Source organism: Methylobacter sp. (assembly GCF_030680395.1).
Taxonomy (GTDB): domain Bacteria; phylum Pseudomonadota; class Gammaproteobacteria; order Methylococcales; family Methylomonadaceae; genus Methylobacter_A.
Genome location: NZ_JAUXVR010000041.1, coordinates 114,802 through 172,472 on the forward strand (window position 1 = coordinate 114,802; position 57,671 = coordinate 172,472).

General features: G+C 49.1%; 41 protein-coding genes and 2 tRNA genes (2 of these 43 only partly in view). 13 read left to right on the forward strand and 30 right to left on the reverse strand.

All coding sequences use genetic code 11. The features are described from left to right. From Q8L79_RS16375 to Q8L79_RS16395, 5 genes are all read right to left on the reverse strand, one after another. Positions 1 to 765 carry the 5' portion of a TolC family protein gene (locus Q8L79_RS16375; RefSeq protein WP_305273435.1) on the reverse strand. Its footprint begins 612 nt before the window's first position, so the window shows 765 of its 1,377 coding nt (coding positions 1-765); its start codon is at positions 763 to 765; its stop codon lies beyond the left edge, outside the window. Positions 766 to 859: 94 nt separating this feature from the next. Further along, positions 860 to 1,210 (reverse strand): hypothetical protein, encoded by a 351-nt coding sequence (locus Q8L79_RS16380; RefSeq protein ID WP_305273436.1) that lies wholly within the window; start codon positions 1,208 to 1,210, stop codon positions 860 to 862. Positions 1,211 to 1,354: 144 nt separating this feature from the next. Beyond that, positions 1,355 to 1,804, reverse strand: coding sequence for a GNAT family N-acetyltransferase (locus Q8L79_RS16385; protein ID WP_305273438.1), 450 nt, complete (start codon positions 1,802 to 1,804; stop codon positions 1,355 to 1,357). Between the two features lie 20 nt (positions 1,805 to 1,824). Then, the gene (locus tag Q8L79_RS16390; protein WP_305273439.1) at positions 1,825 to 2,763 is read right to left on the reverse strand and encodes an alpha-E domain-containing protein; all 939 of its coding nucleotides are present in this window, start codon (positions 2,761 to 2,763) and stop codon (positions 1,825 to 1,827) included. Then, positions 2,763 to 4,214, reverse strand: a complete 1,452-nt coding sequence (locus Q8L79_RS16395; protein ID WP_305273441.1) for a circularly permuted type 2 ATP-grasp protein — start codon at positions 4,212 to 4,214, stop codon at positions 2,763 to 2,765. The genes Q8L79_RS16390 and Q8L79_RS16395 overlap by 1 nt, the downstream gene beginning before the upstream one ends. 257 nt (positions 4,215 to 4,471) lie before the next feature. Between Q8L79_RS16395 and Q8L79_RS16400 the strand changes: the two genes are divergently transcribed. From Q8L79_RS16400 to Q8L79_RS16420, 5 genes are all read left to right on the forward strand, one after another. Continuing rightward, positions 4,472 to 5,956 (forward strand): hypothetical protein, encoded by a 1,485-nt coding sequence (locus tag Q8L79_RS16400; protein WP_305273443.1) that lies wholly within the window; start codon positions 4,472 to 4,474, stop codon positions 5,954 to 5,956. A 402-nt stretch (positions 5,957 to 6,358) separates the two neighbouring features. Further along, on the forward strand, positions 6,359 to 9,736 hold the full coding sequence (locus tag Q8L79_RS16405; RefSeq protein ID WP_305273444.1) for a DUF2126 domain-containing protein: 3,378 nt from the start codon (positions 6,359 to 6,361) through the stop codon (positions 9,734 to 9,736). Positions 9,737 to 9,902: 166 nt separating this feature from the next. Beyond that, on the forward strand, positions 9,903 to 11,207 hold the full coding sequence (locus Q8L79_RS16410) for a citrate synthase (RefSeq protein ID WP_305273446.1): 1,305 nt from the start codon (positions 9,903 to 9,905) through the stop codon (positions 11,205 to 11,207). Positions 11,208 to 11,398: 191 nt separating this feature from the next. After that, positions 11,399 to 13,960 (forward strand): circularly permuted type 2 ATP-grasp protein, encoded by a 2,562-nt coding sequence (locus tag Q8L79_RS16415; RefSeq protein ID WP_305273447.1) that lies wholly within the window; start codon positions 11,399 to 11,401, stop codon positions 13,958 to 13,960. Then, positions 13,957 to 14,895: a transglutaminase family protein gene (locus tag Q8L79_RS16420; protein ID WP_305273449.1), complete on the forward strand. Its 939-nt coding sequence runs from the start codon at positions 13,957 to 13,959 to the stop codon at positions 14,893 to 14,895. The genes Q8L79_RS16415 and Q8L79_RS16420 overlap by 4 nt, the downstream gene beginning before the upstream one ends. Positions 14,896 to 14,957: 62 nt before the next feature. Here the strand turns inward: Q8L79_RS16420 and bioD are convergent, their stop codons facing one another. The 4 genes from bioD to Q8L79_RS16440 form a co-directional block, all read right to left on the reverse strand. Then, the gene (gene bioD / locus Q8L79_RS16425) at positions 14,958 to 15,671 is read right to left on the reverse strand and encodes a dethiobiotin synthase (protein ID WP_305273450.1); all 714 of its coding nucleotides are present in this window, start codon (positions 15,669 to 15,671) and stop codon (positions 14,958 to 14,960) included. A 70-nt stretch (positions 15,672 to 15,741) separates the two neighbouring features. Continuing rightward, positions 15,742 to 16,650 (reverse strand): sulfate adenylyltransferase subunit CysD, encoded by a 909-nt coding sequence (gene cysD, locus Q8L79_RS16430; RefSeq protein ID WP_305273451.1) that lies wholly within the window; start codon positions 16,648 to 16,650, stop codon positions 15,742 to 15,744. A gap of 215 nt (positions 16,651 to 16,865) precedes the next feature. Continuing rightward, positions 16,866 to 17,516, reverse strand: a complete 651-nt coding sequence (locus Q8L79_RS16435; RefSeq protein WP_305273453.1) for a carbonic anhydrase family protein — start codon at positions 17,514 to 17,516, stop codon at positions 16,866 to 16,868. A 9-nt stretch (positions 17,517 to 17,525) separates the two neighbouring features. Further along, positions 17,526 to 18,467, reverse strand: coding sequence for a bestrophin family protein (locus Q8L79_RS16440; protein WP_305273455.1), 942 nt, complete (start codon positions 18,465 to 18,467; stop codon positions 17,526 to 17,528). 268 nt (positions 18,468 to 18,735) lie between these two features. Between Q8L79_RS16440 and Q8L79_RS16445 the strand changes: the two genes are divergently transcribed. Then, positions 18,736 to 19,491, forward strand: coding sequence for a peptidase (locus Q8L79_RS16445; RefSeq protein ID WP_305273457.1), 756 nt, complete (start codon positions 18,736 to 18,738; stop codon positions 19,489 to 19,491). A gap of 124 nt (positions 19,492 to 19,615) precedes the next feature. Here Q8L79_RS16445 and glk read toward each other — a convergent pair whose 3' ends face one another. Together glk and Q8L79_RS16455 are read right to left on the reverse strand one after the other, a co-directional pair. After that, a complete protein-coding gene (gene glk, locus Q8L79_RS16450; protein ID WP_305273459.1) occupies positions 19,616 to 20,584 on the reverse strand; it encodes a glucokinase in 969 nt (322 codons plus the stop codon). Continuing rightward, on the reverse strand, positions 20,581 to 23,820 hold the full coding sequence (locus Q8L79_RS16455; RefSeq protein WP_305273461.1) for a glycoside hydrolase family 15 protein: 3,240 nt from the start codon (positions 23,818 to 23,820) through the stop codon (positions 20,581 to 20,583). The genes glk and Q8L79_RS16455 overlap by 4 nt, the downstream gene beginning before the upstream one ends. Before the next feature lie 504 nt (positions 23,821 to 24,324). On the opposite strand from Q8L79_RS16455, the gene Q8L79_RS16460 reads away from it, so the two are divergent. Together Q8L79_RS16460 and Q8L79_RS16465 are read left to right on the forward strand one after the other, a co-directional pair. Further along, complete coding sequence (locus Q8L79_RS16460) at positions 24,325 to 25,029, forward strand: mobilization protein (RefSeq protein ID WP_305273463.1); 705 nt, start codon at positions 24,325 to 24,327, stop codon at positions 25,027 to 25,029. A 40-nt stretch (positions 25,030 to 25,069) separates the two neighbouring features. Continuing rightward, positions 25,070 to 25,864, forward strand: a complete 795-nt coding sequence (locus tag Q8L79_RS16465) for a transglutaminase family protein (RefSeq protein WP_305273464.1) — start codon at positions 25,070 to 25,072, stop codon at positions 25,862 to 25,864. 799 nt (positions 25,865 to 26,663) lie between these two features. On the opposite strand, the gene Q8L79_RS16470 is transcribed toward Q8L79_RS16465, so the two are convergent. Then, positions 26,664 to 27,635, reverse strand: a complete 972-nt coding sequence (locus Q8L79_RS16470) for an FAD-binding oxidoreductase (protein ID WP_305273466.1) — start codon at positions 27,633 to 27,635, stop codon at positions 26,664 to 26,666. Between the two features lie 65 nt (positions 27,636 to 27,700). Next, positions 27,701 to 28,102, reverse strand: coding sequence for a group 1 truncated hemoglobin (locus tag Q8L79_RS16475; protein ID WP_305273468.1), 402 nt, complete (start codon positions 28,100 to 28,102; stop codon positions 27,701 to 27,703). Positions 28,103 to 28,534: 432 nt separating this feature from the next. On the opposite strand from Q8L79_RS16475, the gene Q8L79_RS16480 reads away from it, so the two are divergent. Continuing rightward, positions 28,535 to 28,711, forward strand: a complete 177-nt coding sequence (locus tag Q8L79_RS16480) for a hypothetical protein (protein WP_305273470.1) — start codon at positions 28,535 to 28,537, stop codon at positions 28,709 to 28,711. A 395-nt stretch (positions 28,712 to 29,106) separates the two neighbouring features. Here Q8L79_RS16480 and Q8L79_RS16485 read toward each other — a convergent pair whose 3' ends face one another. After that, positions 29,107 to 29,322 (reverse strand): cold-shock protein, encoded by a 216-nt coding sequence (locus Q8L79_RS16485; protein WP_305273472.1) that lies wholly within the window; start codon positions 29,320 to 29,322, stop codon positions 29,107 to 29,109. 454 nt (positions 29,323 to 29,776) lie between these two features. On the opposite strand from Q8L79_RS16485, the gene Q8L79_RS16490 reads away from it, so the two are divergent. Beyond that, positions 29,777 to 30,754 (forward strand): rhodanese-related sulfurtransferase, encoded by a 978-nt coding sequence (locus Q8L79_RS16490; RefSeq protein WP_370870020.1) that lies wholly within the window; start codon positions 29,777 to 29,779, stop codon positions 30,752 to 30,754. Positions 30,755 to 30,872: 118 nt separating this feature from the next. Here the strand turns inward: Q8L79_RS16490 and Q8L79_RS16495 are convergent, their stop codons facing one another. The 4 genes from Q8L79_RS16495 to Q8L79_RS16510 all read right to left on the reverse strand — a co-directional run bounded on the left by Q8L79_RS16495 (position 30,873) and on the right by Q8L79_RS16510 (position 33,950). Beyond that, entirely contained in the window at positions 30,873 to 32,030 is a 1,158-nt protein-coding gene (locus Q8L79_RS16495) for a slipin family protein (RefSeq protein ID WP_305273475.1), read from the reverse strand. 262 nt (positions 32,031 to 32,292) lie between these two features. Next, a tRNA-Asn gene (locus Q8L79_RS16500) sits at positions 32,293 to 32,363 on the reverse strand. After that, positions 32,363 to 32,438, reverse strand: a tRNA-OTHER gene (locus Q8L79_RS16505). The genes Q8L79_RS16500 and Q8L79_RS16505 overlap by 1 nt, the downstream gene beginning before the upstream one ends. 288 nt (positions 32,439 to 32,726) lie before the next feature. Further along, entirely contained in the window at positions 32,727 to 33,950 is a 1,224-nt protein-coding gene (locus Q8L79_RS16510) for an RtcB family protein (protein WP_305273477.1), read from the reverse strand. Positions 33,951 to 34,222: 272 nt separating this feature from the next. Between Q8L79_RS16510 and rtcR the strand changes: the two genes are divergently transcribed. The 3 genes from rtcR (at position 34,223) to selD (ending at position 39,609) form a co-directional block, all read left to right on the forward strand. Then, the gene (gene rtcR / locus Q8L79_RS16515; RefSeq protein WP_305273478.1) at positions 34,223 to 35,815 is read left to right on the forward strand and encodes an RNA repair transcriptional activator RtcR; all 1,593 of its coding nucleotides are present in this window, start codon (positions 34,223 to 34,225) and stop codon (positions 35,813 to 35,815) included. Between the two features lie 100 nt (positions 35,816 to 35,915). Beyond that, positions 35,916 to 37,022 carry a tRNA 2-selenouridine(34) synthase MnmH gene (gene mnmH / locus Q8L79_RS16520; protein WP_305273480.1) on the forward strand — a complete coding sequence of 369 codons (1,107 nt, stop codon included), beginning with the start codon at positions 35,916 to 35,918 and terminating at the stop codon, positions 37,020 to 37,022. Positions 37,023 to 37,338: 316 nt separating this feature from the next. Then, positions 37,339 to 39,609, forward strand: coding sequence for a selenide, water dikinase SelD (selD, locus tag Q8L79_RS16525; RefSeq protein WP_305273482.1), 2,271 nt, complete (start codon positions 37,339 to 37,341; stop codon positions 39,607 to 39,609). 31 nt (positions 39,610 to 39,640) lie between these two features. Here the strand turns inward: selD and Q8L79_RS16530 are convergent, their stop codons facing one another. The 12 genes from Q8L79_RS16530 to Q8L79_RS16585 form a co-directional block, all read right to left on the reverse strand. Then, on the reverse strand, positions 39,641 to 40,657 hold the full coding sequence (locus Q8L79_RS16530) for a Fic family protein (RefSeq protein WP_305273484.1): 1,017 nt from the start codon (positions 40,655 to 40,657) through the stop codon (positions 39,641 to 39,643). A 124-nt stretch (positions 40,658 to 40,781) separates the two neighbouring features. Then, the gene (locus tag Q8L79_RS16535) at positions 40,782 to 41,093 is read right to left on the reverse strand and encodes a nucleotidyltransferase family protein (protein ID WP_305273486.1); all 312 of its coding nucleotides are present in this window, start codon (positions 41,091 to 41,093) and stop codon (positions 40,782 to 40,784) included. 250 nt (positions 41,094 to 41,343) lie between these two features. Then, positions 41,344 to 41,985: a hypothetical protein gene (locus Q8L79_RS16540; RefSeq protein WP_305273488.1), complete on the reverse strand. Its 642-nt coding sequence runs from the start codon at positions 41,983 to 41,985 to the stop codon at positions 41,344 to 41,346. Positions 41,986 to 41,987: 2 nt separating this feature from the next. Then, positions 41,988 to 43,277, reverse strand: coding sequence for an AAA family ATPase (locus tag Q8L79_RS16545; RefSeq protein WP_305273490.1), 1,290 nt, complete (start codon positions 43,275 to 43,277; stop codon positions 41,988 to 41,990). A 154-nt stretch (positions 43,278 to 43,431) separates the two neighbouring features. Then, a complete protein-coding gene (locus Q8L79_RS16550) occupies positions 43,432 to 44,778 on the reverse strand; it encodes a glycoside hydrolase family 30 protein (protein ID WP_305273492.1) in 1,347 nt (448 codons plus the stop codon). A gap of 290 nt (positions 44,779 to 45,068) precedes the next feature. Then, positions 45,069 to 46,082 carry a dihydroorotate dehydrogenase-like protein gene (locus Q8L79_RS16555; protein ID WP_305273493.1) on the reverse strand — a complete coding sequence of 338 codons (1,014 nt, stop codon included), beginning with the start codon at positions 46,080 to 46,082 and terminating at the stop codon, positions 45,069 to 45,071. Next, a complete protein-coding gene (gene nifJ, locus Q8L79_RS16560; protein WP_305273495.1) occupies positions 46,075 to 49,713 on the reverse strand; it encodes a pyruvate:ferredoxin (flavodoxin) oxidoreductase in 3,639 nt (1,212 codons plus the stop codon). Before nifJ ends, Q8L79_RS16555 begins: the two co-directional genes overlap by 8 nt. Before the next feature lie 686 nt (positions 49,714 to 50,399). After that, positions 50,400 to 50,960: a hypothetical protein gene (locus Q8L79_RS16565; RefSeq protein WP_305273497.1), complete on the reverse strand. Its 561-nt coding sequence runs from the start codon at positions 50,958 to 50,960 to the stop codon at positions 50,400 to 50,402. After that, entirely contained in the window at positions 50,960 to 51,550 is a 591-nt protein-coding gene (locus tag Q8L79_RS16570; protein ID WP_305273499.1) for a cytochrome c3 family protein, read from the reverse strand. The genes Q8L79_RS16565 and Q8L79_RS16570 overlap by 1 nt, the downstream gene beginning before the upstream one ends. A gap of 13 nt (positions 51,551 to 51,563) precedes the next feature. Beyond that, positions 51,564 to 53,033, reverse strand: coding sequence for a hypothetical protein (locus tag Q8L79_RS16575; RefSeq protein ID WP_305273501.1), 1,470 nt, complete (start codon positions 53,031 to 53,033; stop codon positions 51,564 to 51,566). 190 nt (positions 53,034 to 53,223) lie between these two features. Next, positions 53,224 to 56,583, reverse strand: coding sequence for an EAL domain-containing protein (locus Q8L79_RS16580; protein WP_305273503.1), 3,360 nt, complete (start codon positions 56,581 to 56,583; stop codon positions 53,224 to 53,226). Then, positions 56,568 to 57,671, reverse strand: partial view of a methyl-accepting chemotaxis protein gene (locus Q8L79_RS16585; protein WP_305273505.1) — the 3' end only. 1,116 nt of this gene lie beyond the right edge of the window; the window shows 1,104 of its 2,220 coding nt (coding positions 1,117-2,220); its start codon lies beyond the right edge, outside the window; its stop codon occupies positions 56,568 to 56,570. The genes Q8L79_RS16580 and Q8L79_RS16585 overlap by 16 nt, the downstream gene beginning before the upstream one ends.

Sequence of the window (57,671 nt, forward strand, 5' to 3'; positions counted from 1 at the left end):
GTCCGGTAAACGAAGCTCTTCATTGGCCGGTTTATCCAGCAGCGCGTTCAGGCTGGCAGCGGCATTACGGCGCGAGGCTTTCAGCATCAGTTGTTGATCGAGCAACTTGGATAATTCCAGTTGCGCCAGCAATACATCCTGCTGCAAACCTTCGCCGACTTCGTATTTAGTCCTGGCAATCTCGACAAACTGCCGCAACAACGCATAATTGCTGTCAACGATCCGGATCGCCCTGTCCAGGTAAAAGATCAGCCACCAGGTCGTTTTAACCTCGCTCAGTAAACGCCAGCGTACTTCGGTGACGTTTTGCGTTGCCGCTTCCGCTTCAAAAGCCGCCGCTTGTTCGCGCAAGGCAAGCTTGCCCGGAAAAGGAAAAGCTTGCGAAATACCTACTCCCAATTGCGTCATATCTTCCTGTCGGGTACTAAAGGTATTAACCGGCAAGCTCATTGCATTGAAGCTGATTTCAGGATCGGGCAAAGTGCCCATTTGCGACGGAATAGCCGCCATCGCTTGAGCCCTGGCCTGCATTTGCGCCAGATCGGGATTATCCCGAACGGCCTGTTCGGTTGCAGCTTTTAATGTCAATACTTGCCCGATTACCGGCTCTTCACCTGCCAATATACAGGCGGAAAATAGCAGCAGCGTCAAGCAAAGGATAGGGTCGGCAATAACTTCCCGAAACCTGAATTCATCGTTCCCACGAAGAGCGGAAGTTATTTTTGACGAAATCCTAAGATACTTGAATATAATTTGTGGTGACATGCGTCCTCCTACACTCGTTATAAAGTCCGTAAAACGGAGTTGTTATGTTGAGTTGCGCAAGGTTTGGCAAAAAACTCTGCCCACTCTGCGACAGTTAGAGGCTATTAATAGGCGGTCTTATTTCGGGGGAGAATGACAGAGAACGGGAGGCGGACTTTTCAAAATGCTCGTAACGGTACGCGCTATAGGCTTGAGTAAACAAGAAAACTACGGTGATTCCTCCGTCGCCACAAACATGAAAGGTACAACTCCCGCTTGCATGACAGGCTGTTTTAAATTCATCCTGATGCCGACAATGATCGGAATTATCGGCATCATTTACAATGCGGCCTTGTTCAAAAGACGGTTCAGCAGATAACGAACCCGAATAATAGCCAAGCGCAGACCAAACCGGCGTAATGACCATCATGAGTACTAACAATAATAAAAATCGCTGTCTAAGCATTATCTGACTGTGTCGTGTTTTTTACAGTCTACTGGTATTCATCGTAATTATCAAAAGCATAAAACAAGCCCGACATCGATCGTTGCTAAGCGCCCCTTGTTTTTAATCATCGGATAACGGCATGGCAGCCGGACTCCCTACTACCTATTCAGTCAGCGAAAGACGCAGCGGAATCATGGCCGAAAAACCGAAACCGTGCTTTTGATAAAACCGTTGCGCCGATTCATTAGCGCGATCTGTCAGCAAAGTAATGCGTTTGCATCCGTTCAAACGCGCAAATTGAATGGCTTGTTCCAGAAGCAGGGAACCCACGCCGGAACCGCGAGCGGCGGGAGAAATCACCATGTCTTCCAGTAGCGCAACACGGTCGCCGAGTGCGGTAGATACTGTGTAGAGCAGGTTAACCATGCCTACCACCCGGCTGTGTTGACGGGCGACGACAATCAGCCCGACTTCCGGATTGCTGATGATACGAGCCAAACCACGGCTTTGCGCTTCGTAATCCGGCTTGAAATCCGCTTCTTGAGAAAACAGGAGGTCCAGCAATTCACAAAGCGCCGGGATGTCTGAAGCATTTGCGGGAGTAATTTCCATCGTTACGCCGTTGCAGCTCCCTATTCCACAATGCCTTGCTTAAACCAGTTGTTGGATATCCGATCGTGCAGTTCTCCCAACTTGTTTTGCAGGTCATCAAGAATTCCCCGTAATTGCGCCTGGGTCGTTTGCCGGGTATCGATGGCTTGCACGTAAGTTTCCAGTTTCACGACCTCTTCCGGCAAGGAATCAGTATTCGGCAGGGCATTGATGCAACCGGCAATTTCAGCGATGCAGCAACTGACCGACCTGGGCAGGTTGATGTTGAGTAATAAAAAGTTCAGCACATCATCGCCATTAACGCTGCTTCTGACATGCTGCCGATACATTAACTGGGCGTTGAGTGATTTTAATATATTCACCCATAGAATAGTCTCGTATTGGCGCATTTCATCGCTGCGCGAATCAGCCAGAAGCAAGGAGGCCAAATCCAGAATCCGGCTGGTCATGTCGGCTCGTTCAATATTCTTGCCCAAGCGGATAAACCGATAAGGATGATTATGGCTCATATAGCCCGACAGCAGTCCGGTGAATCGTTGGCAGCCTTTGAGAATCTCGTTCAGAAAGACAACGCGGTTGCTGCGGTTGTAGAGTGAATCTATATTGTTTTTTACAAACAGATACATTTCATTGACCTGCTCCCAAGCTTCATCGGGCAGCAAATCTCTGGAGGTGCGGATGTTTTCTCTGGCAGCGCTTAACGACGAAAACAAAGAGACCGGATAAGTTTCGTCGATTAAAAGAAACCGGGTGACGTTGTGTTCGTTGGCAATTTTATATTTTTCGTAAAATTGCGGCTCCGAAGCATTGATACGAATGAGCTGCTGCCAGCCCATTTCAACGCCGTTAGGTAAATCCATCAATAAATTCATATGCACACTGACCAATCTGGCGATATTTTCAGTGCGCTCAAGGTAACGTGCCAGCCAATACAGGCGTTCTGCTGAACGGGATAACATTAGTTGCTCTCCATGTTGATGATCCAGGTGTCTTTGCTGCCGCCGCCTTGCGAAGAATTAACCACTAACGAGCCTTTTTTTAGCGCTACCCGGGTTAAGCCTCCGGCAGTCACAAAAGTGTTTTCACCCTGTAAAATAAAAGGTCGCAGGTCGATGTGCCTGGGCTCGAGTTTACCTTTGCACAACGTCGGTGCGGTAGAAATCGCCAAGGTGGGCTGGGCAATATAATTACGGGGATTTTTTTGGATAATGTCCCGAAACGCGGCGATTTCCTTGATTGTTGCATGCGGCCCTACCAGCATGCCGTAGCCGCCTGACTCATTGGCAGGCTTGACGACCAGTTCCGGCAGATGCTTCAACACATATTCCAGATGCTCCGGGTTGTCGCACAGGTACGTTTGCACATTTGGCAAGATGGGTTCTTCGTTCAGGTAATAACGGATCATTTCCGGAACGTAGGCATAAACCACTTTGTCATCGGCGACGCCCGCGCCCGGTGCATTAGCCAACGACACGTTACCCGCTTTCCAGGCGCGCATTAAGCCGGGAACACCTAATGCGGAATCTTTTCGGAATACTTCAGGATCAAGAAAGTCATCGTCGATGCGTCGGTAAATAACATCGACCTTTTCCAGGCCTTCGATAGTGCGCATGTAGACGCAGTCATCGTCATCGACCACCAGATCGCCGCCTTCGACCAGTTGCGCACCCATTTGTTGAGCCAGATAAGCGTGCTCAAAATAGGCCGAGTTATAAATGCCGGGCGTTAACACCACGATTTGCGGCTTTTTGATATGCTCGGGCGCAAGCGACGCCAACATATCGTGCAATCGGCCGGGGTAGTCGTCGATAGGCAAAATATCTATGTTTTGCAATAGCTCAGGGAACACACGTTTGGTGATAACGCGGTTTTCCAACATATAGGAAACGCCCGAGGGTACCCGTAGATTGTCTTCCAACACGTACATAACGCCGTCTTTATCGCGTACCAAATCGGTGCCGCAAATATTTGCCCAAACGTTGTGGCGGGGCTTCAGACCGACACATTCTTTACGGAAGTTTTTTGAGCTATGGATAATTTCGGCAGGCATTTTGCCCGCCTTGATAAATTCTTGTTGATCGTAAACGTCCGCTATAAAACAATTCAAGGCAGTCAATCGTTGCTTTAAACCTACCTCTATCATTCGCCATTCTGTAGAGCTAATGATGCGGGGGATAATATCAAACGGCCAGGCGCGGTCTATGTTGCCCTCGTCGCTGTAGACCGTGAAACTGATGCCCATTTCCAAAATAGCCAGTTCGGCAGCCATTTTGCGTTTATCGATATCGTTCTTATTGAGTGAATTTAAATACTGACACAAGCGGTAACTGATTTGCCTGGGTTGGAACTCCGAACACATGAGTTCATCGTAAGCACTATCGGTTTTGTAGTTTTCCCAGATTGATTTCATGACATTTCATAAGGCTAGTTGGCTTTATGAAATGAGAGCATGATTTATGCCATCTCTTACGCCGCTTAAATTGTTTATGCGATTGAATGTTTGAGCCCTAAAGCACAGCGACTCTATCTATATAAGCAACAAGCAATACGGCGACAGTTTTAGACAGGATAAGTAAGATCAGTTAATAGCCGCGGCTAAGTAAAACAACTTAAATAGGCCTATTTTTGGCTTTGTCCGCTCCAATTTGGTGCAGCCTGAGCTTCAAAATGAGCTATCCCGGCAATTCACAGGAGCATTTGCCTCATTCCCACGCGCTGCGTGGGAATGAGGCCCGCTCCTATGGCGCTTACCCTGGTGGCAGTGATGCAGCCCATAAAAACTATGCCCCCAAGCTTCGTGAAATTATTGCCGACCGCATCCTTATAAGATGCCGGTTGATCACTTGGTATGGCACTTGCTTTATTTTTAGAGATAAAACTTGTAGAGAACTCACTATGCCAGCCATTAGCCACTCCTTATCGTTTCCTGTTCAGGGTGACAAAGAAAACTCATCCTTCTTTAATGATTACCTGGGCAAGTTGCTCGAAGAGCGTGACAGCTTGAACTTAAGCAACATGATTCATGAAATCGATGCGATGATGCTGACCGTCGAACCCGGAAAGTCGATTGAATATATCGGGGAACTCTGCCTGATGTCGCCTTATCATTATCTGGTCACACTGGAAAGCGAGTCGCATTGGACCCATGTCTTGCGTATTGATATGACAGCCCCGGATCTGATTATTCGTGAAGTGAAGAACGATGACACCAAAGGTATTTTTCGCAGCCTGAACGAAGTGTTCCCGATTGGCTCAAGCAAGCCGCACAGCCGTTACATGGGAGAGGTTTTGAGGGTAACCAACCGGCACGATGTGGTTAAGTTGCAGCAGCACCGGGGTTTTCTGTTTTTCTCCCAGGATGACATTCGTAAGCTGGAACTGCCGGGCAATCTGGCGATCACCAAACCTTCTCCGTATACCCATAACATCGTCGCCTATCTGGAGCGGGAGCCCGATGAGCCGCGTGTTTATGCGTTGGGTGTCAGCAGCATCCGCGATGATGCCCAACAAGCCTGCGAGCTTGCCAAACATCAGCAAAAGGCATTAGGCATAGACGGCCTGATTTTACCGGTGGACCACTTGGCGACGCGCATTTACAGTCAAAACCGGGAAGTAGCGATTTTGGAATGGCTGTCGTTATCCAGTTATTACTACTGGGGTTCGTTCGACATAGTCGATCAAAATTCATCGACCAATGTCACCAAAAGCATCCATTACGCCGATGAGATGCACAGCCCGGCCAAAGTGTTTACTGCCAATAACACGCCTTATTTTGTCAACCATTTTAAAATATTCCCCTCGCCGACTGAAAATTTTGTGCGCAATTATGGACCGCGGTTGCACCATATTGCGCTGGCGGTTAAAGACGGCAATCAGCAGGGGATGGAAAATATCGATTTTGTAGTCAACGCCATCAGCGAGCAAGGCAAAAGCTTTTTGCTGGATGTCGTCGGTTCCAAGGATGAAGGCTTAAAACAGATTTTTTCCAGCGCTTCCGAGCATTCTTCCTTGATTATTGAATATGTGCAGCGCTTTGGCGGCTTTCAAGGCTTCTTTACCAAGGATAATGTCGCCGAACTCACGCATGCGGCGGGTATCGAAGAAGAATTATTGCGGATGCAGACCGAAGCGCAAAAACCTGTTCGGGTTTAATGGCTCGCCAATAACTGATGTACGCAATGGCTAAGAAATTTTCACCACGAAGACACGAAGAACACGAAGTTTATGTTCCTCTCGTTCCCATGCAGTGCGTCACTGCCATTAAGTTAAGAGATACGCTGGTTCCCAAGCTCCCGCTTGGGAACCCAGTGAGCAAAGCTCCAGCTTTGCGAGCCGGGAAGCTAGAGCTTCCCGTACTGAATCCCCAAGCGGTAGCTTGGGAACTAGCGCAACGTTTGACCGATGAAGATAGGGCAATAGTTATCGAAAACGGTAGGGACTGGGGTGCAACCCCCGTCCAGCTCGGGGAACAAAGCGCTTCTTGATTCCTCCGTTCCCACGCATAGTTAGAAAAATTTTTGTAATGCTTAACGCTTCGGCAATAGGAAAAAAATCATGACCATTCGAGTAGCTGTCCGTCACAAAACTGTATACAGCTTTGATAGATCGGTATCCCTGTCGCCGCATGTATTCAGGTTGCGCCCTGCGGTGCATAGCCGAACGCCGATTAAAGGCTATAGCTTGCGCATTGAGCCTGAAAACCATTTTATCAACTGGCAGCAAGATCCGTTCGGTAACCTGCTGGCGCGGGTAGTGTTTCCTGAAAAATGCTCAAAACTCAGCGTTGAGGTCGAAGTCATCGCCGATATGACAGTGATCAATCCCTTCGATTTTTTTGTTGAAGAGTATGCGGAACAGTATCCGTTTAAATACGATGCGCTGTTGCTGAAAGAATTACAGCCTTATCTGGAAATCGCCGAGCAAGGTGTTTTACTCAAGCGATGGGTAGCCGATTTCGATCTGGATAAACGTAATATCAACGACTTTCTGGTTGATGTTAACCGCAAGGTCTTTCAGGCGATTAGCTACAACATACGCATGGAAGTAGGCATCCAAAGCTGTGAGGAAACGCTGACCACGCTCAGCGGTTCGTGCCGGGATTCGGCCTGGTTACTGGTGCAAATACTCCGTCATTTAGGACTCGCGGCCCGGTTTGTTTCCGGTTATCTGATACAGCTGACCGCCGATGTCAAATCGCTGGACGGCCCCTCCGGGCCGGAGCAGGATTTCACCGATTTACATGCCTGGACTGAAGTTTATATCCCCGGAGCCGGTTGGGTAGGGCTTGATCCGACCTCCGGCTTATTGGCCGGAGAAGGACATATTCCGCTGGCTTGCACGCCCGATCCCGCCAGTGCCGCTCCGGTCACCGGCGGCACCGACAAGTGCGAAGTGGAATTTGAGTTCAGCAACACGGTGCTGCGACTGCATGAAGACCCGCGCGTCACCAAGCCTTATACCGATGAACAGTGGTATCGCATTGACGCGCTGGGCCAACAGGTTGACCGGCAATTGCTGGCTGACGATGTGCGCCTGACCATGGGCGGCGAGCCGACCTTTGTTTCCGTTGACGACATGGAAGGCGCGGAGTGGAATGTCGATGCCGACGGCCCGCACAAACGCGAGCGGGCCAATGCACTGACCAAACGTTTGCGCGATCAGTTTGCAAAAGGCGCGATGCTGCATTACGGACAGGGTAAATGGTATCCGGGCGAAGCGTTGCCGCGCTGGCAATACGGCATTTTTTGGCGTAAAGACGGCACTCCGGTTTGGCGCAATCCCGAATTGCTGGCCGATATTAACAAAGATTACGGCCATACCGTTGAACAGGCCGAGTCTGTTATCAAGCAAATCACGTTACGATTAGGCCTGCAACCGCGCTATATCAAGACGGCTTTTGAAGACAGTTTTTACTATCTCTGGCAGGAAGGCTCGCTGCCGGACAATATCGATCCGTTAAAAAGCAACCTGAAGGATTCGATTGAACGCAAGACCTTGGCGCAACTGCTGGATGCCGATTTAGGCAAGGCCGCAGGGTTTACCTTGCCGATAAAATGGGACTGGGCCAACCAAAAATGGCAAAGCGGCCCCTGGGATTTTCGTCGCGGACAAATGTTTTTGATTCCCGGTAATTCGCCGATGGGCATGCGCTTGCCCTTAGGCAGCTTGCCCTGGGTCGCCCCGGACAAGCTCGATACCCAGGAGCAGCAAAGCCTGTTTGAGGAACTGCCTGAACTCGGCGATTATTACGGCGAAGTCACGCACCGTTACAGCCATAGCGAGGAAAAACTCAAGGCCCATCCCGAGCAGGATTCAGGCGATGATCAACCCATCGAGGTGGAAGTGCCTCACACTGCGGTTTGTGTTGAAGCCCGCGAAGGCCGCGTGCATATATTCCTGCCGCCGCTGACTTCACTGGAACATTACCTGGAACTAATTGCTGCCGTTGAAGCGTCTGCAGAAAACCTGTCGATTCCGGTAGTGCTGGAAGGCTATGAACCGCCGCGGGATTACCGCGTAGAGCGTTTGATGGTGACGCCTGATCCCGGCGTCATCGAAGTCAATATTCATCCCTCAAAAACCTGGCAAGAGTTGGTGGACAAAACCACCCTTCTCTATGAACAAGCCCACCAGGTCAGACTGGGGACCGAAAAATTCATGCTCGACGGCCGTCATACCGGAACCGGCGGCGGTAACCATATCACCATGGGCGCAGAGACGCCGACCGACAGCCCGCTGCTGCGCCGTCCCGACTTGTTACGCAGTCTGGTGACCTACTGGCAGCATCATCCCGGCTTGTCGTATTTGTTTTCCGGCATGTTTATCGGCCCGACCAGTCAAGCGCCGCGAGTTGATGAAGGCCGGGACGAAAAGCTCTATGAACTGGAAATCGCCTTTCAGCAAATGCCGGAAGGTGAAGTGCCTGCGCCCTGGCTGGTGGATCGTTTGTTGCGGCATTTGCTGACCGACATCACCGGCAATACGCATCGTTCCGAGTTCTGCATTGATAAACTGTATTCGCCGGACAGTTCGACCGGACGTTTGGGCATTTTGGAGCTACGCGCTTTTGAAATGCCGCCGCATGCCCGGATGTCGCTGGTGCAAACCTTACTATTGCGATCCCTGATTGCGTGGTTTTGGCGCGAACCCTACAAACACGATTTAATCCGTTGGGGTACCGAATTGCACGACCGCTTTATGCTGCCGCATTATGTCCGCGAAGATATGAAACAGGTCGCTAAAGATTTGCAACGGGCCGGATACGATTTTGAACTGGAATGGCTGGAACCGTTTTTTGAGTTCCGTTTTCCCCGTTACGGCAACACCCTGATAGACGGCATTGATCTGGAAATGCGTTTTGCCATTGAACCCTGGCATGTGTTGGGCGAAGAAGTCAGCAGCACCGGCACCGCGCGCTATGTCGATTCATCGGTAGAGCGCGTGCAGATTAAAGTAACCGGCTTTACCGAAGGACGTTATGTGTTGACTTGTAACGGCAGGCGCCTGCCGTTACGCGGCACCGGCCGCAAAGGCGAATATGTTGCCGGAGTGCGTTACCGCGCCTGGCAACCGCCCTCCGCACTGCATCCCACTATCAGCCCGCATGTGCCGTTGGTGATCGATGTGATCGATACCTGGAACGGGCATTCGGTAGGCGGCTGCACTTATCATGTCGCCCATCCCGGCGGCCGCAGTTACGACGCGTTTCCGGTGAACAGCTATGAAGCCGAGGCGAGGCGCGTCACCCGCTTTTGGGATTTCGGCCATACGCCCGGCGTTATTACGCGCCCGCCGATAACAATGCCGTTCGACCATCAGGCAGTAGCACAATTCAGCGTCAATGAAGTCGCGCCAAGACCCATGGCGCCGCCTATTGAAGAGCTAAGTCACGAATATCCGTTTACAATGGACTTGCGGCACCGAAGCAGGTAATACCGGAGTGTGCGGATATAGCCGCGTAAGGTACGCTGTGCGTATCATTAAATTACGCGGCTAGAGCTTCCAAGACGCGGATTGCCAAGCAGGAGCTTGGGAATCCGCGGATAAATAAAATAAAATTAAGTGATGGTCTAGCCATCAGCTTTGGAGATTTATTCAAATGACCGATAAATTAAAGCAGTTATCCCCAGCCATATTGACATTGGATGATAAAAATTACTCATTACCCACTTTGATAGGGATCGAGGGTGAAAAAGCCATCGATATCTCCAAATTGCGCAGTCAAAGCAGTTACGTGACCCTGGATGAAGGCTATGGCAATACCGCCAGCTGTGAAAGCGCCATCACTTATATTGACGGCGAGAAAGGCATACTCCGTTATCGCGGTTATCCTATTGAAGAATTGGCCGAAAATTCGCGTTTTGTTGAAGTGGCCTATTTGCTGCTGAATGGCGAACTACCTAATAGCCGACAGTTATTGGAGTTTTCAACCAATCTTAACGAGTCTTCGATCATTCCCGAAGACATGCATCATTTTTTTAACGGTTTTCCGCGCGGCTCGCACCCGATGGGTATTTTGGCGACCATGGTGGCCTCATTATCCACGTTCTACCCGATCCCCGACCGGCTTGATACGGTGACAGAACAGCAAATTGTTATCAACTTGATCTCTCAGGTACGCACTATCGCAGCTTTCTCCTACAAGAAATCGATCGGCGAACCGCTAGTTTATCCGTCCTACAAGCTTAAATACGTACGCAACTTCCTGAACATGATGTTTTCATCGCCGGTGCGGGATTATCAATTGGATGAAGATATTGTCAGAGCCATCGATATGTTCCTGATCCTGCATGCCGACCATGAGCAAAATTGCAGCACCTCTTCGGTGCGTACCGCAGGTTCAAGTATGGCGAATGTGTATGCGGTGGCTTCGGCAGGCATCTCGGCGCTTTGGGGGCCTCGTCATGGCGGCGCCAATCAGCAAGTGATACAGATGCTTGAACAGATACATGCCGACGGCGGCGACGGCACTGAATTTATCAATCAGGCAAAAGATAAAAACTCGCCAAGCCGACTGATGGGTTTCGGCCATCGCGTGTACAAGAATTTCGATCCCCGCGCCATGGTATTAAAAAAACAATGCGACAAATTATTCGCCAAAGCCGGGGTTAGCGATCCTTTGTTCGATATTGCCCGGAAACTGGAAGAAATCGCCTTGAAAGACGACTATTTCATCTCCCGGAAACTGTATCCGAACGTCGATTTTTATTCCGGATTGATTCTCCGGGCCGCCGGCATACCCACCAATATGTACACGGTGTTATTCGCTATCGGCCGGATGCCCGGCTGGCTGGCGCACTGGCGGGAAATGCTGCACAGCGAGCAAGTGATCATTACCCGTCCTCGTCAGATCTATGTGGGCGAGCCGTTACGGCATTATCAAAATATTGAACAACGGCCTTGATACGGTATAACAATCAAATTGCTTAAGCGGAGAATAGTGGTAAACAGACGCTTAACAATCTTTTGTTCACCACGAAGGCACGAAGAACATAAAACTTCGTGTTCTTCGTGGTGAAGTTTTTTCGTTTTTAATGATGAAGGTGCAGCTTAGCGGTGTGCCTGATTCCATTTTCTAACCACTGAGCAGTACGCATGAACGAATCAACCGGCAATATTGGCGCGCAGTTTTACGCCACCAAACTTGGCGTTTACGATGAAATGGTTGCCAAAGAACATAAAGTGCTGCCTTACTGGGAGCGTTTTATGGACGCCATTGCAACGCTGGGTAGCGAACAGCTGGAGTTGCGCCGCCGCGAAGCCCAGCGCCTGTTGCGGGAAAACGGCGTCACTTACAATGTTTACGGCGATGCGCAAAAACTCGCCCGGCCGTGGCGGCTTGACCCTGTTCCGCTACTGATCAGCAGTGAAGATTGGTCGCTTATTGAAGCCGGTCTTAAACAACGGGCAGAGCTGCTCAACCTGATTTTAAACGATATTTACGGCAAACAGCAGCTGCTAAAAAAAGGCCTGTTGCCCAGTGAACTGGTGTTGGCGCACGACGGCTTTTTGCATCCTTGCATGGGTACCCTGCCCCATCTTCAACGCCAGCTGACTGTTTATTCGGCCAACCTTGCCCGTGGTCATAATGGCCGCATGCTGGTATTGGATGATCGTAGCCAGGCACCTTCCGGCGCCGGCTATGCCTTGGAAAACCGTACCGTGATGACACGGGTTCTTCCGGATATTTTCCGGGAAACGCAAGTGAACCGGCTTTCCGGTTTTTTCAAAGCCCTGCGCAAGGGGCTGGCTGATATTGCGCCGCATAATAAAGAAGATCCGCGAATTGTCATACTCACGCCGGGTTCTCTTAACGAAACCTATTTTGAGCATGCTTATTTATCGTCTTATCTCGGTTTTTCCCTGGTACAGGGCGACGACCTGACCGTACGCGATGGCCGCGTCTGGCTTAAATCGCTGGATGGTCTGCAACCGGTCGACGTTATCTTGCGCCGGGTTGACGATTCTTTCTGCGATCCGCTGGAGTTGCGTAGCGCTTCCCGGCTGGGTGTGGCCGGACTGCTTGAAGCCGTGCGCCGCAATAATGTGGCGATCGCCAATCCTTTGGGCAGCAGTGTTCTGGAAAATCCGGGATTATTGGCATTTTTACCCAGACTCTCGCGGTATTTTTTAAATCAGGAATTGATGCTGCCTTCGGTTGCCACTTGGTGGTGCGGCCAGCGCCGTGAACGGGATTTTGTACTACAAAATCTTGATCGGCTGGTCATTAAGCCGATCAATCGCAGTTCAGGAAATCATGTCCTTTTTGGCGCACTGTTAAGCGCCAAAGAAAAAGAGCTTTTACGTGCCGCCATTATCGCCAAACCGCATTGTTATGTCGGTCAGGAGCATGTCAGTTTTTCTACGGTACCCTCATTTATCGACCACCATATTGAGCCGCGATTTGCGGTATTACGGAGCTTTGTAGTTGCCGGCAGCGATGACTATCAAGTGATGCCCGGCGGCCTTACCCGAATTGCCCGTCAGCAGGACGATTTTATTGTTTCAAATCAGGCGGGCGGAATTAGTAAGGATACCTGGGTATTGGCTGATGAACCGGACAATCAGGTCAGTTTGTGGTTCCAGCCCGGTCGGGACGTGCTTTTGTCTGCGGACACCGAACCCTTAACCAGTCGCGCGGCCAATAATCTGTTTTGGGTTGGACGATATCTGGAACGTATCAAAGCGGCTACCCGCTTAATGCGCATGATATTGCTCAAGTTGGCCGAAGCCCGGGAACTTAACGATCCGCTCGACAGCCAGTGTCTCAATGTATTATTGAGCGCGCTGACTCAGGTAACCGGTACCTATCCGGGGTTTGTTACCAGTCATGCGTCTGTGTTAAAGGAGCCTCAGGATGAATTGCTGGCACTCGCTAAAAATGTCCAGCGCTCCGGCACGCTGGCGGCCAACATTCAAGCGTTTGCCCAAACTGCGTTCAGTATTCGCGATGTCTGGTCGCAGGATACCTGGCGTTGCGTCGATAATCTTCAACGACGCTGGCAACAACGGGTAGTGAGCAATCATTGCGATCTGGAGCAACTGCAAAAATGCCTGGACGATTTAATCACCGGCTTTGTCGCATTTATTGGTCTGACCACTGAAAGCATGACCCGCGAAGCAGGTTGGTTGATGCTGGATAGCGGCCGTCGCCTGGAACATGCACTGGCATTGATCGCGTTATTGCGCGCCACGGTAGTGCAGCGTCATGAGCCGGCATTGCAAAATCAGCTGCTGGAAGCGGTGTTGATCTCCACTGACAGTTTGAGCATTTATCGGCGCCGCTACCGCTCATTTATCAAGTTGCCGATGGTGCTGGAATTATTGCTGACGGATGAAACCCATCCACGTTCGCTGGCCTATCAGCTACATCAATTATCCAGCCATATCAATGCATTGCCAAGAGAACACGGCAAGGGACAGTTGAGTGAAGAAGAACGTTTGATACTCAGAGCCTACACCGATTTACGCTTGGTTAAAGTGCCGGAGCTGATTAATATTGATGACGATGCCGGCGTTTACAGTGAACTGGAAAGTGTCTTGTCGGCAATGACGGAGCAGTTATGGCAGCTTTATGAAGTGCTTGCACAAGCCTATTTCAGCCATTCTCAAATGCCTCAATTGATGATGCCGATGCAGCCGGAGGATGATCTGTGAAATACCGCATTACTCACAGCACGCTCTACCAGTACAGTCAATTGGTTGGTCTGTGCCAGAATGAAGCACGATTGCAACCCCGCGATTTCTGGCGCCAGCAATGTCAAAGCAGCCGCTTTGACATTAGCCCCACCCCTAGCGATTTTCACGAACGCCGGGATTTTTTCGGCAATCGTGTCGCTTATTTCGCCATACAACAAGCGCATCAACGCTTGGTGGTCACCGCAGTAAGTGAAGTCACGATATTTCCCAGACAAAGCCGTGACGATTTGACTAATTTAATCACTTGGGAGCAAGTGCATGAGCAGTTGCAAGGAGTCCCCGGACAATCACAAGTGCAAACGCAGTCGCAGTCGCAAGGCCAGTATCAGCAGCAAAATCACTATGATGAGCTACTGGATGCCAAGCTGTTTTTGCTGGACTCGCCGATGGTCATCGCCAATGCCGAACTGGCTAATTATGCACAAAGCTCATTTTTGCCCAATCGGCCGCTGGTGCAGGCAGTGACGGATTTGATGCAGCGAATCCACGCCGATTTTACTTACGATCCGAGCAGCACCACAATTGCCACGCCGTTATCCGACGTGCTTCAATTTCGCCGCGGCGTGTGTCAGGATTTTGCCCATCTGGCGATCGGTTGCTTACGTTCTTTTGGACTTGCTGCGCGTTACGTCAGCGGCTATGTGGAAACGCAGCCGGAACCGGGCAAGCAGCGCCTGGTCGGGGCGGATGCCTCGCATGCCTGGTTTGCCGTGTATGTGCCGGGTACCGGTTGGCTGGAGTTTGATCCTACCAATAATGCCGTGCCATTCGATCAACATATCACCTTGGCTTGGGGACGCGACTACACGGATGTCACGCCGTTAAAGGGCATTGCTTTTGGCGGCGGCCAGCATACCTTATCAGTCTCGGTGGATGTGCTTAGGTTGGAATAACATAAGTTACCCTGTCATCCTTAGCATGTGTTTTAAAAGTCTACCAACTCTGGCTGGACGGATTAACCTGTCGTCAACCGGTCAGCCAGGGCCGCCAGCGCAGGACAAAGCATCATCCAGCCTGGATCAGTGGTGCTCGCATCGAACCGGTCGGTCACAATCACCGGTTGTCCCAACCAGCGGGACAGGTCTGTTACGTTGTCCATAAGCGGATCGCCGTAGGGGCCAAGCCGATTCAACACCACTCCCGCTAGAGTCAAGCCGCGCCGTCTGATCGCTTCCACGGCCATCAGGGTGTGGCCGATGGTGCCCAACCGGTCCGCCGCCACCAATAGCACCGGCAGGGACAGCGCCATGGCCAGATCGACGTTGAGCGCACCCGATGCCAACGGCGAGTAGAATCCCCCTGCGCCTTCCACCAACAGGAAATCTGTATCGGCCACCCCTTTGAAGCAAGCCGCCTGAACATCATCCAAAGTCAAGGTTTTACCGGACAAGGCTGCCGCCCGTTCCGGCGACAGTGCCGGTTCCATGGGATAAGGGCAGATCTGCGCCAAGGGTTCATCCGTTCGAGATGCGACTTGCAGCGTTCTGGCATCCTCGGGCACAAGGCGGTTTCCTTTCTTTCGTCGACAACCGGATTCCACCGGTTTGCGGGGGCGCACGATCAGATTCCGCTCTGCGAGTAGATGGGCCAAAGCGGCGGCAATCTGGGTTTTGCCGACGCCGGTGTCAGTGCCTGTCACGAACAGGCCGTAGGGAATTTGGTTAGCCATTACAAATCCTCCGGGAGAGGATTTGGACGCGCAATGCGCGCCCACAGTGTGAAAACAGGGATGTTTTTCATCAAAAATAACCCTCCTTCTTTTTATCTTCCATCGAACCGGTCTGGTCGTGATCGATGAGCCGACCTTGCCGTTCTGAGGTGGTTGCCAATAGCATTTCCTGAATGATTTCAGGCAACGTGCTGGCGGTGGATTCGACGGCACCAGTTAACGGATAACAACCCAGGGTACGGAAACGCACCATAAGCATCTGAGGCTGCTCACCTGGCTCCAGCGGCATACGCTCGTCATCGACCATGATCCATGTGCCTTCGCGCTGGACGACGGGACGTTCCTTGGCGAAATATAATGTTGGGATAGGAATTTTTTCCAAATGGATGTATTGCCAAATATCCAGTTCGGTCCAGTTGGACAAGGGAAATACACGGATCGACTCGCCTTTGTCTATCTTGCCGTTGTAGAGACTCCACAGTTCAGGGCGTTGGCTCTTGGGATCCCAGCGGTGGTTCCGGTCGCGAAACGAATAAACGCGCTCCTTGGCGCGGGATTTTTCCTCGTCGCGGCGGGCGCCGCCGAAGGCCGCATCGAACTGATATTTATTGAGCGCCTGTTTGAGCGACTCGGTCTTCATGATGTCGGTGTGTTTCTTGCTGCCGTAGGTGAAAGGGTTGACTCCCTTCCTTACCCCTTCCTCGTTGATATGAACGATCAGCTCCAGACCCAGTTCACGCACCAGTCGGTCGCGGAATTCGATCATTTCGCGGAATTTCCAGGTGGTATCCACATGCAGCAGCCGAAACGGGGGCTTGCCGGGAAAGAATGCCTTCAGCGCCAGTTGCAGCATGACGGCGGAATCCTTGCCGATGGAATAGAGCATTACCGGCCGCTCGAACTCCGCAGCCACCTCGCGGATGATGTGGATGCTTTCTGCTTCAAGCTGTTTCAGATGGGTCAACTGATATGAAGTCACGCAGGTAATCTCTTGTGTAAGAAGGGTTAAAATTTGCGCGGCGGGTACTTAGGGAGGCGCTGATTAAATCCTTAGGCAGGCTCAGGATGAACGGTAACCTATTGATTCCGTTCATGGTGATCCTTCGGCTGCGCTCAGGACTAAAGGCCTTGTCGAACCACAAGTAAAAATGATTTGTTCAGCGCTTCCTTAATAGTATTCGCCCGAAAGTTGTCTTATGACGGGTTGTTAATAATCAACGTATCATCATAAAAACTAACCTCGCCTGTTAAGAGATCATGATTGCCGCCAATAATTTCTATCTCACCTGCGTCTATCATTTCCTTCAAAATAGGACTGCGTTCGATAATGGCATGTACCGTTCTTTTTACATTAATGGCGGCCACTTTTTCGACAAATTCACTGTTGTCCGAATTACGGTTTTCTGTGACGGTTTTTTCGTCATAAACCGCAGGTTGTATCTTGCTTAACAGGGCTGTCAGGTTACCCATTTCCACATGATCGCAAGCGCCTTTTATTGCGCCGCATTTGGTATGACCCAACACCACTATTATTTTAGAACCGGCCACCTTGCAGCCAAACTCCATGCTGCCTAAAATATCTTCGTTAATGATATTGCCGGCAATACGGACGCTGAATACATCGCCCAAACCCTGATCAAAAATCAACTCAACCGAGGTCCGGGAATCAATGCAACTTAAAATAACCGCAAACGGATGTTGTCCGTCGGACGTGTCATTGGCCTGTTGCAGCAGGTTACGGTTGATTTTAAGGTTATTTACAAAGCGTTTATTGCCTTCTTTTAATAAGTCCAACGCCATTGCCGGTGTGATGGCGGCTTGCATTTCTTTGGTTAATGTTTTCATTTTTTGATCTCAAGGAAAGTTATGGTTTCCACTGCGTTGGGACTGTTCCAGCAATGCCGAACAATGAAGCTTTATAGTGTCGCAAATAGAGTCTAAAGGCAGGTGGCTTAAATTTTTAGTGACAAACGGGTTTTGTAGTTCAATGCCAATTCTGTCCAAAGACAGCAATGGATAAGCCACTAAAAAGAAAATAAATACCGCGCTGAAGCCCAAATTTTCTATTAATGAAAACGGCAACAATAATAAGAAAATCAAAATGAACCGCCTGGCTTTGATTGCATAAACCAAGGGCATGGGCGTTTTCAGGATTCTTTCGCAAGCACCGATGTGATCGATCAGCAAAACCCGTTGGCCTTCCAACCCCATAAAAACAAAGCCATCGATATAATGGCTAAGTCGTGCCTGTTGCAATAGTTCCGCTATTTTTCCGGCAACAAACAGCGGCATATGACCAGCAGACTTCAACGCATCCAGCTCCTGTTCGTTCAGTAAATCGCTTAACTCATCGAAGTTCTTGCCATTGCGCAAGGATTCTTTAGTTGCAAAAGAAAATGCAATCGTCCATTTCACCATGTCTTTAGTCCACAGAGGCTGTTGGGAGCTGACATTCAAAATATCGCCGTAACTTAACGCCCCGATGGCAATATTTCTGCTCTGATTAACAATAGCGCCCCATAATTTTCTGGCCTCCCACCAGCGTTCGTGGCCTGCGTTGGTCCGAAATACAAGAACCAATCCGAGTACCACGCCGGTATATTCAAACGGAGTCACGGCAAGATGCGGCAAGGGCTGCCAGTATTGATCCAATGCAACTATTAACGCACAGTAACAAGTCATTAGCAGCAGGCTGAAAAAAATACGAGGGGTAACAGAACCCCGCCACATTAGGGCGCCACGCAAAAAACCGGGTGATTCATCTTTATTGCTATGAAGGTGTAAAAAATCTTTCATGCTATACCTGCTATTTAGAATAAAAGTTAAAATAAGCACTGAAGGAAGTAAATCAACCCGTAAAAGATAGTAACACTATCTTTTAAAATTACAATACTTTCGGGTATCATTTTTATCATGACATGCGGTAAAGCTACTGCTTAATTGGCTTAGTTGTTAATAGCCTTATGATTTAGTGTCAGACATGCTTTAAGTGACATGGACGTTGGCGTTGCTTTGTTGGATAATGGTTAATAGTATTTTTAACCTCCCAACAGCCGAATGTTTTATGACTTATTGTATTGCAGCTTCTATAGACGAAGGGCTTATTCTTGTTTCCGACTCAAGAACCAATGCCGGTATTGATAACGTCAGTACTTACGGAAAAATGCATGCATTTAAAACCAACGATGACCGCAAGATTGTTTTGCTGTGCGCCGGCAATCTTGCGACCACTCAAGCCGTTTTAGAGCAGTTGCATCGCGATAAAATCAAAAATGCCGACGTCAATCTCAATAATGTGGAATGCTTGTCCGAGGCGGCCGCCTACCTGGGTCATGTCAGCGTCGAAAAACAAAAACAACATATCAATTCCGAAGGACAATCGGCATTTAATCCTTCGGCCAGTTTTATTTTAGCCGGTCAAATCGGTGATGAGCCGCATGGCGCTTATATGGTTTATGCAGAAGGCAACAGCATAACCAGTTCAGCCAATACACCCTTTTTACAAATTGGCGAGAGTAAATACGGCAAGCCGATACTGGACCGTTTTCTCAAACTGAACACCTCAATCGATGAAGCGGCGCGCTGCTGTCTGGTATCGATGGACTCGACCATCCGCAGTAACGCCAGTGTCGGGGCGCCTGTAGAAATGCTCATTTATCGCAAAAACAGTTCCAGCCTTGATGAGTATTATTGCTTTGATGACGATGATGATTATTTGCTGCAACTCAGACGCAGCTGGGAAAACAAGCTTCGGGAAGCGATCGCCACACTGCCCTGTCTTAATAAAAGCACAGTGAGAGTCATGCGGGTTGATTTGTAGCTTGAGAACAGCTGGCCGGTTTTTTTAACAACAGGGAAATCTATATTTTCCCTGTTGCATACAAGTCACCTGTTGCATACAAGTCATAGGTACCGATCGGGCCGGAATGCAAACATGATCGGCTCTATAAATCAAAATAATTAATCGCGCCAATTAAAGGCGTACGCGGGTTTAATGATAATTTCACCGAGATCTTATCGAGCAAGGGAAGAAAACGGCCTTTGGCTTTAAAGGCGCGAATAAAGTTACCATCCTGCATAGCCGATAATATTTTTGGGCCTATGCCCCCGCCAATAAAAACCCCGCCCGTGGCAAGCGACTTTAATGCCAAGTTACCTGTTTCAGCCCCATAAAGCTCAACAAAAATCCTGACTACCGCAACACATAAAGGGTCTTTACCGGAAAGCCCCCGTTCGGAAATGGCGGCATTTCTGTCAACGCCGCTGTCAGGAATATCAGGGCAAGGCGGCGCAAATTTCTGCTCACAGAGAAAATCATACAAATGACTGAAACCGATACCCGACAGGATGCGCTCGCAACTGACATGATCAGGATAACTTTTTCTAAGATACGCCAGCAATAGATCCTGCTGCGCATTTTGAGCCGCAAAGTCGCTGTGGCCGCCTTCGGTAGCCATAGGATAGTGTTTGTTGCCGTCCCAATAGAGAATGGCTTCGCCCAAGCCTGTTCCCGCCGCTATGACGGCGATATTGCCCGCCTGGGTTTCTGCATGAGGGTTTAACTCGATCAGGTCGTGTTCGGGCAGATACAACATGCCCAGCGCCATGGCTTCCAGATCATTCAGAAGCTTTACTTTAGCCGTGCCCAGTTTTATTTTCAGCGCTGCTGCATCCAACAACCACGGCAGATTGGTGGTTTGGCAGCGTTGATTGACGACCGGGCCCGCAACGCCGAAACACGCCGACCTGATAGTAATGTCAGCGGGTAAAAAGGCGGTCAGAATGTCGTCAAATTTCGGAAACTGCCGGCTTGAATAGGTTTGCTCCTGCACGCAGGTCAGCGAGCCGTTGGCATCTCTGCTTAAAATGGATAATACCGTTTTCGTTCCGCCTATATCTCCAGCTAGTATCATAAGGCCTCTCTCTCATTATTGTTAAGCAGATATGTTAAAGCATCGAGGACGCCGTTGGCGACTTTATGCGGTGGTAATCGATAAATATCCTGCCATGCCAGCGATACATACTCTTCGTAATTTTCTTTGCTTTCAGGATGAGATTGTAACCAGATAATCCTTACTGCATGACCAATAATAATATCCGTTAACAAGGTATCGTCAATATGTAACGATACGTTTTCACGAAAAATAGATGCGATTGCTTTTAGAGCTTCTACCGTTAATTGACGATAAACCGGGGCTTGAATTTTGTTAAGCAAATGATTGACGTGTAACTTGAAACTTTGCTCGCCCGCCGTTGATTGCGACAGGGTGTTGTCGCTATCCAGCCGGCTTTTACTGTTGAGTTTATCGCCTATCGTTAAGCCTTTGCAATGGTGCAAGGTTTCCCAGACACTGGCAAAAAAAGCATCATTTTCCCTGCCGACACTGCCTTGCTGTTCGCGCCATTGGTACCAATCGACAATTTCTCCCCGGTCCGTCGGATCCATGTTTTTTGGAAAGCGAGCATCGGTTAATTCCCGACAATCGCCTTCGTAGTGCAGCGTTTCAGCCAAACCCAGTTGATCTTCTGTGTTGCTATAGTCTTCCAGTGTTTCTTTTACTTTTCCGAACAATTGATAAGGCGGCAAAGAAAGAATTTCGTTAAAAGCCTGATCCAATGTACCGCAGCCTGATTCGCGCTTTTGTCTGGCAACAAGCAACTGCAGAATATGACCCACTCGCACCGTGTGCATATCGGTAAACAAGTCAGGATCGGACTTGATCAACATGCCCAAATAAATGATCAATTCCTGAATAATGATATGCTCACTGGCGTCATTATTATTGTAGGCGCGAATAGTCTGCAAAATTTCCGAGGAATCGGCGGGACGGGTCAAGGTTGCCCGGCCGCTGTAAGCCCGACCTAATGTCAGCGCATGCTGACGAACCAGTATATCGGTGGCCGCCTGTTCCAGATTGATGTCGTATTTACCCAGTAAACCGGCACAGCGCCTGACCACATACCAGGCATGTAGGTCCCCTGCCCGCTCATAGATTTCTTCCAGCAAGTCACGCACACGACCGGCAGCGCCATCCATCGCCGATAAGCCGGTATCGTAATCCAGACCATGACGCAGGCTCAGTAAACTTAATACTTCAAGTTGTGCGTAAAGGTTGGCGTTGGTTTTTAGTTGCTCAATCAGTATTTCATCGGCACTGATTTCCCATTCCGTTACTGTGTAGGTATCAAGTAGTGTTGGTGGGGATAGGGCTGTGTCTATCGGTAATACCTGAAAAAAAGGCCGCTCAGCTTCTTCCCAAGAGGCCTTGGAAAACTCAAAGTCATGCAGATAGCTAATTTTTTCATGACTTGAAGTTTCTGCGAAATCGGAGAGGGTTCCAAGTTGCACGGGAATACCCAAAGTAGAACCTTGTTGCAGTTCTTTGATAAAGTCAATCAGGACTTCACGGTTATGGATGCCCAACATATTCTGTTTGATGGTCATAACCACCAAAGGATTGCCCGGTCTATCCCAATGCTTATAAATGTAGGCCAGTTCCAGTCGTAAGCGCTGCATCAACATACGGTTATCCATCGCAAGATAAAAACCTTTTTGATTAAGGCATTGCGGCAGAAAAAGCAGAATCTCGCCTGCCAATATATACATCTTGGATGTCGCCAAAGTCCGCAACTGCCTTAACGGTCTGCCGGTTAAGCCGATACGATCATTTCTGCCCACATGCGTATAGGCATCGGCGAGTTCATTGGCTTCCCTGATCTGAATAGGGGCTATAGCGGCGAGTGTTTGAGTACGAATGCCGTATTTCATTAAGTTGTTTTGTACGGATTCATCCTGGGCCAGCAACTGAATTTGCAGATTGCAATCCTGAGCTTGTTTAATAACTTTGTGCCGACCTAAGGGGTCGACGTCGTCAATTTCAAGTAAACCATCTTGAATAAGACTGCCCAGCATAAAAAGACTTTGCGCCCAAACCAAAGGTATATTTTCATTTGGTACCCGTTCCTGGCTGTGTGCGTCGACTTTTTCCGCTTCAATTAACTCTTTTGGGACACTATAAAGCTCGGGCAATAATTGCCGGCCATCTTGTTCAACCAGCAAGCGTTCCAATTTAGTGCGATACTTCAAGGCGGCATCGTTATCGCCTGTGAATAAATTGTTAAGCAATAAATAGGTGAAAAACAGCGGCCATTCGCACTCAATATTCATGAATTGTTTTAATTCATGCGGATCGTAATGGAGACGATGGCTATCTTCTATGGCGGTTTGGTGACCATCCAACAAAAAGCGTTTGCAGCCGTATCGGCCTTCCAATTTCTCGCAAATAATCGCTTCTGTTTTTGCGCGGATGATTTGGTTATCGACTGCGAAAGCCGGGAATCCGGTGATACTGAGAACGGCGGAATCCGCCTCTTTAGAAATGGATTCCCTGGGCAGCAGCGATTCCAGCGTAATCCGCGTCCTGGCGATGTCGTCACTGATCACATGAACGACAGACGCTTGTCCGCTGTCCTTACCGAATAGATTAAAGCCTGACAGCGCTTCCAGCGCCGCTTTTGCCATGCCGATCGAACTGGCATTCAACTCGGCAATGCCATGATTGGTTTTGTGGCCGCGCTCCCAAATACCGTAGTCAGGCGTACGGTAAGTCCGGCTGATATAGTGCACCAGGTTTTGCACAAAATTGACTTCGTCTATCGTAAACACAATGCGCAAGCCGGACGCGGTCATTTGCGCCAACATCAACAGAAACAAAGACGTGGCGTCCAGTTGCAAATGCCCCCATTCATGATCGCCCACCACCACGGCGCCGGTTTTCGTATCGTACTTGGCGTGCAAGGCATCCAGCGGATTCTGCGTGTGCTTGAATTTCTCGACTTTGGACGCTTGCCGCATCATCGCCGTCAGCAGTCCGCGCATCAGCTTGACGACGCTTTGCTCCAGCAAATAAGCGCGTCCGCTGTTTTTTTCAGCCTGGCTGTCTTCAACGCGCCGGTAAGCAAGCGCCAGACCCCATGCCGAGAGAATACTGTAAACATTATCCCTGACCCAGGCATCGGTATAATTGCCGTGCACATTGACAGCGGTACTGGCCGGCAATAAGCCGGTCACCCAATCCTGCCGACTCAGAATAATATCTTGTACCTGCTGGAAATAAGTGTCTAGTTTGTCGTGTTGAGTCGGTTTCATGTTCAATTAATGCATTATTTTAGAAATAGACTCTTAGGATAGTCGATCAACCCTGTCGGACCGCAATTATAATCCCTGCAATTCATAATAATCAGCAATTAATGCGCCATAATCCGTGTTAATCAGCAGAGAACGACTTCGTGTTCTTTACGGTTACACTTACTCTCGCTGCTTGCCCTGGATCACGACTTAAAACAATAGAATCTGAATAACCGATCTTCGTAATGATTTGCACCAATTTGAGATAAAAACCGGTTTCTTGCACTAAAAATGCCCAAAAATAGGGTTGATTGCTTCGCAACAATACATTTCTCCGGACAGTTATCCCGGTACCGCGCTACATGTGCAGGGTGTCGGCCATCAATAAAACGACTATTGGTTTGATTATTGCTTTCTGCTGATTAGATGGGCATTGATCCAGCTTGGTTACGGCTTGAGCAAACGCCCCGGATTCCAATAAAAAACCAAACCACGAACCTGAATCTTTAACTTAATGGAGAAACAATGGGCGCTATTCATTTTATCGGCGGCGAAAAAGGCGGTGTAGGCAAATCGGTCGTAGCACGTGTGCTGGCTCAATACATGATAGACAGTGAAATAGCGTTTATCGGTTTTGACACGGATCGTTCGCATGGTTCCTTACTGCGTTTTTATACGGACTATGCATCGCCTACCGTCATTGATAATTACCAAAGCCTGGATGCCATTATGGAGACTGCATTAGCGAATCCCGGGCAGCGCATTCTGGTTGATCTCGCCGCCCAAACCCATCATCCGCTGGCGAAATGGATCGATGAATCCGGCGTGCTGGAACTGGCAGAGGAGTTGGGGATTGCTTTGTACTACTGGAATGTAATGGACTCCGGCAAAGATTGCGTAGATTTGCTCGGCAAACTGCTCGATCAATACGACTCACGGTTGAATTACATACTGGTGCAAAACCAGCTTCGCGACGATCACTTTACTATTTTAGAATCATCAGGCGTCAAAGAACGCGCTTTGGCATTGAATGCCAAAGTGATTACCTTGAAGCGACTGCATGCCCCGGTAATGACCAAGATCGATGGCAACAGCTCCAGTTTTTGGGCGGCAAAAAACAAGGATACTGAAAGCCTGAACGCCTTGGGTTTACTGGACCGGCAACGCGTCAAAATATGGCTGAGACACGCGTATAACGAGATTCAATCGGTGGGACTTTTATGTCAGTAAACACATCGTTCACAACAGCAATAACGGATTATTTATCAGCATGAAGTTGAGCGTTAGTTGCGATCTTCGTTTCCAGATAGACGCCCCGACAGCCTTGATTTTAATGCTGCGCCCATTGAGCGGAGCACAGCAAAGGATTACAAAATCCACTTATGTCGTTGAGCCTGACGTACCGATAACCGAGAGCAAAGACAACTATGGCAATTTTCGTCAACGTCTGGTTGCCCCTCCCGGAGAATTTATTATTCATACCTCTGCCGAGGTCATCACTGCTGAAAATATTGATAGTGCACCGGGGGCTTATTTTGTTGAAATACAGAATCTTCCTCACCAAATTCTGCCTTATCTGTTACCCAGCCGTTATTGCGAATCCGACCGATTTGGCGATCTTGCCAGAGAGGTAGTCAACGATGCACTGCCGGGCTACGATCAGGTCGGCAGAATTACTGATTGGGTTCGTAACTCCATCCGCTATATTCCCGGTTCCAGCGATTCTCCGCTATCGGCGATTGAAGTTCATAACCGCGGCTATGGCGTTTGCAGAGACCTTGCACAACTGGCTATTACATTATGCCGGAGCATCAGTATACCTGCGCGACTGGTGGTGGGTTATTTGTATCAACTTGAACCGATGGACCTGCATGCCTGGTTTGAGGCTTATGTCGGCGGTCGATGGTATGCATTCGATCCTACCCAGGGCGATTTACGCGGCGGCAGGGTGATTATTGCTTTTGGGCGCGATGCCGCCGATGTTTCGATATTTCATCAATTCGGCTTGGGTTGTGTTTTGAATAGCATGGATGTTCAGGTCAATTTACTGAACCAGTCCCTGTAACCGGTTCCGCCTGCTTTATTTACATGGCTTGTGGCTCGAGACGCCAAAGTATAAAGCATCGCCTCGCCACCTAGCTGATGGTCAACGCCTGATGATCACTGCATTACGCACACTAAACAATGCAAACCAACTCTTTATTATGAACTTAACCTTGCCGTGAGATATGCCGATTATAATCTTGCTGAAAAAACAGATTATTCGTCAGTAAAACAAAAAGCTGGAAAAAGGCGGCTCCGGCTATCGCAAAAAGAGAGGCCAGTAAAACTATTCCTGTGATAATTTTCATAATTAGTTACCAAATATTTGTTTAATTTGAGCGCGAATAATCCTCCCGTTAAATAAGCAAAACAAGTGATTTAATTATTAATTAAATAAAAGGAAGCCAAGCATTTCAGCACCTTGACCTGTGTCCAGCCTGCCCGTTGTTAGCTCGCAACAGCCTTTTTAACCTCGATATTAGCTGCTAAAGAGGTCCTTATTATTGATATTCCGTGCAGATATATAAACAGGTGGATTTTGACCGCTTTGTCTGCTTTTTTGTGTAAAAGCAACAGAATAATCAGTCGCTATTCAGCAAGAAATTATTACTTTAATACAGACAGGATGCTGATAATAACCGCAACAATTGCCGGGCGTGTTAGCTCTGCTTTATCAGACTCATTCATGCCAATTGAAGCATTAGCTGCCGGCTCTGGCAGCTAAGCCATGAATCGCATGCATGTTACGCAAGCGCCCATACGGACTACCTGCCTGATACTTTAAATAAAAAACGGCTTATGTCGGTTATGAGCGGCATTGTTCAGCTCGGTGAGGCCAAAAAAGCATCCGCGTAAATATCGGCCGATGCCGCGCCTTTGAGAAAGGTCATTTTTTTCATTTGGTTGACCATTTCAGGATGACCGCAGAGAAATACGCGCCAACCTTTTAAATCTGTCAGCGAAGACAACGCAACTTCGTTGACACGTCCGTGACCAAATCCTTCAGGAACATGATGGCCTGATACGCAAGGGACGTAATGGAAATTTTCATGCTGCCTGCTAAGTTGGCGCATCTCATCAATCCGGTAAAGATCTTCAACTTCACGACTGCCATGAAACAGATAAATGGGACCGGAGTGACCATGTGCAAGTGCATCGGTCAGAATACCCGCCAATGGCGCCAAGCCTGTTCCCGTTCCTACCAGGAGTATGCCTTGATCGCTTCTTTCCGGCAGATAAAAACAGTGTCCGCGCGGTTCGGATACGGCTACGGTATCCCCTACCTTAAGCTCATCATGTAGCCATTCACTAAACCTGCCATTGGCTAGCCTACGAATGTGAAATTCCAAAGTATTGGATTCTTGCGGAGTATTGGCAATCGAATAGCTGCGCGTTAATCCATCGGGTCTTTGCAAATTAACAAATTGTCCGGCGTTAAATTCAAATGCATCCTTAAAAGCTATGATCAACAGCAGCGTATTTCTATTGAGCATTTCGTTGGCAACAACGGTTCCCTGGGTATAGAACTCCGATTGATCGGGCAGTTTAATCACCATGTCCTGTTCCGGATGACACAGGCAGGCAAGAAAGTGATTATGTTTTTTCAGCGTATTCTTTAAACCGGCCTGAGCGGCTTGCGGCGGTAAGATATCGGGACTGCGCACCATGCAACTGTGACAGGTACCTTTTTTACAGGCGTAGGAAATATTAACATTTTCGCGTAATAACGCATCCAGCACTGTTTCATCCGGTTGACAAGAATAAGTGTTTTCTTCAATCGTTAATTTATACATGATTCTACCGTTAAACCCGACTCCATAATGCCCAATAAAACATCATGGAGCAGCGTTGTTTTTGTTTATCTGCCTAATACATCGTTGCGAGTAGTTTCACAAATCGCCACCACTTCGGTAATGAGTTCCTGCGGGACATTTAACTCTTCCAAAGTTGCTCCCAAATTTTCTACAACTGCGTCGAAATGACTGTCATCCAAGCCCATCTTAAGCAGGTGTGCATGACCTTTACGCATGTCCTCCCCTGTATAATTATGCGGACCGCCAAATGCCATCGTCAAAAAAGATTTTTGTTTGGCTGCTTGTTTTTCCATGTCAACGTTGTCGAAAAAACGGTTGATACGGTCGTCACTCAGAACCTTGCGGTAAAAAATATCAACGGCTGCATTGACCGCCGGTTCCCCACCTATTCTTTCGTAAAGAGGTTTACTCATGATTCCTTCCCCATTGTTTTGTGTGTCAGTCATTATTATTTCCTTAGCTGTTATATCGCCTGCGGTTGGCGACGAGGAAAAGAATATCAAGTTAACGCACCTTATACAACTTAAATATGTTAAAACTTATTTTTAAGTTTTAATTAATGTCCGTTGCTATACATCCAAACTTTGGAACGGACTAAAAAAGAATTTTTATGACTAACGAGATAAGACCACAGCAGCAGGGTCCTGTGGGTATTTTTGCTTTGACAGAAGCAGGAATTAACAGCTTCCCGAAACAATGCCTGATTTTTTGAACTCATTCTTAGTGAATACCCCTGTCCCTATTCCGCTTCAGCTTCTGTTCAGCGAACAAAGCGCATTTTAGCCATGGCTTACAGAAATTATTGCTTATCAAGCCGAGAAACTTATCTGTATTACACCAAATTTTGTATATCAGTCAGCGAGACAGGAAGGTAAAAGATGATTAACCATAATTTCGATACGTATAGTGATATTGTCGCTCCCATGAATCAGGCTTTTGATAATGGCAATTTTTATGGACTGGAATATATCCTTGACGAGTTGATTAGTGAAAAGCCGACGCCTGCAAGTCAAAATACGGTAGATTGGTTTGGCGCTACCGATTATTTCGCTTAAATATTTTCAATTTCCGAATCATGCTTCGGATAGAGCGTAATCTCGCTCATGACAAGAAAATGAACGTAATTACCATAGAACAATCGGAACGGTTCTTTAGAATATATAGGGTTTTGAGGTGTGACTTAACATTCGATTGCCACTTCAGTAACTAACGCGTTGGACAATGCGACATACGCTTTACAGGATGGATTTTGATGCTCTTTACTGGCAATATTTGAGATTAACTGACGGTGTAAACGAAGCAGATTGAAATCATCCGATTCAACAAGATGATTAAGGGTCGTGTTAATAACAGTTAAAGTTAGTCGACTTTAATTTATTACAGACTTTGATTGAACTTTTGAAGCCAAACTGCGGCACAGATAATTGTGCCGCCGCATGTAATTTATAACTTAGCTGATGACGCTTACATTTTCAGCTTGTGGGCCTTTTTGGCCTTGCGCTACGCTGAACTGTACTTTTTGGCCTTCATCCAGCGATTTGTAGCCGCCGGAGTTATTGATTTGTTGAAAATGTACGAAAACATCGGGGCCTGATTGCTGCTCGATAAAACCGAAGCCTTTATCAGAATTAAACCATTTAACGATGCCAGTAGTAATTGTAGACATAATGAGTCCTATAAATATTTGAATATAAAAAGCCTTAAAAAGGCGGGTCAAGCCGGTAAATTTGAAAATTACAAAATGAAAAACAGGACGAGGAACTACAGAAGATACATCGAAATGGTAAGCAGAGGGTAAATCTTATTTTCAAGCTGGGTGCAGTATGGTCTTCTCGACACTATGAGTCAAGGTATATTTTTTCAATACGTGTAATATTTACCATGATTGCATTTATGAGTTGAATCCAGGAACATTCATATCGTTTAACGTCAGGGCTATTAATATACTTCCCCGCGTTTCCCATAAATTAATTTTAAAAAGATTTAGTGTTATCATTCAACTGTTTCTTTGAGAACCTTTTCTCAAAGAAATTCTCTACTTTTCAGGAAGCTACTTTCCTGGAAGTCTATCGTTTTCATCTGCACCGGATTTACGTTCCGGCTCGCAACAAGGAATAATAATGTCTCACATAGTCGTTTGTGCTCTGTACAAATTTGTCACCCTGAAAAATTATCAGGCTTTGCGCCAACCCCTTCATGATGTCATGGAAGCCAACCAGATTCGCGGCACCTTGTTGCTGGCCGGCGAAGGCATCAACGGCACGATAGCCGGATCACGCCAAGCCATCGACACCGTGCTGGATTGGTTGCGTAACGACCCGCGTCTGGCGGATATCGATCATAAGGAATCGCTGACCGACAAATTACCTTTCAACCGCGCCAAGGTTAAACTCAAAAAAGAGATCGTGACGATGGGCGTCGAAGGCATCGACCCTAAACGCGTAGTGGGCACTTATGTCAGCCCCAAAGACTGGAACAAACTGATCTCCGATCCTGATGTGATACTGGTGGATACCCGCAACGACTACGAATATCAAGTCGGCACCTTTAAAAACGCCATTAACCCGAATACAACCAGCTTTCGCGAATTTCCCCAGTACATTAAAGAAAACCTCGACCCCGAAAAACACAAAAAAGTGGCGATGTTCTGCACCGGCGGTATCCGCTGCGAAAAATCGACAGCCTTTTTAAAAGAACAGGGCTTTGACGAGGTTTATCATCTCAAAGGCGGCATATTAAAATATCTGGAAGAAGTTCCCGCACAAGAAACGCTTTGGGAAGGCGAATGCTTTGTTTTTGACGACCGGGTAACGGTTAATCTCCAACTTGAAAAAGGCAACTACGACCAATGTAACGCCTGCCGCCTGCCCATCACCGAAACCGACAAAGCCAGCGAACACTATCAGCAAGGTGTTAGCTGCCCTCATTGTTACGATAAAATCACGGCCGAGCGGAAAACCCGTTTCATGGAGCGTGAAAAGCAAATGGAATTAGCCAAAAAACGCGGCGAGGCGCATATCGGCGCAGATGCCGCCAAAACGCTGGTGCAAAAACGCGTAGCCAAACTGCAACGGCGGCAGCGAGCATTAGAGGAGTAAAACGAAAAACAACCGTTTTAGCAAGAATACCTCAGTTGTAGCGCTTCAAATCTAACCTGACAATTACTGATTTTTAGAAGTATTTTTCAGATTGGGTTTGAACCACTACGCATAAGTGCTATCTGCTCCTCTCAGTCAAGCGCACCATATCATTCATCACGCCCTCCAAACCGCCGTAAACGTTCAGCGTGTTAATACGGCCGGTGATTTTTTCTAATATCTCCAGCTCTTTCAACCGCAACAACACGGGGTTGCCTTCCATGACTTTTGCTGTGTTATGCAAAGAACGCGTGGCCTGGGTTTCTTCCTGACGCTTGATTAAATTCGCTTCGGCGAGTTTTTGCGCCTCAACCACTTGGGTCAAAATCGCCTTCATTTCACCGGGCAGGACAATATCGCGCGCACCGACGGTTTTTACTTCGATACCATAAACGGCCGCTTTTCCGGCGACGATCGTTAACACCTGCGTGTTCAAAGAGTTTTTATCGGCTAACAGTTCATCCAACGTTTGCGTGCTGACAACCGTCCGCAACGCCAATTGCAATTCGCGGTACAAATAATCCTTGGCATCGGCCAGCTCGGCTTTAACCACTTCGGCATGCTTAATCTGCCAGGTTGACGACAAATTCACCCGCAAACTCACGCGGTCTTTGGTCAAAATCTCCTGGCCGTTGACTTCCATGTTTTGCAAACGGCTATCGAATAACGTGACGGCGATATTGCGGTTAAACCGCCACCAAACATGCGTGCCCGACTTTAATGTTGCGACCGTTTCGCCATCCACCGTCAAAAATCCCAGATGATTTTCCGGCACTGTCGCTACGACTATCGCTCTCAAAGCGGCACAACGTAACATGTCTTCTTTGGCATTCGCCAATAAGGCCGCTAGTTTCTTGGGCACGGTAAAGTCCTGGCTGATGTCCAGCTTGTCCACATGTATCTCTTGCTGAGTTTTCCAGTAAGCGCCGCGTTGCCCGGGAGCTTTTATGTCTTTTAGAACATTTTTTTGATAAACCAGACCGACTTCCTGCTCGCCCGTTTCCCATTGCGTCATCACCTCGGCGAACGCATCCGGATGTAATTGCGCCAAGTGCAGCAAGTCTTTACCGATCTCTTCCTGCAAGGTGTTGGTCAGGGTGACTGTCTGAACCTGGTATTGATCGAACCAATCCCAAAATCTATAGACACCGGCGGGTAATATTTTTAAAAATTGCTGCTCTTTGAACAACAAGCCTTTTTGCGTTTCCGCGATTATTATTTTTTTGATTAAACGCATTGCTGTCTCCTTAAAATTAAAGTGATAAAGCCTCCGCACAGCCACCGGCTCCAAGCCTTATGGCGAGCGGGCAAACCCACGCTTGCTGTTTGCGCGCCCGTCAGACCCGGCCCAAAGGCAGTGTCTGTGCTGATGTCAGGCGACCATGACATGAAGACAGACAAACCGCATCTGCCTGCACGCAACTGCCGCCTTCAATCGGGAGGCCCTATCTAATGCCCTTTCGGGCTTTGCTTTTCAAGCTACCTTGGAAGGGTAGTTTCACTAGCCGGATTCGAACCGGCTACAAACTGATTAACCGTCAGTTGCTCTACCTGGATGAGCTATAGTGATGGAGCTGCCAGTTGGATTCGAACCAACGACCTACCGAGTAATCTCGGACGCTCTACCTGACTGAGCTATGGCAGCGTTATTTGACACCGTCTCAACACCGATACGCACATGTCCTACAAGGTTTGCGTCAGTCAGGCGTTTTGAACCTGAACCGCTGGTGTTGTTGGTATGTCAAATTCTTGTTTGCGTTGCCTATGGTTCGCGGCAACGCTGAATATATTTATTATGCTGGTTCCCAAGCTCCAGCTTGGGAACCCAGTCTTGGAAGCTCCAGCTTCCTGTCCCGCAAAGCTGGAGCTTCGCCTCGCTAATTCCCAAGCTAGAGCTTGGGAATTAGCGAACCTAGAAGGTCTAAGTTCGGTTTTAACCTTTCACACAAACCACTTGTTTCAACGTATGCACAATTTCAACCAAATCCGCCTGCGCCGCCATGACCGCTTCAATGGGCTTGTAGGCGGAAGGCGTTTCATCGATCACGGCTTCATCTTTACGGCATTCCACCCCTGCCGTGGCTTGAATATGCTCGGCCAAGGACACCAGTTTTTTCGCTTGGGTGCGCGACATAACCCGCCCTGCGCCGTGGCTGCAACTGCAAAAACTTTCTTCGTTACCCAAGCCGCGCACGATGAATGATTTAGCACCCATGCTGCCCGGAATAATCCCCATTTCGCCCAGCTTGGCACTGACCGCGCCTTTCCGGGTAACCAGCACGTTTTTATCATAATGATGTTCACGGCTGATGTAGTTGTGATGACAGTTGACCGCTTCCAGCTCTGCGCTAAACGGTACAGGCAACACCTCCCGCATTGCTGCTAACACGTTGTTCATCATCATGATCCGGTTGGCAAGCGCAAAATCCTGCGCCCAGCTCACCGCTTCCAGATAGCTTTTAAAATGCTCGCTGCCTTCGGGAATGTAGGCCAAATCTTTATCGGGCAGATGGATAAACCAGCGTTCCATATCTTTTTTAGCCAGCTCGATAAAATGCGTACCGATCCGGTTGCCGACGCCGCGCGAACCGCTATGCAACATCACCCACACCGCATCCGCCTCATCCAGGCAAATCTCGATAAAATGGTTGCCGGTTCCCAAGGTACCCAAATGATTGAGGTTGTTGGTATTTTTCAAGCACGGATGTTTTTCGCACAAGCGTTGAAAACCCTCGCTTAGCGGTAACCATGCTTGCACAACGTCTTCAGGCGCTTGCCCCCAACTGCCGGTATCGCGCACTTTAAAATTGGCAACGCGGCCATGCGGCACTCGTTTTTCAATCTCACTGCGTAACGCGGTCAACGAATCGGGCAGTTGCGAGGCGCTTAACGTGGTTTTAGTCGCCATCATGCCGCAGCCCAAATCCACACCGACCGCAGCAGGAATCACCGCGCCGACGGTAGGAATGACGCTGCCGATCGTCGCGCCTTTACCCAGATGAACATCGGGCATTACCGCTATCCATTTGTGAATAAACGGCAGTCCGGCGATATTCAGCAATTGTTGCCTGGAGTTTTCATCAAAGCTTACGCCGCGTGTCCATGCCTTAATAGGGTGTTGACCTTGTTGGTGTAAGACTTCGTAGGAGCTAGTCATGATTGATTCCTTGAGTTTGTTTACTAACGATTTGTATAGAGCAAGCCTTGTGCCAAACCGCATGTAAGCGATTCACTGCCATTACGTTAAGAAGACAAGGCACAGTAGGAGCGGGCCGCGCCCGCGATATTTGCGAGGCGATTGCAGACTTGCAGATCCTTCATCGCGGGCATGGCCCGCTCCTACAGTTGCTCAGCTAGAGTAGATTTACAACGCCCAAGAAGCTAAACTCCAGGTAAATAATTTATCAATATAGATACCGGATTATCAAAATGGATACAGTCATCATCGGCATTTTAGGATCCCGCCTGGATCACGGCGGTTTGGGTAGCAGACGGCACGAACGTTGGCGGCCCAGCATCTCGCTATTGATGCACGACAACCTTCCCGTCGATGAGTTTGTGTTGATTTACCATGCCGATGAACAGCAGCTCGCCACCTTGACGCTCAACGATATGGCGGCGATGTCTCCGCAAATACGGCTGACACCGTATCAAGTCGATTATGAAAACCCTTGGGACTTCGAACAGGTTTACAGCCAGCTGCACGAATTCACCCGCAGCTATCATTTCGATCCCGAGCAGCATGATTATTATGTCCACATCACGACCGGCACCCATGTCGCGCAAATCTGCCTGTATCTGCTGACCGAAGCCAACTACATTCCGGCCAAGTTGCTGCAAACCTCGCCGAGCAAGGAAGGCGTGCACGGTTGTTATCAAGTCATCGATTTGGATTTATCGCGCTACGATCAAATTGCCTCACGCTTTGCCCGCGAAGCCCAGGACGGCATCGCTTATTTAAAAGGCGGCATAGCAACCCATAATCCTGCGTTTAATAATCTGATTTCCCAACTGGAACATGTCTCGATCAAATCGTCGGCGCCGATGTTATTAACAGGCCCGACAGGCGCAGGAAAATCGCGTCTGGCAAAACGCATTTACGAGCTGAAAAAACAGCGCGGTTTGGTGACCGGAAAATTGGTGGAAGTCAACTGCGCGATCTTGCGCGGCGATAACGCGATGTCGGCTTTATTCGGGCATGTGCGGGGCGCTTATACCGGCGCGATGAATCAGCGCATGGGCTTATTGCGCGAGGCCGATAAAGGCTTGCTGTTTTTGGATGAAATCGGCGAATTGGGTCTGGACGAGCAAGCCATGCTGCTGCGCGCCATTGAAGATAAAGTGTTTATGCCGTTGGGCAGCGATCGGGAAGTCGGCAGCGATTTTCAATTGATAGTCGGGACTAACCGCGACTTGTTCGAACAAGTACAACGGGGATTGTTTCGGGAGGATTTGTTGGCGCGAATTAATTTATGGACCTATCAACTGCCCTCGTTAAAACAGCGCATCGAAGATTTAGAGCCCAATATTGAACACGAGCTGCAACAATTTACTATCAAGGCAGGCTATAAAGTCAGTTTTAATAAAGCCGCACGCGAACAGTATTTAAAATTTGCGCGTTCGACGCAGGCGCTATGGCGAGCGAATTTCCGGGATTTAAACTCCAGCATTACCCGCATGGCAACTCTGGCAACGGGCGGGCGCATTACCGAAGAACTGGTGACCGAAGAAATCGGCCGCTTGCAGTATGCATGGTCCGGTTTCGGGCAACCAGCGCCGGTTGACGATGGACTTGCCGGCGTGTTGTCAGCGCAAGCCTTGGCGGAAGTGGATTTATTTGATCGTTTGCAACTTACCGAAGTGGTGCGCGTATGCCGAGCCAGCCGCAGCTTAGCCGAGGCGGGACGGGTATTGTTCAATCATAGCCGTACTCAAAAAGCCAGCGCCAATGACTCGCACCGGCTTAAGCAGTATTTACAGAAGTTTGGCTTGGAATTTCAGGCTATTGTAAAAAGCATCTAACCGGCCATGACAGCTCACAACGCCCTCTTCCAGCGTAGCAAGAAGATCGCCAGCCGTTTCTGTTATATTAAGGCGAATTCTTGCTGACCATAATTTCAATATGAACCACCCTACCCTTCCCGCTGCCGAAGCTTTTAGCCTGCTTAGTACCAATAAACAAGTAACTATGATCGATGTAAGGTCGGAGGGAGAATATGAAAAAGCGCACTTTGCAAACACGCTAAACATCCCGATACTTTCAGACGCCCATCGCCATGATGTGGGACTGACCTATAAGACCGAAGGCTCGGAAGCCGCCAAAGCGCTTGGGCACAAACTGGTCAGCGGCGATTATAAAGAGCGAATGATTCAGCAATGGTGCGAATCGATTAAAAGCCATCCCCGGCATCCCGCTTTGATCTTTTGTTGGCGCGGCGGCCTACGCTCCCGGTTAGCCCAGGATTGGGTCTATCAAAACGGGCTTGAAGTTTTACGGGTCGATTCCGGCTACAAAGGCTTAAGGCATGAGGCGCTTAAGGCCATAGAAAATCCCGCGCCCTTTGTCGTCCTGTCCGGCATGACCGGATCGGGCAAAACCCGCTTAATCCATCAGCTCCGGCACTTTGTCGATCTTGAAGCGCTTGCCGATCATCGCGGCAGCGCTTTCGGAGCCTATGTTGGCAGAAGCCAGCCCCAGCAAGCCACGTTTGAAAACAAGTTGGCGCAATCGTTATATCAAATTGCCGATAACTTTGTGCTGGAGGATGAAAGCCCCAATATCGGCCGATGCCATGTGCCTGACCTGTTTTATGCCCGGATGGTCCCTGCGCCGATGGTGATGATCGAAACACCGGCCCGGGTTCGGGCATTGGAAATCTTTAAGGAATATGTCCAAGCGCCTTTTGCAGGCGGCATGCCGTTACCCGAACTGGAAGCAAGTTTTGCCAAAAATGTTGAACGGATCAGGAACAAGCTGGGCGGCATGGAGTGCGATAACATTAAGACCATGCTGAGCCAATCGTTCCAATTCGATGTGCTGAATGAGGCTTATGCAGACGCTTATCTCGACTGGATTGAGCGCCTGCTGACGCATTATTACGACAAACTGTATATCCATTCGCTGTCATTAAAATCACGGAAGACCTTGTTTAAAGGCTGCTGGCAAGACTGTTTGGATTTTTTAGCCGATTCTCAAGAAAGAACATTCCATCAAAAACTTGATCGGTAGGAAAATATGGTCCACACAAGTCAAGATCGTCATTCCGGCATGGATGGAGTTGAGATTACCATCCATGACACTGGATACCCGCTCCCGGCGGACATAAATATCTCCACAAATTTTTTGTATTATAAATACAATAAGTTACAAGCCGACCTAGCTCCCTCTCCTGCTGGAGAGGGTTGGGGTGAGGAGAATAAAAATAACCGTTTATATCCCCCTCATCCCAACCTTCTCCCTCAAGGGAGAAGGGGCCGGTACTTGTGTAAACACTTGTGCCCGGCGGGTATGACGAGTTTGAGCATAATCGGACTCATACATCTGCATGAATAACAACTCAACCCCGATAGTTTCAGACCTGGTCTTGCTCGGCGGCGGGCATGCCAACATTCAGGTCTTGAAAATGCTGGCCATGAATCCGATTGGCGGGCTTAGGATTACTTTAATATCCGACCAAACGCATTCGCCATACTCCGGCATGATACCCGGCTACTTGGCGGGCTATTATTCCTATGAAGAATGCCATTTCGATTTAAGACGCATCTGCGAAGAACTCGGCCAGCGCTTTATCAAGGCCAACATCATCGGCATCGATCCGCAACGAAAAAAAATCCGGCTGGAAAACAGGGTGGAAGTCGGTTACGACTGCGCGTCCATTAACGTCGGCATAGCCCCTAAAAGCCTAGAAAACTCATCAGAAGAAGCGGCGTTAAAGCTTATCCCGCTTAAACCGATTTCCAGGTTTATCGCACACTGGGAGCGGTTGATCGCCGACCTGAAAGCTTACAAAGGTAGCAAATCTCTACAGATCGCCGTTGTTGGCGCCGGTGCATCCGGCGTTGAAATATCGATTATCCTGAAAATGTTGATCGACCAACATAACTGGAATGCCGAAGTGAGCCTTATCCACCGACATGAATTCCTGGTTTCAGCCAAAGATATTTCAGCCCAAAGAAGACTGTCAAAAACGCTTAAAGAGCTGGACATAAAAGTCTTTAAAAACACCCAGGCGCTTAAAGAACAGGAAAACGGCCTGATGCTTAAAGACGATAAAGGACTGATCCAGACGAAAGATTTTTATCGGGTGCTGACGGCTACGCAAGCCGCCGCGCCGCAGTGGTTTAAAGACTCGGGACTGCCGGTGAGCCCGGACGGTTTTGTAAAGGTCAACAAAAACCTGCTGGTTGAAAACGAACACGACCTGTTTACCGCCGGAGATTGCATACATTTTTCGCCGTCCCCGTTGAAAAAGGCCGGCGTTTATGCGGTCCGGCAAGGCATGGTGCTTGAGCACAATATCCGCGCCTATTTCACCGAAAAACCCGCGTTAAAAACCTTTCATCCCAAGAAAAATGTGCTGTCTTTGATCACTATAGGCGAGCGTAAAGCCTTGGTGCATCAAGACAGCGCATCAATCCTCAGATGGATGTGGCCTTCATTATTGTGGACGGTTAAGGACGGCATCGACAGGCGCTTTATGAAGCGCTTCCAGGCCAGGACTTTCAGCGTAAAGCCCCGGCATTTCGATAAAACCATGCCAGTGCCCAAGACCACGCTGGTCCCCGAAGATTGGGAAAGCAACACCTGCGGCGGCTGCGGCAGCAAGCTTGGTGCCTCCACGTTAATGCAAAGCCTGAACAAGCTGGACATACCCACAGACGACGCCGTTTTGCTGGGCGTCAAGGATGGCGAAGACTGCGCGTTGACCCGGCTTTCCGAGCATAGCCTGTGCCTGCAAAGCATCGATCAATTCCGCTCGTTTATTTCAGACCCTTACTTGCTGGGGCAAATTGCCACCCAGCATGCATTAAGCGACATCTACGCGATGGGCGGCGTTGCCAAGACCGCGCAAGTCGGCCTGACGCTCGGTGCTGCAAACAAGAAGATTCAGCAGGAAGATATTTTTCAACTGATGTCGGGCGTGCTGAATATTCTGAGCCAAAGCGCCGCCTCCCTGGTCGGCGGCCACACCGGCGAAGGCGCGGAGCTTGCCATTTCGCTTGCCGTCCAGGGCGAAGTCGCGCCGGAACAGGTTTTAAGAAAACAGCTCACTCAACCCGGAAACCGGCTGATACTGACCAAATCCATCGGCACCGGCGTAATCTTCGCCGCCAATATGCTGGCCCAGGCCAACGGCAAACTGGTGGATCAGGCGCTTTCAAGCATGCTGCAATCCAACAAAACCGCGATGGAAATCATCAAGTCCTTTAGCGTTTCCGGCTGCACCGATATTACCGGCTTCGGCCTGCTAGGCCATGCCTTTGAGATGATGGGGAAAAATACCGATCAGGCTTTGGGCGTTAAAATCGACTACAAGGCGATCCCCTTATTCGACGGTGTTGACGAATTATTTGTCAAAGGCTATTACGCTTCTATTGCCGAGGAAAATTATCGGTCTTTAAGCGCAGTATTGGATGCCGAGATAAGTAATCAAAAGTTTCCGGCGCTGTTCGATCCCCAAACCAGCGGCGGGCTGTTGTTTTCAGTGCCTTTCGATCAGGCGGATTCATGCCTGAAAGCTCTGCATCAAAACGGTGTAGCCAAGGCCTGTGTTATAGGCGAAGTTATTGATCAGCGGAAAATAGTCGTGTTTTGATTAGTCAGCGATAATGCAAGTCTTATAATCCTCATTCTTCATTCCTGGTTTGCAGCCAGATCCTGGCCTTTGCGGATAAGCGGTAGCGTTGCGTCGGGCTTCGAGGAGAACCGGGTTGGGTGCGGTCAAGCCAGCCGCCTTCCATGGCAGGGTTTAGGTAGTTTGCCCTGAAAGTCGGACGATGAGAAAAGCCCAATGCACTCATCAGCTCGGAACCGCTCAGTTCGTTGTTGCCAATGGCCTCAAGCAGCATTTTTACTTGGTCGGCAACTTGATCGCTTACTTGATCGGTATCACCCGCCTCGCGCATAGCATCCCGCAGAGCTTGCAACATGAACTCGACAAACGGCGCGGCATCGGCGCGCTCATCCGCTTCGGCCAGCGCTCGATAATATTCGTTCTGCCGTTCGCGAATGACAGTTTCTACCGGCAAATAACCCAGCAAGGGTTTCCACTGACGAAGAATCAGCGTTTGCCACAATCGCCCCATGCGACCGTTGCCATCGGCGAAAGGATGAATAAATTCCAGTTCGTAATGAAACAGGCAACTGCTGATTAACGGGTGCTCTTCTCTGCGTTTCAGCCAATCCAGCAAATCGGCCATCAAATAAGGCACCCGGTCGGCAGGCGGCGCCATATGCACCAGATGCTCACCCCGAAATATGCCGACACCGCCGGAGCGAAATACTCCCGGCTGGTCAACCAACATCGACATCAGCAAACCATGCGCAACCAGCAAATCGGCTTCAGAAGCCGGATGCCAATTATCCATCGCCTCATAGGCGGCAAATGCGTTGCGGACTTCTTGAATTTCGCGCGGCAGACCTAGCACGCGTTTGCCGTCAATCACCGCAGTCACTTGTTCCAAGGTCAGCGTGTTGTTTTCAATAGCCAGCGAAGCTTGAATCGTGCGAATCCGGTTTTCCCGGCGCAGGCGCGGCGTCAGGTTTTGCTCGGCCAACATCGTATAGCGACCGATCAGTTCGCTGATTTCCGCGACCAAGTTCAGGATGGTTGGAGTGATGGTATAGGGCGGTTGGTAGTTCATGTGAGTCAGGTTAATTTTTTAACCATAATACAGGGAAATCGGTTCGATGCTTACTTGATCCGTCAAATCAGATGGTTAGATTGCTGCGGCCGCCTCCCTTGCATCCCAAAGATAAGCCCATGGATCACGCTGCATAGACGACTTCGCAGCTTTGATTGACGCTGGCTTGAACATAGGGGTTGCGCAGAGCGGAGGTTTCCGCCAGATCAACGGCTCGCCCAAGAATTTGCGACAAGTCGGCTTGTAAGCCAAAAAATACTTTTAGCGTAGGGCTATCGGCAGACGGTGAGAACACCACCAAAAAATCGGCATCGCTGCGGTCCGGGGCGAAATCGGTTCCCCGTGCGGCTGAACCGAACACTTCAAGCCGTTGTACGTGATAACGTCGACAGAGTTCAGCGATAGCGGATTGATGTTGTTGGATAAAGGGGTGCATTTTTAATGCCTCCTTAGGTTTATGTGAAGCCGAGTGTTTTGGTTTGCGGCTAGTAGCATTTCAGAGCAGTTTAATTGGTGATACTCACTGTAGCAGTTCTTCGGCTAGTTCAATGGTACGCACAGCATACCCTATATGGCTTTTTACATCGCCTCGATCAGGATCAATGTTCCAAATTTTAAATAGGGTTTAAATTGGTAATCATGTCTGACAAAGACAACATATCTTAAGGTTTTCACCCATCATCGCATTAAAATTTTGGCAAACTTCTAATAAAAATACCGAAGCTTTCATTTAATTTTATACATTGATTAATAGCGTTTTTAGTTTTGAATGCCTTAGCCAAATTTTTATAAACTTCGTATTCTTTTTTATAAAATATATTTCTTTTGGCAACTGCTATACATAAATGCCCAGCGCAATTTTTGCTTCTTGATTGCTTTGCTCTTAATGTTTCAAAAAGCGGAAGGTACCAGCACTCAAGTGAATGTACAGATATAGCAAACAATATTCTCTCTTTATATTCGCTGTAGACATCTTCACCAATCTTAGAGATAAGTAGATTTATGACGTCATTAATAATATCGATCTGAGGTCTATCTTTGCCATTGTCGGTTATAGCCACTCCAAAATTGACGTGTTCTGCACAGTCAGTGTCAATTTGTATGACGACATATTCATTAAATAAAAAACTATCTTGAAAGTCTGGTAATGTACAATATTCAAACACCTTTTCCCAGCCACCACTATCCTGTTGTCGACTTTCATCTGTCGCATCTCTAATGGGTTGTATGGAGGTTATTTCTAAATCGCTGTCATAGTGCTCATATAAAATCGTTTCAAGAGTTATTTGATCTGTAATACCCTCTGTAATCAAAGCAAAACTGCTCATCTCTAAAAGCCTTTTGGTAGGCCGCCCAAAATACCTTTTATGAACATTTCGGATAATCGGACAGGAGATGAACCTTCTTTTGATAATGGTTTTTTTATACGTTTTACTTTGGTTTCACCCGATCGGCCTCTAGAAACAACAAATAGGCGCTGTTCATCATCATCAAGATTTAAACCATCTAATGTTGCTGGGTTATGGGTAGTTAGGACAATCTGTTTGTCATGCTTTTTGGCAAAGAAGACCATTTTTTTTACTAACCCTTCACATAGCTTTGGGTTTAGAGAGGCATCAATATTGTCAATAGCGAAGAACTTGGGGGTAAGTTTGCTGGTAATGGCTGCGAAGTAAAAGAGTAAAAAGAGAAAGCCCTCATTGGTGCTCATCTGGTCGAAGTATCGCTTCTCACTATCAATATAGCTGTCTTTAACCTCCATACGGCTATAAGACATGATGTCGTTTATTAGTTTAAAATCTTCAAACCATCCCAAAAGCTTGAGCGACGCTTTAATTTCCTCCAAACACGATTTGTCGCTGTCTTCAGCGATAACCGAAATGAGTTTTAGTAGACCTTCGCCATTAATACCTAATGGTTCTACTTGCCCTTCACGTTGAAATGTGCGTAATGCGGTATGTTCTGGAGAATAGATAATAAAATTTTCGAGTTCTTTACAAAGATGTGTTTTCGATAAAATTAACTCAATAAATTTTCTTTTTAAATTATTATCATTTTCACTTTCCATTTTGAAGGTGCTGCTAAAAAAACTTTCGGTTTCGCTAGACTCTGCTTTTGATGGAGATGAATCAGATAGATTGCGGACAATAGTATCAACAAATTCAAGCACTATCTTTTTGGCTTCGTCCTTATTTGTCCCATTTTCCTTTGCATGTGTAGAAAAATCTTTAACTGTTTCGATCAAACCATTTAAACCTAACGATGCTATTGCATTGTCAGCAACTTTGCACTCCCACTTCGAATAAGGTTCATTATCGTTAGATAACAAAAACTCTTTGGATTCACCGTGTGAGTCAACGACGGAAATAGAAATTGACTCTGTCGAATTAGTTCCGGGAAATGCTGGGCGCATGTATTCTGCTTGCGTAATCCTTACGCCCCTTGAAGCAAGAAACTCATTGTCTAATTTGTTTGCTGATGCTGCGCCGACTAAGGCTATTGCCTCCAATATATTGCTTTTTCCAGCGCCATTTTCACCAATGAAAACATTCACTCGTGAAAGTGATAAAGGAACATCTATAATGGATTTATAGTTTTTTATTGTGATATTCGTAATCAAGTTATTCTCAAAACGTTTGGGTATTCGATTTTTGCCACTTCATCAATACGATCTTACATATCATCATACAATAGTAGTAGGTCGGGCAACAGCTTTCGTTGCCCGACATTTGATATATGCAAATGTCGGGCATAAACAACTTACCCAGCCGTTATTAAAAAGCAAAAGTCTTGATCCCCCGAGCCGGTATTGAGGTTTTACCCTGTAATCCCTGGCTCTTTAGTACGAAGTCAATCGCCTGCTCGGTGCGGTTCAAGACCACGACGGCCACAGTCCCATCAACATTCAAAAATGCGCTTGCTTCAAGGCTGTCCAGGGTTTTGGCGCAGGCCACCCGGCGAGCCCCTGGCCGGATGAAACGGGAAAAATGGCCGATGTAGTTATAAGAGCTTTGATAGAGTATTTCTCCGGCTTGGGTGTCGGCAATAATCGGCGCGCTACAGAAATTGCCGACATGGTTAGGACCACCCGTTTCATCCAGAACCAGGTTCCAATCCACCCATGCCTCGGTCCAGCGGTTAAGATCGTTTATGATCGAGTGGGCATAACGCTCTCCGGTATCCCACGAACCGAGATGCGGTCCGCATTCCTGGCAACCCTCCGTGAAAATAAGGTGTTTATCGGGATAGGCGTCATGAGTCAGCTGCACGATGTCGAAATGGTCGCCGCAATACCAATGAAAACCGACGCCCCAGACATAGTGAGCGGCTTTCGGATCGTCCAGCACAGCCTTGGCGCGTTCGAACAGCCGGTCGCGATTGTGATCCCAGACAATCACTTTCACATTGCCAAGCCCGGCATCATGAAGGGTTGGGCCTAGGTAATCCCTGACAAAATCCCGCTCTTCTTCGCCGGTGTAAATACAGGAATCCCAGGTTTGCGTGGCTTCCGGCTCGTTTTGCACGGTCAGCCCCCAAATCGGTATGCCCTCTTGCCCGTATTCCTGAATGTAACGAACGTAATAATCCGCCCAGGCTTGGCGATATTCCGGCTTAAGCTTGCCGCCGTTATTCATCATGCCATTGGTTTTCATCCAGGCCGGCGGGCTCCAGGGAGAAGCGAACAGTTTTAATGTGCCGCCGGACAAATCGATGGCCTCGCGAATCATCGGAATCAGGGCTTGCCGGTCATGCTCGATGCTGAAATGCTTAAGTTCTACATCGCCGTCCACTTCCGTATAGGCGTAATTTCCAAGCGAGAAATCGCAGCTGTTGATGTGGGTTCGGCATAAGGTATAGGCATTGCCCGTGTCTGGAGAGAAATAGGCTTGCATAATTTCTTGCCGCAAGTGGCTTGGCATTTTATCTAAGGTTACCGCCGCCGCTTCGGTGAAAGCGCCTCCGAAGCCCTGAATTTCTTGAAACTTGACGGTCGTGTCTATGAACACCGAGGGATCGGAAATATTCGTGGCAGGTTCGAACTCTATCGGCGCCAGTTCCGACAGTCGATAGGCTGTGTCACGAGCGGTACAAAATTGCTTTACCAGCCGCTGTTTTGTCATTTTGCTAACTCCACTTGTTGCGTGTTATTGAAGACGACAATCGCTAAACCTAGCTATTGAGAATCATCTAATGGATTTTTTCTAAATTAATCACTGATCATTACGCTGGTTCCCAAGCTCCAGCTTGGTAACCCAGTTAACGAAGCTCCAGCTTCGTGAGATGGGAAGCTGGAGCTTCCCGCACTGAATTCCCAAGCTGGAGCTTGGGAACTAGCGCACTAGCGCTCACTAAAATCCTTAACTTAATGGCAGTGGCGCGCCGCATGGGAATGCGAATCGAGCAACAAAAACTACCTCAACACCCCTGCCGGGCTGGAATAACTATCCAACACCTGCACATAATTGGCCCGTTCGTAAGCGCTGGGATCGATGGCATGTTGCTGGCTGACGCTGCCTTTTAGCTGGCTGACTGACTCGTATTCATGCTCGCCCAGCCACTGTTCCATTTCTATCAGAATTTCGGCTAAACGACCCGAGCCATGCTTTAACAACACACTGCAAAGATGCACCACATCGGCTCCGGCCAATAGCGCTTTCAACACATCGGGTGTCTGGTGGAAACCGCCGGTTACCGCAAGCGACAGCTTGGTCCGTCCATACAGCAACGCAGTCCAGCGTATGCGCAACAACGCTTCCGCTGAAGATGACAGCTCCAGTTTTGGCACCACTTCCAAAGTTTCCAGATCGATGTCGGGCTGGTAAAAACGGTTGAATAGAGCGATACCGTCGGCTCCGGCGGCCTCCAGACGTTTGGCAAAATGAATAGGCGAACTGAACTGCGAAGAAAGCTTCATCACAATCGGCACGCTGACCTGCCCTTTCAATTCCTGCAATATGTCCAGGTAACGTTGTTCGACCGCGTCGCCGCTTTCATCGCTATTGGCGGCCAGATGATAGATATTCAGCTCCAGTGCGTCGGCACCCGCCTGTTGCAATTGCTTGCCGTACTCGACCCAGCCGCTCAATGACGTGCCGTTCAAACTGGCGATGACCGGAATCGCCAGGGTGGACTTGAGCTGTTGCAAATGCTCCAGATACTGCTCTTGATAAGTCTGGATGTTATCCGGCATCGGATGAAACGAATCCGATTCATTATGCCCAATCGATTGATTATAAAAAAACCGGTCCATTTGATGTTCCTCGGCTTCGATTTTTTCCTCGAACAGCGAATACATCACCAGCGCCGATGCGCCTGCGTCTTCCAGTCTGCGCGCGCTGTCCGTGTCCCTGCTCAACGGCGACGCTGACGGCACCAAGGGGTTAGCCAGTTTCAAGCCTAAATAATCAGTCGTTAAATCAACCATTGTCGGTCTCCTTGGCAGTTTCGCTTTTGAGTTGGGCTTTCACCGCTGAAACACTGGTCGATTCGTTCCACGCCAGCTCAGACAGTTGTTTGTAATAGTGATAACGGTTTTTAACATCCTGCTGCGCCTGTTCCAGAAAACGCTCTGCATCTTCAGGGTGTGTTTGCCACAACATGCTGAAACGGGTTTCGGTTTTGACGAAATCGCGGTAAGGAATCGACGGTTCCGCAGAATCCAGGTGCATCGGGTTCTTGCCCTGTTTGATTTTGCCGGGATCGAACCTGAACAACGGCCAATGCCCGCTTTTGACGGCCAGGTTTTGCTGCCGATGATTGTTGGACAGATCCACGCCGTGTGCGATGCAAGGCGCATAAGCGATAATAATGGACGGGCCGTCGTGGGCTTCCGCTTCCAAAAACGCATTCAGGGTTTGGGTATCTTTACCTGCGTAAGCGACATGAGCGACATAAACATTGCTGTAATCCATCGCCAGCAATGCCAAATCTTTTTTAGCCGTGGCTTTGCCGCCGGCAGAGAATTTTGCCACTGCGCCTAGCGGTGTCGATTTGGACGTCTGCCCGCCGGTATTGGAATAAACCTCGGTGTCCAGCACCAGAATGTTGACATTGCGCCCGCTCGCCAAGACATGATCGAGACCGCCAAAACCGATATCGTAAGCCCAGCCGTCGCCGCCGATAATCCAGACGCTTTTCTTGCACAAGCTGTCCGCCAACTGGAGCAGCGTTTGGGCGGCTTGATCGGTCAACGATTGCAAGTGTTGTTTGAGTGCCGCAACCCGCTCGCGTTGCTCGTAAATCCCGGCTTCATCGGACTGATCTGCGTTCAGTATCGCATCGACCAATTCTCCGCCTAACGGTTCGCGCAATGAGGCCAGCAACTCCTTGGCGTATTCGTTTTGCTTGTCGAGAGCGATGCGCATGCCCAAACCGAATTCCGCATTGTCCTCAAACAAGGAGTTGCTCCATGCAGGCCCCCGGCCTTCGGGGTTTTTGGTCCACGGCGTCGTCGGCAAATTGCCGCCGTAAATCGACGAACAGCCGGTGGCATTGGCAACCACCATGCGATCGCCGAACAACTGCGATGCCAGTTTTATGTACGGCGTCTCGCCGCAGCCCACGCACGCGCCGGAAAACTCGAACAACGGCTGCAGCACCATCGAACCTTTGATAGTGTTGGTTTTCAAAAGCCTGCGATCGTATTCGGGGATAGACAGGAAGAAATCCCAATTGTCGCGCTCGGCTTCACGCAACGGTGGTTGCGGCTGCATATTGATGGCTTTGCGGCTGGCGTTGGATTTATCCCGGATCGGGCAAATATCGACGCACAGCGTGCAGCCGGTACAATCTTCCGGCGCAACCTGATAGCTGATTTCCAAACCGGCCGGAAAATCCTTGCCCAACATCGCTACATGTTTGAAGGTTGCGGGCGCATTGGCCACGACCTCGGTCGGAAAAATTTTGCTGCGAATGACCGAATGCGGACAAACCATGACGCATTTGCCGCATTGGGTACACAGATCGGTTTCCCAGACCGGGATTTCCAATGCCAAATTGCGTTTTTCATAAGCCGCCGTGCCGGTTGGAAAGGTGCCGTCAATCGGCATCGCGCTGACCGGCAACGCATCTCCCCGTCCGGCAATAATTTCTCCCGTCACCCGTTTGACAAAATCGGGCGCGGCATCGCTGATCGTGGATTGAATGTCGAATTGGCTGCTGACCTGTGTCGGCAGCGGCACGGCATGCAAGCAGGCCAACGTTTCATCAATGGCTTTGAAATTCAGTTCGACGATATGGCGACCTTTTTTGCCATAGGTTTTTTCGACCGCGTGTTTAATTGCGGTAACCGCCTGCTCTTGGGGCAACACGCCGGATATGGCGAAGAAGCAAGTCTGCATAATGGTATTGATGCGCTTGCCCATGCCGCTTTTTTCGGCCACTTCATAGCCGTCGATCACATAAAAGCGGATTTTTTTGGCTATCATTTGCCGCTGCATTTTAGCGGGTAGCGACGCCCAAGCCTGTTCCGCCGACTCCGGCGAGTTCAGCAAAAATACCGCGTTTTCCGCCGCATTGGCGAGCATGTCGTAGCGCTCCAGGAAAATCGTCTGATGGCAGCCTATGAAGTTGGCGTCGTTTTCGGCAATCAGGTAAGTGGAGCGTATCGGCTTGGGACCGAAGCGCAAATGCGAGACGGTAATCGCGCCGGATTTTTTCGAGTCGTAAACGAAATAGCCCTGAGCGTGCAAATCGGTCGCTTCGCCGATTATTTTAATGGTGTTTTTATTGGCGCTGACCGTGCCGTCGCTGCCCAAGCCGTAAAACATAGCCTGGAAAGTTTCGGCCTGTGCGTCGGTGCGATAACTTGCATCCCAATCCAGGCTGGTGTGCGTGACATCGTCGTGGATGCCGATGGTGAAATTATTTTTCGGTTGCGCCTGTTTCAATTCATCGAAAATCGCCTTGATCATGCCGGGCGTGAATTCCTTGGAAGACAGGCCGTAACGGCCGCCAACCACTTTCGGCAGCACCGAAAATTTGGCCGCGCCGCCGATAAAATCCTGGGCCAGCGCGCCAAGCACGTCCTTATACAGCGGTTCTCCATCCGCACCGGGCTCTTTGGTGCGATCGAGCACCGCTATTTTGCGGCAACTGACAGGAAGCGCTGCTAACAGGCTGGCGGCATCGAAGGGCCGGTATAACCGCACTTTAAGCAAGCCGACCGATTCGCCCTGACGGTTGAGATAATCCAGCGTCTCCGCGACCGCCTCCGCGCCTGAGCCCATCATCACGATGACGCGCTCGGCGTCCGGCGAACCCAGATATTCAAACAAACGATAAGACCGGCCGGTCAGCTGGGCAAAACGATCCATTGCAGCCTGCACGATTCCCGGCATCGCCTGATAATAGGCATTGACCGATTCCCTGGCCTGAAAATACACATCGGGATTCTGGGCCGTGCCGCGCAACACCGGACTATCGGGCGTCAATGCTCTGCTTCTATGCGCCCTCACCCACTCTTCGTTAATCATGGCCCGCATGATGTCGTCATCAAGCAGTTTAATCTTGGCGACTTCGTGTGAGGTTCTGAAGCCGTCGAAAAAATGCATCAGCGGAATGCGGCCTTCCAGCGCTACGGCATGGGCGATCAGCGCAAAGTCCATGACTTCCTGCGGCGAATTGGAACACAGCATGCCGAAACCGGTCATGCGCGCCGACATCACATCGCTATGGTCTCCAAAAATCGACAAGCCCTGGCAGGCCAGCGAACGGGCGGCAATATGGAATACTGTCGGCGTTAATTCACCGGCAATTTTGTACATATTGGGCAGCATCAACAGCAAACCCTGGGAGGCGGTAAACGTGGTCGCCATCGATCCGGCCTGCAACGCGCCGTGGATGGCTCCGGCTGCACCGGCCTCGCTTTGCATTTCGGTCACCTGCGGCACCGTCCCCCATAAATTGACCTGTCCGCGAGACGACCATTCGTCGGCCCATTCGCCCATATTGGATGACGGCGTTATCGGATAGATTGCGATGACTTCGTTGAGTTTGTGGGCTACCGTAGCGGCGGCCTGATTTCCATCGATTGTAAGTGTTTGCTGATTTTGCATTAGAAACCCTCAGGAACAAAAAAGTGTAACTGCCGCATTCTTTACCATAGTTTAAAGACCTGGACGTTACGCATTGGCTGACAGTACAGAATATGGAGATTTAAAACAACCCTGACCAACCGTGATAAGAAAAAACAAGTCGTCCATTCGACGACGCGTTGCCGCTTGCCGATGTATTTTTATTGAGCGAACCCATATCCGTCAATTATTGTTGCTTAGCGGTAATTATAGTTATTTCTCACGGCAGTAAAGTATGCCGGAGTTTTTATGGGTTCTGTCTCTGAGGCATCCCTATAAAATAAGTTTATAAAACAACAGGTTTTTGATATTTTGCGCATTCAATATATACAACATAGCCGAAAAGTCGTCATGCCGGCAGGGATGCCGGACTCCAGTCACAAGGATGTGAAACTTTAAAATACCACCCGCTTTTATTAAGCACCTGGAAAGTCACCAAAGTTACCATCCCCTTCGACTACGCTCAGGACAGGCATGGCACTGGATTCCGGCATAACCCACAGGGATGTGGGGAATGCAGATATTGCAGGAGCAAATATCTGTCCCTGCCGGAACGGCGAGTTTGGGAAATTCGTGGGGATACCTCAGGCTCTGTCTCAAATATTCAAGGATTTTAGCAGCTACCAAGATGACCTTTAAGTTATGCCGAAAAATGGCAATCCTCAACGTTAAAGCTGTTTGATCAGCCGGGTCAGTTCATTTAGTTCGCCAAGCTGATGTCCGGTCATGCCTTGGTCAAGCTTTAGTTGCTCAACCTGGGCATTTATCCTGGCAACCACTTCCTGCTGCTCACTTTTTCGAGTGCGTAACTTATCGACCATATGGGTAAAAGCCAAGCCCAGCGCCTGAAGCTGGTCCGTTTCCCGCAACGACACATAATCGTCAAAATTACCCTCGCCGATGTGTTCGCAGTTTTTTTCAAAGCGATAAAGAGGCCCGACGATTTTATGGGTGGCATGCAAGACCCAATACCAGGCGAGGGTTCCGGCGATAATCATGGCTACCGCGTTACTGATCAAGATGGATAGCCCCAGCCGTTCCCAGCTATTGGCGATATTGGCATGCGCGGATTGGGATTGCGCTTGCAAATCGCCGCCGGTTATCCAGAAAATCAATAAGGCAGAACACAATCCCGATAACAAAATCATCAGCAAAGCGCCTGCAATAAAGCGGACCTGGATGGCTTTGTTGATGAAAATATGACTGCGTTTAAAAGGCATTCTGGACATTACTTGGACTCCTGGTTTGAATTGTGACAAATTAAGCAAAGTTCGCCATCGACGTTATTGCGGCGCAGTAAAAAACTCTTGTGCAACCGATCATCATTAAGCAGTCGATCCATAAAGCTGAAGCTGGCTTGCGGCTTGGCGCTGGTCAAATCGCCGTGCGTGTAATGGCAGGTTAAACAGGATAGCGCGTTCTTTTTATTGAACGGCATATCGGCCGGGATCTCAAAATCCAGCTTTAAGCCTACTTTATGGCCATCCTCCGTTTTATGACACCCTGAACACATGGCTACGCCGTCATTATTGAAAGCGTTTAAATCGACGCGCTTATTTTTGGTATTCAGCGCTTCAACGTTGTCATAATGAATTCGGGCGACATGGCAACCGGCACAGTCGCCGGACTTGCCGGCGGCAATCGTGTGCGGATTGTCAGCCGCTTGCACCGCAGACATCGAAAACAGTACGCAGCCTCCGATAACCATCATGAACCTTTGAACCCGTCGATTGCGTTCATGCGTCGGCCGTTCGACAAGACGCTCCCGGGCGCCGTCGAAGGACTCAAAACCAACGCTACGTTTTTTAAGCTGTTTCATAGTCATATCCCTATTAAAACGACACAACCATTTGCGCTATTCCCAGTTTTTCATCAAAGTAACGCTCCTGCGTTGAGGTGCCCAAGGAATCGGTGTACTCGAATTTAAGCCTGAAATAGTCATTGAATTTGTAATTCAAGCCAAGCGTTAAAGCGGATACATTATTGATAGCGACCAGTGTTGCGCCATCATAGTCGTAGGCAATCCTGTTATGAGGCTGCCATCGGCCATAGCGGGCAAAAGCGGTGATCGGGTAACGGATAAAACGTTCAAGATCGGCCAGCAACGTGGTGTGATAGCCGAGTTCGTCGGGCTTCCCGACGTCGCTGACAGTGCCATCGCCATTGTCGAGTACGAAACTGTTATGCGCGTTAAGCCACATCAATTCGCTTTGCAGCTTTAAAAAACGGTAGCCGAAACTGAGATCGGCACCATACACGGAATGCCTGATGTTTCTGTTTTTATCAAGGTCGCTCAAGTGTGAAACGCCAAACTCGACGCCTTCGCCGGTGTTGTTATGGGTGCGATACGCGTTTTTGCCCAGCGACACGCCCAAGCGCCCGCCCAGGGACGTGCCATCGTTGGCATACATGGCATCGGTCCAAAATACGGAATAGTTAAACTCATGCCAGGCGCCGTAAGAACGAACGCCGTCACCGTTAAAACCTCCAAATTGCATTCTTGACGTGGTGATCGGTGCCGTGATGGTCTCGCGATCGGAATTGGCGAAATTTTGATAATCGCTTGAGAACGGCAAGTCGAAACGCCCGGCCTGAACATGAAGGCCCGCGGCATTAAAAATTCGGCCTCTGGGAGGAATGGAGTGGTCAAACAGGTGGTAATCGATCACGGCAACAGCAATGCCCGCGCCACCCGCGCCAATGCCACCGGGGCCACTGCCCCCGCAGGTAATAGCGGCCGGCGCTGAAAAATCGGCGCCCGATGAGTTGCCGCACAGTACCAAAGCCGAGCTGGCAGCAAAATTGTCGCTATGGTTATACTCCAGATCAATCTCAACCGAACCCACGCTAAAAGTCTGGTCTGTCGAGTTATCGGTTTTAGCATTCACGTCAAAAAAACCGCTAATGTCCAGGCCTTTTTCTTTTGCCGCGTCTTTAAGCGCTTCCACTTCCTCGGTTAAATCACCGAGCTTATTGACAATGGCATACCCGGATTTGGCATCAGGCGCTGTTCCCGTTTCAGTCGGTGTCTTTTCAGCAGATTTTTCGTTAACGGCTGCGCCGGGTTCCACGGGAGCGGTAACCACTACAGCTGGCGCGTGCTCCAATTGCTGGAGTCGGGCCTCGAGTTGGGCAATTTTTTGATCTTTTTTCTTCAGCTGTTCCTCGACAATCTGCCGGATATGTTCGTCGGAAACACTGGCAGCACCGGCCGCCGCATTTGCCGCAGGCACGTGTAGGGTAAAAAGAAACAAGAAAAATAGAGAATTCTTGGCCCAAAAAATGATCTGTGTAAAAGTCATAGTTAATTTATTTTTATTATTTATGTGTAAATTTGAATGTAGTGTTCATGCTTTTAATATGACAAGCATCGCCAGTGCTCATACAGGGCAATCCCGCCCTGCTTAAAGACACGATAAAATCAATTAGTTGAATGATGGCGACACTTCCCGCCGGTAAGGCGGTTTATTGATTTATTTGAATATTAAAAAATCAAATGCGATCACTCCGGGGGCTGGCCGTACTCTCTTGCAACAGTACGGCGAAGTCCTCTGCCGGCAACGGGCGGCTTTTTAAATAACCCTGGTATAAATCGCAACCTTGTGCTTGTAAGAAATCCAGCTGTTCTATCGTTTCCACCCCTTCGGCAAGCACTTTAAAACCCAAGATACGGCCCATTGCGACAATAGTGGCTGCAATTTCCATGTCGTCGGAACTGTTAGGGATCTCATCAATAAAACTCTTGTCGATTTTCAGCACGTCCAATGGAAAATGCTTTAAACAAGCCAGCGATGAATAACCGGTGCCAAAGTCATCAACGGCCAAACGGACACCTTGGGCGCGCAGATTATTGAGCAGTTCGACTGCCTGATCCTGATACTCCATTAATCCGCTTTCGGTCAGCTCCAGTTCTAACCATTCTGCCGGATAGGCGGTTTCGGCCAATACGGCAGTGACCAAGGTACTCATGTCGGAACGCTTGAATTGGTGAGGCGAAACATTGACCGACAGGGTCAGAGCAGGCAAACCGGCATCCAGCCACTGCCGGCCCTGGCGACAGGTTTCCCGCAGCACCCATTCGCCAATCGCTATAATCAAGCCGGTTTCTTCCGCTAAGGGAATGAAGCGCAAGGGAGGAATAAGTCCTTCTGCAGGATCTTGCCAGCGAACCAGCGCTTCGGCACCCACGATATTGCCGGTCGCAATATCAACCTGCGGTTGAAAATAAACCCTCAATTCATTCTGCACAATTGCCCGGCGCAGTCGGGCTTCCAGCTCCATGCGTTCGCGCGCACCGACAGTCAGCTCATTGGAGAAATAGGCATAGCAACCGCGCCCTTGGGCTTTAGCCCGATAAAGTGCGGTATCGGCCTGCTGTAGCAGTATTTCAGGCGTGTAGCCGTGTTGCGGGTAGAGGCTGATTCCAATACTGACACCGATCCGTACTTCGCCATAAGGAGGAATTTGCCAGGGCTCGCTAAAGTCGGCAATGATCTCATCAGCCACCCGTGCCGCATCTTCCGGGCGAGTGATATCTTCCAGCATCACGGTAAATTCATCACCACCCAGGCGAGCGACCGTATCTACCTCGCGCAATCGTGAAGACAGTCGTTCGGCGACTTGTTGCAGCAGTTGGTCACCCGCGAAATGGCCAAAACTATCGTTGACATCTTTAAAACGATCCAGATCCAGCATCAGCACAGCAAATTGTTTTCCCTCCCGCCACGACATGTTAATGCCATGCTTAATCCTGGAAAACAACAGTCGCCGATTGGGAAGAGCGGTGAGAGGATCATTATGCGCAAGAAACTCAAGCTGGGCTTCGGAAGCCTTGATCTGGGATATGTCGGAAAAGACAGCAACGTATTCGGATACTTCGCCGGACTCATTCGTCACTACACTGATACTCAGCATTTCAGGATATACATCACCGTTTTTACGCCGGTTCCATATTTCGCCTTTCCAGTATCCAATCGTGGCAAGATGTTTCCACATGGCGAGAAAAAAATCCTGATCGTGTTGCCCGGAGGATAGCAGGTGCGGATTCCGGCCTATTACGTCAGTCTCGCTGTAGCCGGTAATAACGGTAAAGGCATGGTTTACTTTTACAATATTGCAGTCGGCATCGGTAATCATCAGGCCTTCAGCACTTTGCTCGAACACTTTGGCGGAGAGCCTGAGTTGTTCCTGGGCGTATTTTCTGCCGGTGATATCTTCTACCGTGGCAACAACGAGGCTCACTGTGCCATCGAGTTGTCTCACGCACTTGACATCGAGACTGGTATGCACGACAGCGCCATCCTTGCGAATGAAGCGCTTTTCCTTGGTATAACCTTCACATTCTCCTTGCATAACACGCTCAAATTGAACAATATCCAAAGCAAGATCATCCGGATGAGTCATCTCCGCCCAATCCTTCTCATCGAGTTCTTCACGGGTATAACCCAGAATATCGCACAGGCGATCATTGAATTGCAGCCAGCGTTTTGTTTCCGGTGAAGTAATTGCCATGCCGATGAACGGCAAGTCGAAAAAATGCCTGAGCAGATCGTCCGATTTCCTCTTTTCAACGAGCAAAGCCAAGCTTTGCACGCGTTTTTGCTCTCTCCAGAACAACAGAAGTGCCACGCTGAGTGTCACCATGGAAAAAAAAGCCACCCAACTAATCCAATAGATTAATGCTCTCAGCGACGCCAGCACATTATCGCGTTCAACCTTGGCAACAATATGCCAAGCCGTCCCGGCCACCGGCCGGTAAGCGGCCAGCACTGAGACGCCCCGGTAATCCCTGCCTTTGATGGTGCCGGGCCGGGCCTCATGAATGGCGGCCGCGGCCGGCAGGTCCGGATCGTTTAAAGATAATAAATGCGTCATGGCTGTGCCGCTACGACGATCCAATTCGTTTAGGAAAATAACGGAATTGCCTTGACGACGAACCAGCAAGATTTCAGTGGCGGGACTGGCAGTCGACCAAGCCTGAATCAGAGGATAAAGAAAATGCTGTGCGGTAGCACGCAACACGACTGCGGCCACTACACGGCGGGGACTTTGCGGCTCTGAAACAATCACCGGCACCACCCAGTCCAGATGAACCGCGCCGGATCTATCGAGGTAAAGTTCGCCGCGTAGCACCGATTTATCGGTCATTGCCTGATGTAGCTGCTCTTGCAAAGCGGGAGGCGTATCAGCATGCTCGCCTAACTTGAGCAACAACCGGCCGTCATTATCCAGCAAGAGAATGCTATCGAAACCATGAGCGGTACGTAGCGTATTGAGGTTATCCCGAATAGGTCCGGAGAGTTCAACATCCTGTTGCCGACCCACAAATTGACCAACCTGGGTTGCGAAACCGGTAGATGCCGCCAGCGATGCGGCATTGCCATGCCGTTCGTCCAGCCAATTTTTAACCTGGTCAGACTTGAGGCGGGCAATGGTTTCCAGATTGGCATAAGTATCGAGCTCTATCTTAGGACCATGTAGCATGATACTGGTCAAACCTATCAAAGGTACAACCAGCGTCAAAGCAATAAACAACAGTACCGTTCCGGGGATTACAGGCGGATGTTTTTTGTCGGCCTTGATTGGCTTTGCCGCCCATGTTGTTACTAATCTAATCAGCGCCATTTTTAAATGAACATCGATAGCGGCAGCAAGCTTGCGGACTGCGCAGGACATAGGCGTGGCAGGGTAATGGTGATATTCATCGGCATCTATAACGTGTCGTAAAGAAAAATTGCTGAATTTTTGGTGCTGTGGCGCGAGTAAGGTCGGCATGCCGTCATTTGCGCTAAACCGTGGGCGCAATACCAATGAGCCCACACGCAGCAACGACGATATTAAAACTCTTCCCATTCATCGCCGACGGAAGTCATTAATAATGGCTTGGCTACTGCTAACTTTTTACTGACATTTGCCTTGGCTATTGTTGTTACTTTTTGTACCGGAGCCGCATTAAAAGAACCGCCCGAACTATTTACATTATCGTGTAATTTGAAATTCGCTACGGTACCCGACAGGTGATGCGTTTGTTCTTCCAGCGATTCTGCGGCAGCTGCGGCTTGCTCTACCAGGGCGGCATTTTGCTGGGTCACATCGTCCATTTGAGTGATGGCCTGATTAACCTGTTCGATACCGGATGTTTGTTCAATTGAGGCCGCGCTGATCTCGGCCATGATGACGGTAACGCCGCGAATGGCATTAACAATTTCTTCCATGGTTACACCTGCCTGGGCCACCAGTTTAGTACCGCCTTCAACCTTCTCTACCGAATCGCCAATCAGGCTTTTAATCTCTCCCGCTGCAGCGGCGGCGCGTTGTGCGAGGTTACGCACTTCACCGGCAACAACGGCAAAGCCACGGCCTTGTTCACCGGCCCGAGCCGCTTCGACCGCGGCGTTAAGGGCAAGTATATTGGTCTGAAAAGCGATACCGTCAATGACCGAGATAATGTCTACAATCTTACTGGAGGCTTCGTTGATGCCTTCCATGGTAGTGACAACCTGATCAATCACTACCACACCCTTGCCGGCGATGTTTGACGCGCCGGCAGCAAGCTCGTTGGCATGTCGGGCGCTTGCGGTATTTTGCTGCACGGTAGAGGTCAGCTCTTCCATGCTGGCGGCAGTTTCTTCCAGACTGGCGGCTTGTTCCTCAGTGCGATGAGATAAATCATTATTGCCCGCTGCGATTTCCTTAGCCGCATTACCGATGGTGTCGGTGGAGTCCTTGATGTCTCCTACCAAGTCTTTGAGGTTTTCTACAATGCTATTCATGCCGGTAATCACTTCACCATAAGTGCCTGGATAGTTCTTGTGGATGGTTTGAGTCAGATCCCCTTCGGACAGTGCTTTGGCGATATGCGCTATGTCGCTCAGGACACTAAGTTCATCGAGAGAGATATTGATGTTATCTTTCAATTTGGCAAGATCGCCGCGTCCTTC

Excerpts from the sequence above, each read along its gene's own strand:
- Q8L79_RS16380 (WP_305273436.1), bottom strand. The coding sequence starts at position 1,210 with ATGCTTAGACAGCGATTTTTATTATTGTTAGTACTCATGATGGTCATT.
- Q8L79_RS16385 (WP_305273438.1), bottom strand. The coding sequence starts at position 1,804 with ATGGAAATTACTCCCGCAAATGCTTCAGACATCCCGGCGCTTTGTGAA.
- Q8L79_RS16390 (WP_305273439.1), bottom strand. The coding sequence starts at position 2,763 with ATGTTATCCCGTTCAGCAGAACGCCTGTATTGGCTGGCACGTTACCTT.
- Q8L79_RS16395 (WP_305273441.1), bottom strand. The coding sequence starts at position 4,214 with ATGAAATCAATCTGGGAAAACTACAAAACCGATAGTGCTTACGATGAA.
- Q8L79_RS16400 (WP_305273443.1), top strand. The coding sequence starts at position 4,472 with ATGAGCTATCCCGGCAATTCACAGGAGCATTTGCCTCATTCCCACGCG.
- Q8L79_RS16405 (WP_305273444.1), top strand. The coding sequence starts at position 6,359 with ATGACCATTCGAGTAGCTGTCCGTCACAAAACTGTATACAGCTTTGAT.
- Q8L79_RS16410 (WP_305273446.1), top strand. The coding sequence starts at position 9,903 with ATGACCGATAAATTAAAGCAGTTATCCCCAGCCATATTGACATTGGAT.
- Q8L79_RS16415 (WP_305273447.1), top strand. The coding sequence starts at position 11,399 with ATGAACGAATCAACCGGCAATATTGGCGCGCAGTTTTACGCCACCAAA.
- bioD (WP_305273450.1), bottom strand. The coding sequence starts at position 15,671 with ATGGCTAACCAAATTCCCTACGGCCTGTTCGTGACAGGCACTGACACC.
- Q8L79_RS16435 (WP_305273453.1), bottom strand. The coding sequence starts at position 17,516 with ATGAAAACATTAACCAAAGAAATGCAAGCCGCCATCACACCGGCAATG.
- Q8L79_RS16440 (WP_305273455.1), bottom strand. The coding sequence starts at position 18,467 with ATGAAAGATTTTTTACACCTTCATAGCAATAAAGATGAATCACCCGGT.
- Q8L79_RS16445 (WP_305273457.1), top strand. The coding sequence starts at position 18,736 with ATGACTTATTGTATTGCAGCTTCTATAGACGAAGGGCTTATTCTTGTT.
- glk (WP_305273459.1), bottom strand. The coding sequence starts at position 20,584 with ATGATACTAGCTGGAGATATAGGCGGAACGAAAACGGTATTATCCATT.
- Q8L79_RS16455 (WP_305273461.1), bottom strand. The coding sequence starts at position 23,820 with ATGAAACCGACTCAACACGACAAACTAGACACTTATTTCCAGCAGGTA.
- Q8L79_RS16460 (WP_305273463.1), top strand. The coding sequence starts at position 24,325 with ATGGGCGCTATTCATTTTATCGGCGGCGAAAAAGGCGGTGTAGGCAAA.
- Q8L79_RS16465 (WP_305273464.1), top strand. The coding sequence starts at position 25,070 with ATGAAGTTGAGCGTTAGTTGCGATCTTCGTTTCCAGATAGACGCCCCG.
- Q8L79_RS16470 (WP_305273466.1), bottom strand. The coding sequence starts at position 27,635 with ATGTATAAATTAACGATTGAAGAAAACACTTATTCTTGTCAACCGGAT.
- Q8L79_RS16475 (WP_305273468.1), bottom strand. The coding sequence starts at position 28,102 with ATGACTGACACACAAAACAATGGGGAAGGAATCATGAGTAAACCTCTT.
- Q8L79_RS16480 (WP_305273470.1), top strand. The coding sequence starts at position 28,535 with ATGATTAACCATAATTTCGATACGTATAGTGATATTGTCGCTCCCATG.
- Q8L79_RS16485 (WP_305273472.1), bottom strand. The coding sequence starts at position 29,322 with ATGTCTACAATTACTACTGGCATCGTTAAATGGTTTAATTCTGATAAA.
- Q8L79_RS16490 (WP_370870020.1), top strand. The coding sequence starts at position 29,777 with ATGTCTCACATAGTCGTTTGTGCTCTGTACAAATTTGTCACCCTGAAA.
- Q8L79_RS16495 (WP_305273475.1), bottom strand. The coding sequence starts at position 32,030 with ATGCGTTTAATCAAAAAAATAATAATCGCGGAAACGCAAAAAGGCTTG.
- Q8L79_RS16510 (WP_305273477.1), bottom strand. The coding sequence starts at position 33,950 with ATGACTAGCTCCTACGAAGTCTTACACCAACAAGGTCAACACCCTATT.
- rtcR (WP_305273478.1), top strand. The coding sequence starts at position 34,223 with ATGGATACAGTCATCATCGGCATTTTAGGATCCCGCCTGGATCACGGC.
- mnmH (WP_305273480.1), top strand. The coding sequence starts at position 35,916 with ATGAACCACCCTACCCTTCCCGCTGCCGAAGCTTTTAGCCTGCTTAGT.
- selD (WP_305273482.1), top strand. The coding sequence starts at position 37,339 with ATGAATAACAACTCAACCCCGATAGTTTCAGACCTGGTCTTGCTCGGC.
- Q8L79_RS16530 (WP_305273484.1), bottom strand. The coding sequence starts at position 40,657 with ATGAACTACCAACCGCCCTATACCATCACTCCAACCATCCTGAACTTG.
- Q8L79_RS16535 (WP_305273486.1), bottom strand. The coding sequence starts at position 41,093 with ATGCACCCCTTTATCCAACAACATCAATCCGCTATCGCTGAACTCTGT.
- Q8L79_RS16540 (WP_305273488.1), bottom strand. The coding sequence starts at position 41,985 with ATGAGCAGTTTTGCTTTGATTACAGAGGGTATTACAGATCAAATAACT.
- Q8L79_RS16550 (WP_305273492.1), bottom strand. The coding sequence starts at position 44,778 with ATGACAAAACAGCGGCTGGTAAAGCAATTTTGTACCGCTCGTGACACA.
- Q8L79_RS16555 (WP_305273493.1), bottom strand. The coding sequence starts at position 46,082 with ATGGTTGATTTAACGACTGATTATTTAGGCTTGAAACTGGCTAACCCC.
- nifJ (WP_305273495.1), bottom strand. The coding sequence starts at position 49,713 with ATGCAAAATCAGCAAACACTTACAATCGATGGAAATCAGGCCGCCGCT.
- Q8L79_RS16565 (WP_305273497.1), bottom strand. The coding sequence starts at position 50,960 with ATGTCCAGAATGCCTTTTAAACGCAGTCATATTTTCATCAACAAAGCC.
- Q8L79_RS16570 (WP_305273499.1), bottom strand. The coding sequence starts at position 51,550 with ATGAAACAGCTTAAAAAACGTAGCGTTGGTTTTGAGTCCTTCGACGGC.
- Q8L79_RS16575 (WP_305273501.1), bottom strand. The coding sequence starts at position 53,033 with ATGACTTTTACACAGATCATTTTTTGGGCCAAGAATTCTCTATTTTTC.
- Q8L79_RS16580 (WP_305273503.1), bottom strand. The coding sequence starts at position 56,583 with ATGGGAAGAGTTTTAATATCGTCGTTGCTGCGTGTGGGCTCATTGGTA.